49 protein-coding genes and 2 pseudogenes are annotated in these 52,739 nt (G+C 40.1%); 19 read left to right on the forward strand and 32 right to left on the reverse strand.

All coding sequences use genetic code 11. From position 1 onward, the window contains the following. Nucleotides 1–272 precede the first annotated feature (272 nt). The 9 genes from CHX27_RS11470 to CHX27_RS11515 form a co-directional block, all read right to left on the reverse strand. Nucleotides 273–572 (reverse strand): DUF6804 family protein, encoded by a 300-nt coding sequence (locus CHX27_RS11470; protein WP_094485472.1) that lies wholly within the window; start codon nucleotides 570–572, stop codon nucleotides 273–275. A 132-nt stretch (nucleotides 573–704) separates the two neighbouring features. After that, nucleotides 705–1,106: a CpXC domain-containing protein gene (locus tag CHX27_RS11475; RefSeq protein WP_094485471.1), complete on the reverse strand. Its 402-nt coding sequence runs from the start codon at nucleotides 1,104–1,106 to the stop codon at nucleotides 705–707. A 3-nt stretch (nucleotides 1,107–1,109) separates the two neighbouring features. After that, nucleotides 1,110–1,565 (reverse strand): TerB family tellurite resistance protein, encoded by a 456-nt coding sequence (locus CHX27_RS11480; RefSeq protein WP_094485470.1) that lies wholly within the window; start codon nucleotides 1,563–1,565, stop codon nucleotides 1,110–1,112. A gap of 10 nt (nucleotides 1,566–1,575) precedes the next feature. Continuing rightward, nucleotides 1,576–4,071, reverse strand: coding sequence for an Hsp70 family protein (locus CHX27_RS11485; protein WP_094485469.1), 2,496 nt, complete (start codon nucleotides 4,069–4,071; stop codon nucleotides 1,576–1,578). A 14-nt stretch (nucleotides 4,072–4,085) separates the two neighbouring features. Then, nucleotides 4,086–4,472 carry a hypothetical protein gene (locus CHX27_RS11490; protein ID WP_094485468.1) on the reverse strand — a complete coding sequence of 129 codons (387 nt, stop codon included), beginning with the start codon at nucleotides 4,470–4,472 and terminating at the stop codon, nucleotides 4,086–4,088. 11 nt (nucleotides 4,473–4,483) lie between these two features. Beyond that, nucleotides 4,484–6,412: a hypothetical protein gene (locus CHX27_RS11495; RefSeq protein WP_133063411.1), complete on the reverse strand. Its 1,929-nt coding sequence runs from the start codon at nucleotides 6,410–6,412 to the stop codon at nucleotides 4,484–4,486. Between the two features lie 612 nt (nucleotides 6,413–7,024). Beyond that, nucleotides 7,025–7,861 carry a helix-turn-helix transcriptional regulator gene (locus tag CHX27_RS11505; protein WP_165764505.1) on the reverse strand — a complete coding sequence of 279 codons (837 nt, stop codon included), beginning with the start codon at nucleotides 7,859–7,861 and terminating at the stop codon, nucleotides 7,025–7,027. Nucleotides 7,862–7,972: 111 nt separating this feature from the next. Then, nucleotides 7,973–9,106, reverse strand: coding sequence for a GTP cyclohydrolase (locus tag CHX27_RS11510; protein WP_094486921.1), 1,134 nt, complete (start codon nucleotides 9,104–9,106; stop codon nucleotides 7,973–7,975). A 5-nt stretch (nucleotides 9,107–9,111) separates the two neighbouring features. Further along, the gene (locus CHX27_RS11515) at nucleotides 9,112–10,101 is read right to left on the reverse strand and encodes a transporter (protein ID WP_243388993.1); all 990 of its coding nucleotides are present in this window, start codon (nucleotides 10,099–10,101) and stop codon (nucleotides 9,112–9,114) included. An 85-nt stretch (nucleotides 10,102–10,186) separates the two neighbouring features. Between CHX27_RS11515 and CHX27_RS11520 the strand changes: the two genes are divergently transcribed. The 6 genes from CHX27_RS11520 (at nucleotide 10,187) to CHX27_RS11545 (ending at nucleotide 17,746) form a co-directional block, all read left to right on the forward strand. After that, nucleotides 10,187–10,447 carry a DUF4834 family protein gene (locus CHX27_RS11520; RefSeq protein WP_094486922.1) on the forward strand — a complete coding sequence of 87 codons (261 nt, stop codon included), beginning with the start codon at nucleotides 10,187–10,189 and terminating at the stop codon, nucleotides 10,445–10,447. Between the two features lie 53 nt (nucleotides 10,448–10,500). After that, nucleotides 10,501–12,990, forward strand: coding sequence for a YfhO family protein (locus CHX27_RS11525; protein ID WP_094486923.1), 2,490 nt, complete (start codon nucleotides 10,501–10,503; stop codon nucleotides 12,988–12,990). A 4-nt stretch (nucleotides 12,991–12,994) separates the two neighbouring features. Then, the gene (locus CHX27_RS11530) at nucleotides 12,995–14,293 is read left to right on the forward strand and encodes a glycosyltransferase family 4 protein (protein ID WP_094486924.1); all 1,299 of its coding nucleotides are present in this window, start codon (nucleotides 12,995–12,997) and stop codon (nucleotides 14,291–14,293) included. After that, nucleotides 14,281–15,744, forward strand: coding sequence for an oligosaccharide flippase family protein (locus tag CHX27_RS11535; protein ID WP_094486925.1), 1,464 nt, complete (start codon nucleotides 14,281–14,283; stop codon nucleotides 15,742–15,744). The genes CHX27_RS11530 and CHX27_RS11535 overlap by 13 nt, the downstream gene beginning before the upstream one ends. Before the next feature lie 326 nt (nucleotides 15,745–16,070). After that, on the forward strand, nucleotides 16,071–16,976 hold the full coding sequence (locus tag CHX27_RS11540; protein WP_243388994.1) for an OmpA family protein: 906 nt from the start codon (nucleotides 16,071–16,073) through the stop codon (nucleotides 16,974–16,976). Further along, nucleotides 16,976–17,746: an OmpA family protein gene (locus tag CHX27_RS11545; RefSeq protein WP_094486926.1), complete on the forward strand. Its 771-nt coding sequence runs from the start codon at nucleotides 16,976–16,978 to the stop codon at nucleotides 17,744–17,746. The genes CHX27_RS11540 and CHX27_RS11545 overlap by 1 nt, the downstream gene beginning before the upstream one ends. A gap of 32 nt (nucleotides 17,747–17,778) precedes the next feature. Here the strand turns inward: CHX27_RS11545 and CHX27_RS11550 are convergent, their stop codons facing one another. Continuing rightward, the gene (locus CHX27_RS11550) at nucleotides 17,779–18,216 is read right to left on the reverse strand and encodes a DUF1573 domain-containing protein (RefSeq protein ID WP_094486927.1); all 438 of its coding nucleotides are present in this window, start codon (nucleotides 18,214–18,216) and stop codon (nucleotides 17,779–17,781) included. Between the two features lie 247 nt (nucleotides 18,217–18,463). Here CHX27_RS11550 and CHX27_RS11555 point away from each other — a divergent pair, with 247 nt between their 5' ends. Then, complete coding sequence (locus tag CHX27_RS11555) at nucleotides 18,464–21,091, forward strand: valine--tRNA ligase (RefSeq protein WP_094486928.1); 2,628 nt, start codon at nucleotides 18,464–18,466, stop codon at nucleotides 21,089–21,091. Between the two features lie 84 nt (nucleotides 21,092–21,175). On the opposite strand, the gene CHX27_RS11560 is transcribed toward CHX27_RS11555, so the two are convergent. The 7 genes from CHX27_RS11560 to rsfS all read right to left on the reverse strand — a co-directional run bounded on the left by CHX27_RS11560 (nucleotide 21,176) and on the right by rsfS (nucleotide 26,737). Then, nucleotides 21,176–21,934, reverse strand: a complete 759-nt coding sequence (locus CHX27_RS11560; protein WP_094486929.1) for a superoxide dismutase — start codon at nucleotides 21,932–21,934, stop codon at nucleotides 21,176–21,178. Further along, the gene (locus CHX27_RS11565; protein ID WP_094486930.1) at nucleotides 21,931–22,206 is read right to left on the reverse strand and encodes an acyl-CoA-binding protein; all 276 of its coding nucleotides are present in this window, start codon (nucleotides 22,204–22,206) and stop codon (nucleotides 21,931–21,933) included. Before CHX27_RS11565 ends, CHX27_RS11560 begins: the two co-directional genes overlap by 4 nt. Beyond that, nucleotides 22,206–22,865, reverse strand: a complete 660-nt coding sequence (locus tag CHX27_RS11570) for a phosphatidylserine decarboxylase family protein (RefSeq protein WP_094486931.1) — start codon at nucleotides 22,863–22,865, stop codon at nucleotides 22,206–22,208. The genes CHX27_RS11565 and CHX27_RS11570 overlap by 1 nt, the downstream gene beginning before the upstream one ends. Then, entirely contained in the window at nucleotides 22,862–23,722 is an 861-nt protein-coding gene (locus tag CHX27_RS11575) for a phosphatidate cytidylyltransferase (RefSeq protein WP_094486932.1), read from the reverse strand. The genes CHX27_RS11570 and CHX27_RS11575 overlap by 4 nt, the downstream gene beginning before the upstream one ends. Nucleotide 23,723: 1 nt before the next feature. Continuing rightward, nucleotides 23,724–24,320 (reverse strand): lactate utilization protein B/C, encoded by a 597-nt coding sequence (locus tag CHX27_RS11580; protein ID WP_094486933.1) that lies wholly within the window; start codon nucleotides 24,318–24,320, stop codon nucleotides 23,724–23,726. 102 nt (nucleotides 24,321–24,422) lie between these two features. After that, complete coding sequence (gene ftsH / locus CHX27_RS11585) at nucleotides 24,423–26,351, reverse strand: ATP-dependent zinc metalloprotease FtsH (protein WP_094486934.1); 1,929 nt, start codon at nucleotides 26,349–26,351, stop codon at nucleotides 24,423–24,425. Between the two features lie 14 nt (nucleotides 26,352–26,365). Next, nucleotides 26,366–26,737 (reverse strand): ribosome silencing factor, encoded by a 372-nt coding sequence (gene rsfS / locus CHX27_RS11590; protein ID WP_094486935.1) that lies wholly within the window; start codon nucleotides 26,735–26,737, stop codon nucleotides 26,366–26,368. An 80-nt stretch (nucleotides 26,738–26,817) separates the two neighbouring features. Between rsfS and CHX27_RS11595 the strand changes: the two genes are divergently transcribed. Next, the gene (locus CHX27_RS11595) at nucleotides 26,818–27,555 is read left to right on the forward strand and encodes a biotin--[acetyl-CoA-carboxylase] ligase (protein ID WP_094486936.1); all 738 of its coding nucleotides are present in this window, start codon (nucleotides 26,818–26,820) and stop codon (nucleotides 27,553–27,555) included. Here the strand turns inward: CHX27_RS11595 and CHX27_RS11600 are convergent. Continuing rightward, nucleotides 27,552–27,944, reverse strand: a complete 393-nt coding sequence (locus tag CHX27_RS11600; RefSeq protein ID WP_094486937.1) for an orotate phosphoribosyltransferase — start codon at nucleotides 27,942–27,944, stop codon at nucleotides 27,552–27,554. The two genes, CHX27_RS11595 and CHX27_RS11600, sit on opposite strands and share 4 nt — an antisense overlap. Before the next feature lie 11 nt (nucleotides 27,945–27,955). Beyond that, a complete protein-coding gene (pyrE, locus tag CHX27_RS11605; RefSeq protein WP_094486938.1) occupies nucleotides 27,956–28,606 on the reverse strand; it encodes an orotate phosphoribosyltransferase in 651 nt (216 codons plus the stop codon). A gap of 7 nt (nucleotides 28,607–28,613) precedes the next feature. On the opposite strand from pyrE, the gene CHX27_RS11610 reads away from it, so the two are divergent. Next, complete coding sequence (locus CHX27_RS11610) at nucleotides 28,614–29,201, forward strand: NUDIX hydrolase (RefSeq protein WP_094486964.1); 588 nt, start codon at nucleotides 28,614–28,616, stop codon at nucleotides 29,199–29,201. A 377-nt stretch (nucleotides 29,202–29,578) separates the two neighbouring features. On the opposite strand, the gene coaD is transcribed toward CHX27_RS11610, so the two are convergent. After that, on the reverse strand, nucleotides 29,579–30,031 hold the full coding sequence (gene coaD, locus CHX27_RS11615) for a pantetheine-phosphate adenylyltransferase (RefSeq protein ID WP_094486939.1): 453 nt from the start codon (nucleotides 30,029–30,031) through the stop codon (nucleotides 29,579–29,581). Between the two features lie 13 nt (nucleotides 30,032–30,044). Then, nucleotides 30,045–31,016: a D-alanine--D-alanine ligase gene (locus tag CHX27_RS11620; protein ID WP_094486940.1), complete on the reverse strand. Its 972-nt coding sequence runs from the start codon at nucleotides 31,014–31,016 to the stop codon at nucleotides 30,045–30,047. 178 nt (nucleotides 31,017–31,194) lie between these two features. On the opposite strand from CHX27_RS11620, the gene CHX27_RS11625 reads away from it, so the two are divergent. Genes CHX27_RS11625 through CHX27_RS11655 form a run of 7 tightly spaced genes read left to right on the forward strand, consistent with a single transcriptional unit; the run spans nucleotide 31,195 to nucleotide 35,651 of the window. Further along, nucleotides 31,195–31,794 carry a PASTA domain-containing protein gene (locus CHX27_RS11625; protein ID WP_094486941.1) on the forward strand — a complete coding sequence of 200 codons (600 nt, stop codon included), beginning with the start codon at nucleotides 31,195–31,197 and terminating at the stop codon, nucleotides 31,792–31,794. Next, nucleotides 31,791–32,831, forward strand: coding sequence for an RluA family pseudouridine synthase (locus tag CHX27_RS11630; protein ID WP_094486942.1), 1,041 nt, complete (start codon nucleotides 31,791–31,793; stop codon nucleotides 32,829–32,831). Before CHX27_RS11625 ends, CHX27_RS11630 begins: the two co-directional genes overlap by 4 nt. A 30-nt stretch (nucleotides 32,832–32,861) precedes the next feature. After that, entirely contained in the window at nucleotides 32,862–33,686 is an 825-nt protein-coding gene (gene murQ, locus CHX27_RS11635; protein ID WP_094486943.1) for an N-acetylmuramic acid 6-phosphate etherase, read from the forward strand. Next, nucleotides 33,673–33,888, forward strand: coding sequence for a DUF6095 family protein (locus CHX27_RS11640; RefSeq protein ID WP_094486944.1), 216 nt, complete (start codon nucleotides 33,673–33,675; stop codon nucleotides 33,886–33,888). Before murQ ends, CHX27_RS11640 begins: the two co-directional genes overlap by 14 nt. Continuing rightward, nucleotides 33,888–34,463: a DUF1572 family protein gene (locus CHX27_RS11645; protein ID WP_094486945.1), complete on the forward strand. Its 576-nt coding sequence runs from the start codon at nucleotides 33,888–33,890 to the stop codon at nucleotides 34,461–34,463. The genes CHX27_RS11640 and CHX27_RS11645 overlap by 1 nt, the downstream gene beginning before the upstream one ends. Beyond that, nucleotides 34,453–34,833, forward strand: coding sequence for a DNA topoisomerase IV (locus tag CHX27_RS11650; protein WP_094486946.1), 381 nt, complete (start codon nucleotides 34,453–34,455; stop codon nucleotides 34,831–34,833). The genes CHX27_RS11645 and CHX27_RS11650 overlap by 11 nt, the downstream gene beginning before the upstream one ends. Before the next feature lie 17 nt (nucleotides 34,834–34,850). After that, nucleotides 34,851–35,651, forward strand: coding sequence for a TerC family protein (locus CHX27_RS11655; protein WP_094486947.1), 801 nt, complete (start codon nucleotides 34,851–34,853; stop codon nucleotides 35,649–35,651). 238 nt (nucleotides 35,652–35,889) lie between these two features. Here the strand turns inward: CHX27_RS11655 and CHX27_RS11660 are convergent, their stop codons facing one another. After that, a complete protein-coding gene (locus tag CHX27_RS11660; RefSeq protein ID WP_094486948.1) occupies nucleotides 35,890–36,357 on the reverse strand; it encodes an RES family NAD+ phosphorylase in 468 nt (155 codons plus the stop codon). After that, nucleotides 36,357–36,773, reverse strand: coding sequence for an antitoxin Xre/MbcA/ParS toxin-binding domain-containing protein (locus tag CHX27_RS11665; protein ID WP_094486949.1), 417 nt, complete (start codon nucleotides 36,771–36,773; stop codon nucleotides 36,357–36,359). The genes CHX27_RS11660 and CHX27_RS11665 overlap by 1 nt, the downstream gene beginning before the upstream one ends. Nucleotides 36,774–36,969: 196 nt before the next feature. Here CHX27_RS11665 and CHX27_RS11670 point away from each other — a divergent pair, with 196 nt between their 5' ends. Together CHX27_RS11670 and CHX27_RS11675 are read left to right on the forward strand one after the other, a co-directional pair. Then, on the forward strand, nucleotides 36,970–38,439 hold the full coding sequence (locus CHX27_RS11670; protein ID WP_094486950.1) for an alkaline phosphatase PhoX: 1,470 nt from the start codon (nucleotides 36,970–36,972) through the stop codon (nucleotides 38,437–38,439). Nucleotides 38,440–38,602: 163 nt separating this feature from the next. Further along, nucleotides 38,603–40,378, forward strand: a complete 1,776-nt coding sequence (locus tag CHX27_RS11675; RefSeq protein ID WP_094486951.1) for a cytochrome c peroxidase — start codon at nucleotides 38,603–38,605, stop codon at nucleotides 40,376–40,378. Nucleotides 40,379–40,569: 191 nt separating this feature from the next. On the opposite strand, the gene CHX27_RS11680 is transcribed toward CHX27_RS11675, so the two are convergent. The 5 genes from CHX27_RS11680 to CHX27_RS11700 all read right to left on the reverse strand — a co-directional run bounded on the left by CHX27_RS11680 (nucleotide 40,570) and on the right by CHX27_RS11700 (nucleotide 47,609). Further along, the gene (locus CHX27_RS11680; RefSeq protein ID WP_133063466.1) at nucleotides 40,570–42,135 is read right to left on the reverse strand and encodes a hypothetical protein; all 1,566 of its coding nucleotides are present in this window, start codon (nucleotides 42,133–42,135) and stop codon (nucleotides 40,570–40,572) included. A gap of 103 nt (nucleotides 42,136–42,238) precedes the next feature. Continuing rightward, a complete protein-coding gene (locus CHX27_RS11685; protein ID WP_094486953.1) occupies nucleotides 42,239–44,950 on the reverse strand; it encodes a DNA gyrase/topoisomerase IV subunit A in 2,712 nt (903 codons plus the stop codon). A gap of 41 nt (nucleotides 44,951–44,991) precedes the next feature. Next, a complete protein-coding gene (locus CHX27_RS11690; RefSeq protein WP_094486954.1) occupies nucleotides 44,992–45,306 on the reverse strand; it encodes a nucleotidyltransferase domain-containing protein in 315 nt (104 codons plus the stop codon). 1 nt (nucleotide 45,307) lies between these two features. Beyond that, nucleotides 45,308–45,715, reverse strand: a complete 408-nt coding sequence (locus tag CHX27_RS11695) for a nucleotidyltransferase substrate binding protein (RefSeq protein WP_094486955.1) — start codon at nucleotides 45,713–45,715, stop codon at nucleotides 45,308–45,310. A 43-nt stretch (nucleotides 45,716–45,758) separates the two neighbouring features. Next, on the reverse strand, nucleotides 45,759–47,609 hold the full coding sequence (locus CHX27_RS11700; protein WP_094486956.1) for a DNA topoisomerase IV subunit B: 1,851 nt from the start codon (nucleotides 47,607–47,609) through the stop codon (nucleotides 45,759–45,761). 327 nt (nucleotides 47,610–47,936) lie between these two features. On the opposite strand from CHX27_RS11700, the gene CHX27_RS11705 reads away from it, so the two are divergent. Next, a complete protein-coding gene (locus CHX27_RS11705) occupies nucleotides 47,937–48,569 on the forward strand; it encodes a hypothetical protein (RefSeq protein ID WP_133063467.1) in 633 nt (210 codons plus the stop codon). 303 nt (nucleotides 48,570–48,872) lie between these two features. On the opposite strand, the pseudogene CHX27_RS15955 reads toward CHX27_RS11705, so the two are convergent. The 4 genes and pseudogenes from CHX27_RS15955 to CHX27_RS15580 form a co-directional block, all read right to left on the reverse strand. Continuing rightward, a pseudogene (locus CHX27_RS15955) lies at nucleotides 48,873–49,013 on the reverse strand (T9SS type A sorting domain-containing protein); the annotation flags it as partial. Between the two features lie 63 nt (nucleotides 49,014–49,076). After that, complete coding sequence (locus CHX27_RS11715) at nucleotides 49,077–51,962, reverse strand: T9SS type A sorting domain-containing protein (RefSeq protein WP_094486959.1); 2,886 nt, start codon at nucleotides 51,960–51,962, stop codon at nucleotides 49,077–49,079. Between the two features lie 6 nt (nucleotides 51,963–51,968). After that, the gene (locus CHX27_RS11720; protein WP_094486960.1) at nucleotides 51,969–52,364 is read right to left on the reverse strand and encodes a hypothetical protein; all 396 of its coding nucleotides are present in this window, start codon (nucleotides 52,362–52,364) and stop codon (nucleotides 51,969–51,971) included. An 18-nt stretch (nucleotides 52,365–52,382) separates the two neighbouring features. Continuing rightward, nucleotides 52,383–52,739 (reverse strand): annotated as a pseudogene (locus CHX27_RS15580) (hypothetical protein); the annotation flags it as partial.

A 52,739-nucleotide genomic window follows, 5' to 3' on the forward strand; every position in this document is an offset into this window, starting at 1 on the left:
ATAATTGGTGGTAACGTTTTTGCGCTTGGCGTTCGTGCGGGATTTTAGGGCACAAAACTGTCAACCCAGCACTAAAGTTGATTTGAAAAACTGAACTTGAATTTAAGCACGTCACCCCGCATGACGCCAAACGCATGTTAGCACTTCGCCCTTCTTTTCTGTCGTGTTTGTTTGCTGTCATTTTGTGTCTGTCTTGGTGCGTTGGCAAAGCAAGCTCTTTTGCAATTTTTGGTCTGTGCGTTGGCTTGTGCGAATTGCAAATGTGCTTGCTTTTAGGGTTGGCTTTCCTTTGGTTTTATAAATATTGAAATTAAGAGTCCTATTCCTACAACTACGTCAATTATATTCCACAATTGTCTGCCAAATGTGATTTTGAAAAACGGTTGAAATAGCAAAGCAAGCCCACCATAAATTATCATTTCTGTCTGTCTGCCTTGTTGGTGTGCTTGATAGGCTAAAATTCCAAATCCAATTAGACCTGCAAATCGAACAAATTGAAAATAACCATAAGGCATGTCTAATAAGCACAACAAAAACAAAACCGCAAGTGATATTTTTATTACAATGTTCACAGAAAGAAAAGTTTTGAAATTCCATAAACGACACTCGCCCCGAAACCTAACAAAAGGACGAATACACCTAAACAACCACTATTTTTCTTCTTGTTTTGGTTTTGTAAATGCTTTAGGAAACCCTGCATTTGTTCATTCATCTTGACTAATAACAGCTGGCTTTGCCTTTAATTCGCCACTTTCAAATTTTATTATTGTTTGTTTAAACTCGTTCCAATCCTTGATACGTGGGGCAGCCGCAAGATAATTTCCTGGGCCCATCATTTGTACATAACCTTCACTGTCCTTTCCAATTTGAGCATCAAATTCAGGCTCCCACCAAACTGCAAATTGTCGTTCGGCATTAGTGTACATAAAAGGGAAGGGAAGCTTAGTTTGCTTGTTACATCGTGGGCAAGTAGCAACATTAATCTTGTTGGACATAACAAGTTCTCTATTTTCTGGGTATTCGCCCCATATTGTACGATACAATGTAAAGTCAAATTGATTGCCACAAGATGGACAAGTGATTTTTGCTTCTAATCTTTTACTCATATTTTAAAAGTTAATTTCGTTTGTAAACTCTTCGTGTTGACCATAGTTATTAAAGTCAATCAAATAATCAATATGATGAGGAAACTTAACAATTAGGGTTTGTTCGTCTATCCTTATCTTAGACTTTGCCAGATGCAAAAACCGCAATTCGTTTTCTTCAATCTTTTCATCAGCTTGAATAATCTTCAATAGGACTTCAATTAAAAGTAACTCTTGATGTTCGTTTAATTCATTGTTAGTTATTTCTTGAAGAAACTGATTAACAGCATTTTTGCCATTACTCTTTATTGCTTCAATATTTTTTTGCAATGGCTCTTCGAACTCATAGCCCATAAAATAAATTTCATTAGCTACAATGCTTTTGATTTCGTTAATTTCTTCTTCCGCAATATTGCCATCGCAAGCCATTGCTATCACGGCTGATTTGAATAGGAAATCTTTAAATTCTGAATTTTTCATGCTATTGATTTTAAAGACCAAAACCGATTCTTGTTGTTGCTTCTTTTTCTGCCCCTCTTGGGAGTAAATTAAGAAGTCCGCTATTGATTTCTGCAAGTCGTTCCCAGTTCCTGCTTTCTATTGCAAAAACTCCTGCATCAACCAAACTTTTCGCTTGGGCTTGGTCATTCATTCTTGTTTGATTGTCTCTGCACCATTTAAAAATACCTACTAAAAACTCCGGTGTTCTCCAACGAATACGGGAAATAATGCTGTACAATTCGTCTGACTTCTCCTGAATTTTCAATGGGCTATTTGTTGAAAAAAATGCACTCTCTTGAGCAACTATGTCGTTAAATGTTTTTCGTTCGTGGTCATTACCGTTTTCGTCCAACATCTTTTCACATTCATCTTTTGTTTCAAAATAATGGGCTTTTACTTGTTGTATTCTCTTATTCTTGGTTGCACTATCAATTTCCTGTGCAATTTTTCTTTTTTTATCTTCTAGTTGGTAGCGCTTGTCCGTAACGTCATCGCTGGTTAAGCTTTCAGTTTCCTCACTGACGCTTTCCATTTCTTTTTTCAATTTGCTCAAGGCACTTGCTGTTTCAAAATCTTCTTTTTCACTTGCTTCTTCAATCTCCAAGTCTAATTTCTCAGAAAGTTCCTCAACTTGTTCTTTCAAAAACTCAACTGGTGTGTGTCTTTCTTTTGGGTTGAAAGTTTGTTTAAACTCTTGGTCAGCCATGTTCAAATAAACTGAAATGATAATATCTCTTGATTCTGAGATTGAAATTGTAATCTCAATATCAGAGCCTTTAGCAATATCTCTTTTTATTTGTGTACCCCGAATTTTCATAAAGCCAATAACTTTATTTGCTTCAGGCAATGCCAAATGAGAACCTTCTAATACATTGATATAAATAAAATCGTCATCGTTTCCTTCAATTAGACCTTTATTTAGAGGAAAACTAATAGCTTGAGAACGTAAAGGAAGAATTGAATTTTTGAAAAAAATCGGCTTTAGTCTGGTCTTGCCTGGGTTATCGTAATCATCTACTTCCAAACATATATCTTCAGGAATTGGCTGTCCGCTAATTCCAAAACCGCTATTGATACCTATGGGCTCAATGTCTGTTTCTACGATATTATTTTGGCTATCGTATACGACAAAAGAAAAGAAATTGAAAGCTCCATCAACCAATGGTAAATCTTCGCTTATTCTCTCTGTCAGTTTCTTTAACCCACTGTCGAAACCTCCATCTTGTCTTGTTATTCTGTATGATAAGCCTTCAGTTTTGCCAGTAACTCTTGCTGAAAAAAGTTCGTCCTTTTCTTTTGATGCTTTGTTATAAGATGTTTTGATAGAAATTGCAGTTGTCGGTTTTACTCCTGTTCCCTTTCCAATTTCTTTAGGCTTTGTAGCTGCATAATAAGCAGCACCAACTGCCACAGCAGTAGTTGGGTCAATTTCACAGTTTACTGGAATTTGTAAAACCTCTTCCACACGACTACGCACATAAGGAATGTATGTAGAACCACCGACCATTAAATTAAATTGCAAATCAGATGGTTTTAATGAATTTCTAGTTAGAATTTGTTTAATCATTTCAATTGTGCCATCTATATTGGATTTGATTAATTCATTGAATTCAGAACGAGTAATAGTTATTTCCATATCAACTTCGTTGCCGTCCTCGTCTTCAAAACCATCAACAACAATTTCTGCAGAAGTTTTAGATGATAAAATGATTTTTGCTTCTTCTGCTCTCCTAAGCAGAACATAATATTTAGCATTTAATTTTCCTGATGCACTTTTCATTTCGTCTTCCAAATTGATAAAGTTGTATTCTTCGGAAATTTTTGGAATCACAAACTTTTCTACAATCATTTGGTCAAAGTCTGCGCCACCTAAAAAATTATCACCCTCGTGGTCTAAAACTTTCATTTCTCCATGCTTTATTTGAATAAGTGCAACGTCAAAAGTTCCTCCTCCCAAATCGTAAACCAACCATTGGCCATCGTTCATTTCTCGTTCTTTCTTCATGTTGGCATAAGCCAAGCTTGCGGCAATTGGTTCTTGCAACAACACAACTTGTTTAAAACCTGCTTGTATACCTGCTTCTTTTGTTGCATTTGATTGTATCGTGTCAAATGAGGCTGGAATGGTTATTACAACAGCATCTAAGTTATCGCCTGTGTTTACAAATGTTTTCAGTTCTTTTAATACTTGAGCTGATAATTCAATCGGAGTTTTGGATTCATTGATTGATTTTATTTTAAAACTTTCCGCAGTTCCCATTTTACGTTTGAAAACACCAACAACACTTTTGGGGTCTTTTTCTAAAAACTCTTTGGCTTTGTTTCCAACTATGATTTTATCTTTTTTGTATGAAACTACAGATGGCAAAGTGTTTCTGCCGTAATCCTGTGGATTTGAAAAGATGATGACTTCACCTTTAATGAATTTAGCAATCGCACTATTGGTTGTGCCTAAATCAATGCCGAAGTTTATTGTATTTTCCATTTGTAAATTTTATTTTAAGAGTTTTTAGATTGAACGATTACAACTGCGGGTTGCACAATTACTTTCATCACTTTATCACTATCCAGATAGGAATAATAAATGATAGGCTTGATTACTTCAACGATTTCAAGATTTTCAACCCCAGTACCTGAAATTGTTGCTTCGCAGTCTGTTCTTGTATCTGTGTAATCTTCTCCCAAAGGATTATGATAGGTTAAACCAATTGTGGAAGAGCCTTTAAAAAATTCTTCTTCCATTATTCCTTTCATTTTGTTTATGTTCCTCTGAATAGAATTTTCTTCTTTCAGATTATTCGCTTTTTTTTCAATTTCAAATATCTGATTGATGAAATCGAGATAAGCTTGGGGAACTTTTACGATTACTTTTTTTATGTCTTGCATATGTATAATTGTTAATTGTTGAAAAATGTTGATTGGTCAATAGAAGATGAAGAAGCATTTCCGCCAGCAACCGTGTAAAGCGTAATCGTTGCCATTGTATATCCTCTGTCGCTGTCTTCAAAATACTCTGTTCCGTCAAATTCTGAAAAATGGACATCTGACTCAAAATTTCCTTTTGTTCCGCAACTGTTGGTTAAGGTTGGATTCCAGTCATTGCCATAGAAAACTCGTATTTTATAAGTGCCTTGTGCGATATTAGACATTGTGAAACTTGAATTTTTTCGGACATATTCATTTCTTATAGTTCTTCCATTATCAATACTGTATAAACATACAATTGCATCTGAACTTCCACCATTATCAATGGTAAGTGTTGCGTTACCACTATATATTCCTTTTCCAAAACAACCATCAAGAGGTGATGCACCATCTTTTAGTTGATTTCCCTTGTATTGGCTTTCTACTGGTGGCGTATATTCTTCAACAGGTGTCGTTGTTGGTGAATTATTCGAATTGTCATTTGAATAATTTGTTGAAGGATTTGTGTAGCTATTGTTTGTAGAACTATCATTGTAAGATGACGAGGAATTATTTGAATTAGAAATTGCAACAATTATTCCTATTACTACAGCAATGCCAATAAGCCATAAACAGCCTGAATTATTGCTTGAACTGGAATTTGAAGTGCTTCTTGTAGTTGTATTAGTCCTTGTTTGTGTTGTTGTTGAAACAGTTCTTTGTCTTACTAAATTAGCAATATCAATTTTGGTCTTTAATTCTGTGAGTTGCTTTTTAGCATCCAAAAGATTTTCTTGTGTTTCTGGTTTCAAACCTGTAATGCTGTTGGCTTTATTGATTAGGTCAATTGAAACGTCAATATTTGAATATGAATTCCATACCTCTACCGACATCGCCCTTAAAGACAGTGCAACTTGATTTTTTATTTCATCAAAAGTTTGTGGCAGTCGATTTACATCAGGAATAGAAATAGAAGAATTGACCCAACTTAAAAGTGAACTAGGGGTTAATGTTTTGTTTTCAATTTCTTCAATTTTACTTTTTGACTGAATGAGATAACCTGCATATTTTCTTAAAATAGGTGCATTCCTTTCTTGTTCAATCCTTTCTTGATTTTTACGTTTAACTATTTCGTAATTATTTTGAAAGGTAGGTTTGTTCAAACCGTCAATGTTTAAAGTTAAAATATGCTCAAGTAAATCTTGGCAGACTTGCGTATTATCAAAGTTGTTCCAAATGGCAACATTTAGATAGTTGATTTCATTGGCAATTTTCAGAATTTGGCTTTGAAAATAATTTGGCAAACAATTTAAAGGTTCAGTTGGGAAATACTCTGTAACCAAATCAACAACTTCGTGAATGTCATCATCATCATAAATACTTTCCTCGTTTTTAATATCGGTTCGAATTTCTGATAATTCTGTAAGTCTGTTTTGTAAAATGTTCGAAACGGTTTTGTATGCTGTATTTACATTACTTTGAGAAACAAGGAAAGAAGTTTTAAGAATAGATTTCAATAGCTCAACATCTTCATCCTCAAAAGCAGTTGAAAGAGCCTTGTCAAACTTTGGTGCATAATATGGACTGATGAAATTTACAAAGTCCGCCAGTTTAAAAATGCTGTCTTGTTTAAAATTGTCAAATAAGCTTTCATTACCATATACCAAGAATTCGTTGAGCTTTTTGTTTGATGTCAAGTATAAATAAAATTCTTTCAAATCGATATTTGAAAGTTCATTAATAGCTCTTTCACAATCGCCTTTTGAAAGTTGAAGTCCATAATAATTGTAATGTCCATCGTCCGATAAGTCAATGTCTGCAAAAAGTCTACGTTTCGCCTTTTTTATTGTGTCGCTATCTATTTGGCTACTGTCCGCCATGTTTGAAAGCTGCAATATTTCTATAGGATTTATGTATTGCATACCGGTTTTCTATTTGTGATTAATGCTTTCAGTATGTGTCAGGGTGGTGGGTGGGCTTGGGTGCGATTGGGCAAAATTAAATGTGCTGCAAAAGCGTTGGCTTGTGTTTCGGCTTGCAGCTCTTTTAATTTTGCGAAGGGTTGCCATTTTATCTGTCATTTTACTGTTCGTTTGTTATTGGTTGTGTCGTCTTTTAGGGTGAGTGCTAACGTTTTTGCGCTTGGCGTTCGTGCGGGATTTCAGGGCACAAAANTAGAAAAATAGAAAAATAGAAAAAAGGGTGGAAAGCGAATCCCGAAAGCTATCGGGACCAACTTCTAAAAAAAGTCTTCAACAAGTTCAGTCACCAACGAATTGTGGGTTTGGGCGGGCAAAACGATACGTTAAACGGTGATTGAAACGAAGTCACTTTTTTAAAAGTAAATTCAATTTCGGGTTAGGGATAGCAGCAGAAATGAAAGTGCGCCGTGGGTAGTTTTTGCCGCTGGAAAACGGCGACCTCAGAAGCCGGTTTACGGAGTGCAAAAACACCCGTTCGGCGTGCTTGAATTGCCGCGAATAGCCCGACGGCGCCGGAGGAACGACCCGCCGGAATCCCCAAATTATTCTCATTTAAATTTTTATCTGTGAAGGTGCGCAGCCAAACTGATTTTTGAACGCTTTACTGAAGGCTGCTGTGTCGGCAAATCCGGTTAATAGAGCAACCTGACTTACTTTTTCGCCTTGCAACAAGAGTAGTTTGGCGTGTAGGAGTCTTTTTTTGATGAGATACTGAAAAGGCGTTACCAAAAATGCGGATTTAAAACGGCGGATGAAATCGTATTTCGACATGCAAGCGAGTTGCGTAAGCTCGGTTATGGTTATGACTTTCAAGAAGTTATCGTCGATATACATTTTTGCATTGAGCAAATTGCGGAATACGGTTTCGTTGACTAGTTGCTTTTTGTACCGCAGCTTAGAAAACTGTTCGAAAATGATTGATTGGTCGCGTACGATACTTTCGCCGATGCTGTAGAACAGTTCGTGTGAGAGCAAGCTGTTTTGATTTTCGACCAGCAGCAGCCGCGAGAGCTTGTTTAATTGATCTCCGAGATGGGTGTGTTGTGCTTTATACTTGTTAATCAGGAATTTGTCGGATAGAATAAAGTTTCTGAAGTCGGTGGTGTCGAAAATACTGTCGGTTATTTCGGTAATAATTTCCGGTGCAATATCGATGCAGAGTCCGACGGTTTGTTGATTTATGTGTACCTCGCTGTATTGGTTGTTGTTCCCGATAACGTATTCGCCTTGTTTTACGAGGAATTTCTTTCCGTTGATGACGTACGTTTTGGCTCCTGAAACCACGAATTTTGCAGCTATTTGATTGAAATGCGTACTACCTGCAAAATTATCAAAAGCAGATATTCGAATTTGGTTGTTTAGCGTGTCGCTATAAACGTGTTTGTTCATCGTTGTCGGATTACAAAACATTAGTAGTTTATGTGCTAAAAATGTAACAGCATCTTGCCGTGAATCTGTATTTTTTCCGGATGAAAATCGGGTGGTTTTGGTTTTAAAACTTTACGTTTTTAAGTTTTCGAGTAGTATTGAAAACGTTTTTCTACGTGCAGTAACCTTAGGGTTGAAATTTCTCCAAAGTAAATGAATGGCTTGATTTTCGGCTAGTTCCGGAGTTCGAATACAGCGTTCTACACCTTTTTTGATTACGGTGCGGTAAAACTCCGACATGATTAAGGCAGTTACTCCTTTATTTTGGTATTCTGGTGCTATGCCTATCAAGTAAAAAACAGCGTCTTTACTAGATTTTCTTGCCTTTAGTAAATGAAATATACCAAAAGGGAACAACTTTCCGTTTGCTTTTTGCAAAGCTTGAGCGTAGCCAGGCATAACAATCGCGAAAGCAATCATTTGGTTTTGGCTATTGAAAACAAACTTGATGTATTCTGGATTGATGAACGAAATATACTTTTTCTTAAAAAATTCTTTCTGCCGCTCCGATACAGCTACAAACGACGCTAAATTTTTATACGACTCGTTAAACAAATCGAACATTTGATCTACATATGGCATGATGTCTGCCGTGCGGTCGAAATTTTTAGAATACACGCCGTAGCGTTTTTTAACCAATTCTTCGCCGCGATATAATGGTTCGGGATCTACGTCCTTGACGAGAAACGTACTTTCTATGTATTCTTTCTCTGTTTGGAAGCCAAGCTGCTCTAAATGTGTGATATAATACGGAGCGTTGTACCAAGTTACGGCAGTACCCAATTCATCGTAACCAAAAGTTAAGGCACCTACTTTATCGAGGTTTGAAAATCCGATGGGTCCTTCTACCATAGCAAGTTGGTGTTTTCGACCGAGTTCGTAAACTTTTTGCAACAAGGCTTTGGTGACTTCGATATCGTCGATGACATCAAACCAACCGAAGCGTACTTTCGATTTTTTCTGTTCGTTTACTTCTTGCCAATTGACGATCGCAGCCAAACGTCCAACGATTTCTTTTCCGCGGTAAGCGAGATAAAATTGCGCTTCTGCATGATCGAAAGCCGGATTGTTTTTTTTGTCGAATGCCGCTAGTTCATCGTTTATTAAAGGTGGAACGAAGTAGGGATTATCGCGATACAATTTCATCGGAAATTTGACAAAATCAGTAAGCTCGCTTTTGCTTATCGCTTCTTTAACAGTAATCATAGGTGCTATTTAGTTCCAGTGGGTTGAGGTACAGTTTTTTCACCTTTTTTTCCCTTCTTTTTCTTTTTCTTTTTTCCTTTTTTGTCCTTGTCTTTATCTTTTCCAGATCGAATCAGAACCGGTTTGTAGTTGTCGTCAAAACGCCAAGCAATACCAACACTCGCATAGAATACAGTCGGTGTATCTTTTAGATTAGCGGTAATTGAACCATCTAATTGTATATTTTCCTTCACTAAATAGGCAGCACCGCTTCGAAACAGTACGTCGGCGTAGAAGTCGCTACTGTAAATCTGACTTTCGAGAAATCCGCTCCACTTTTCTGAAAATCCGCGTGTAAGAGTAATTACGCCGCCAAGCGATGGATAATCGGTAGTTACTTTATCAGCGATGATATTGGTAACTAAAACCAAGCCGCCACTGAATTGATTTTGTGTGATTACCATAAGTTTTGGCGAAATAATGGGGTCCGATTCGAAAGTATACGGATTGTCGAAGTTCAAATTAACACCACCATACACCGCTACGGCCGGGATTAACTGCCGCCATTTGAATTTATATTTAGCTTTCCAACTTTTAACGTTCGGCTTTTCCTCGTAGTTTTTGTAGGGATCGTACAACAGGTATTTCGCACCAATGATGGTCGATTTCAACGAGCGTCGGTTTTCAGTTCCAAACGGCGTGACAAATTGATCGCCTTGGTATTGTGTTTCGAAAATCCCTTCTAATTCTTCCTTGTAAATTCCCCAGCGTAAAACCGCTTCCAGACCCAAACCTGTAGAGGTTGTTTGTAATAAATTGTGTTCTTCTCGAAAAAAATACGTGCCACCTTCGGCTTGAACAACCGATTTACCGACAGAAAATGCTGCCATCGATTTTCCAGGACGGTTTGAGTTTATGACATCAGTAAATTGTCCGTGAGCGAGAACAACTGTTAAAAGGGCAAGAAGGAGCAGACGGTTTCTAAGCATGAGACCTTTGTTTAAGCGTAGTTTCAAAAGTATCATTTTTATTATTTATTTAAGAAGTAAAAGGAGAGATAAATTTTGCGATTGTTTAATTTTGTCGTATATATTCAAGCGTATGGAAACCGCCTCTTTTACTGGTTTTATTAAAACCCTATTTTGGATCGTTGTATTTTATTATGCGTTTCGACTCATCGTTCGTTTGCTTTTACCTTATGCAATGAAAAAAGTAGTTGAAAAAGCGGCAACGCAATTCCAAAACCAACAACAAGCGTATCAGCAACAACAGCAAACGTATCAAAATCAGGCGCAATCCAACCAGAAACCGCGCGAAACCAAAAAGGTAGGGGAGTATGTAGACTTTGAGGAAATTGACTAAGTTTGCCTGACAATTTTCCGACCTGCTAAGGTTCAGTAAACGCTGAAAACTACATGAAAATACTTCAAAAATTCGTTCCGCATTTTATTGCGCTCTTGTTCTTTGTTATAGCCGCACTTATTTATTGTTATCCCGTCTTGCAACGAAAAACCGTATACCAATCGGATATCGTTCAATATACCGGAATGGCTAAAGAACAAAACGATTTTCGAGCCACCAACGACCAAGAACCTTACTGGACAAACGCTGCTTTTGGCGGAATGCCTACCTATCAGCTCGGCGCCAATTATCCGCATAATTACGTAAAGAAATTAGATTCAGTTATCCGATTTTTACCGCGACCAGCAGACTACATTTTTCTCTACTTTTTAGGATTTTACACCTTAATTGTTGCATTGGGAATCGATTACCGCAAAGGCATCATCGGTGCGTTAGCGTTCGGATTTTCAACCTATTTAATCGTAATTCTCAATGTGGGTCACAACGCAAAAGCGCATGCCATTGCTTACATGCCGCTCGTGCTCGCTGGACTAATTTGGGTATTTCGCGGAAAACGTACACTCGGATTTGTTGTAAGCACTTTGGCTATCGCACTCGAGATTAACGCGAACCACTTCCAGATGACGTATTATCTGCTGTTTTTGCTGGCAGCGGTGGCAATCTACTACATTTACGAATTCGCTAAACAAAAGGAATACAAACCCCTGTTCATCAATTTCGGAATTCTTTTAGGTGCTGGGATCTTAGCCCTTGGCGCCAATGCAGCTGGCGTGTTGGCTACTGCAGAATACACCGATTGGAGTATACGTGGAAAAAGCGAACTCACTTTTAAAGCCGAAGGATCCAAGAATACTTCGGACGCGGCTATGGAGTATGAATACATCACCGAATACAGTTACGGTATCGGCGAGAGTTTAAATTTAATTGTTCCACGATTGTTCGGCGGCAGCAATAGTGAATCTTTAGACGAAAATTCGGCAGTTGTCGACCAGCTTCAAAAAACACAAATAGCCGAAAATCAATACATTCCAAAAGAACAAGCGATTGAGTATGCCAAAGAAGGAATGCCAACGTATTGGGGCGATCAACCAATTGTGGCAGCACCGGCCTATATCGGCGTTACCGTTTTCTTTTTGGCATTACTTGCCTTGTACTACGATCAACGTAAGATCAAATACGCTTTTTTAGCTGCATCTTTGCTTAGTTTGTTCTTATCATGGGGAAAAAACCTGGATTTTCTTACCCGCTTTTTTGTCGATTATGTTCCGTTGTACGACAAGTTTAGAGCAGTTTCTTCCATCCAAGTGGTGCTAGAATTATGTATGCCTTTACTCGCAGTAATGGGCTTACAAACCTTTTGGAAACTCGATGCGGCGCAGCAGCAAAAAGCAGTTATTAAAACCGGCGGAACCGTTTTGGCTATTTTATTGCTCATCTTTGGTGGCAAGTACTTTTTGGAATTCACTACCGTTAAAGACGACGAGCTGGTGACGCAATTAGGCGCTGAGATTGTGGCTGCCTTACGCAAAGACCGAGAAGCCATGTACACCACCGATACGCTAAAAGCCATCGGATTAACGGCAGTCCTTGCAGGAATTTTGTGGCTCTTTGTGAAGCAAAAGTTGAAATCGGCTACCGCACTTTCTTTAATTGGATTGCTGATTTTAGTCGATTTAATTTCGGTAGACAAACGTTATTTAAACGCCGATAATTTTGTTCCGGGAATCAAAATGCGCGAGCCTTTCGAGCGTACTTCAGCCGACTCAGAGATTTTAGCCGATAGCACCGTTTTTAGAGTTTACGACATTCAAGGACGTTTAAATGCACGAGCATCTTATTTCCATAAATCGGTGGGTGGCTATTCGGCGGTGCGACCGCGTCGTTACGATCAATTGTTTGAATTTGGTGTAGAGCGCGATTTGCAAAAATGGGCATCGCAAATAAATCCAGAAACAGGTTTGTTGGGCATCGATTATCCGGTGTTGAGTGCGCTAAACGTAAAATACGTTTTGATTCCGACAGAACAAGGCGAAGTTGTAGTCGGAAATCCGTTTGCCTACGGAAATGCTTGGTTTGTGAAGTCGATTGTTCCTGCAAAATCGGCCGACGAAGAGTTTAGAGCTACGCTGAATTCCAATCTGCGCCAAACCGCCATTTTAGCGAGTTCTGATGCGAAAGCTCTTGCTGGGAAAACCATTTCGGCCGACAGTCTGTCGCAAATCCGTTTAACTTCCGCGAAAGCTTATACACCAAATAAAATCACGTACCAATCGAATAACGCAAGCGACGGATTTGCCGTTTTTTCCGAATCGTTTTACAAAGACGGCTGGACAGCAAAGATCGATGGAAAAGAAGCACCGATTTACCGTGCTAATTATGTGTTACGCGGATTGTTTATTCCAAAAGGTGCCCACCAAATTACTTTTGAGTTCAAACCAAAAGTGGTTGAAACCGGCGGAACGATTTCGCTAATAAGCACAATCATCCTGCTCTTGATTTTGGGAATCGTAGGATTCAAATACGCTAAAGAATCAAAAAAGTAAACTTATGAGCGCGCAGCGAAAAGTACTAATCGTTGCTTATTACTGGCCGCCTGCGGGAGGGCCTGGCGTTCAGCGTTGGTTAAAGTTTGCGACTTACTTACGCGAATTTGGTTACGAACCTATATTGTACGTGCCCGATAATCCTACATATCCGATTATCGACTCCGGCTTGTTGGATGAAGTTCCGCACGATATTCGCGTCGTTAAGAAGGCAATTTCCGAGCCGTACAAATTTGCAGCTTGGTTTTCTTTAAAGCGTACCCGAAAAATAAGTAGCGGCCTTATCCCCAAAAAGCAATCGCTGAAAGACAAGATTTTATTGTGGATTCGCGGAAACTTATTCATTCCCGATGCACGTGTTTTGTGGGTAAAACCCTCGGTAGAATTTCTCGAACAATTTATTCAAGAAGAACATATTAAGCTAGTAATTACAACCGGACCGCCGCATTCGTTACATCTGATCGGAGCAAAACTAAAAGAGCGTAAACCCAATGTAACGTGGATGGCCGATTTTCGCGATCCGTGGACTACCATTGGTTATCACAAAGATTTATTACTCACCTCTTGGGCAGCTAACAAACACAAAAAACTAGAAAAGTACGTGCTCGATACCGCCGACCATTTGTTGGTAACGAGTTCGGGAACAAAAACAGAGTTTCAAGCTGTTACAAAAACACCTATCTCGTTTATAACCAATGGTTTTGATTCGTATGAAATACAGCGAATTCCGTTAGATGAAAAGTTTAGTATGGCACACATCGGTTCGTTCTTAGCCGATCGAAATCCAGAAATTCTTTGGCAAGTCTTAGCCGAGCTTATTCAAGAAAACGCAGCTTTTGAAAAAGCATTCGAGCTAAAAATCATCGGCGCGGTATCGCCAATTGTTGTCGAAAGCATCAAGAAAAATAAGCTCGCCGACTACGTAACGCTACTGGGCTATCTGCCACATCTCGAAGCAGTTAAACAGCAACGCGCCTCGCAAGTATTGCTCCTTATCGAAATCGACCGTCCTGAAAGTAAAGTTATTATTCCTGGTAAGCTTTTCGAATATTTAGCCGCACAGCGTCCGATTTTAGCCATCGGACCCGAAGGCGCCGATTTTCGCTCGATACTTGATGACGCCTCCGCCGGCCGATTTTTTAATTATTCGAACAAACAAGCACTTAAAGAATACATACAATCCCTTTTTTCCGACTTTCAAGCTGGTAAGTTATTTGTAGAAACAAAAGATATTGAGCAATTTAGCAGAAAATCGCTTACTAAAAAACTCGCAGCTTTGCTCGATACGTTATGGGAATCGTAATTAAACAGTCGTCCGGGAATTTTGTCATTACCTATTTCGGTTTTGCTATTGGCGCTGTAAATGCGTTGTTTCTCTACACCAATTTTCTAGATCAAGAGTATTACGGTTACACGCAGTATTTATTGTCGGCAGCAAACATTTTAATGCCTTTTATGGCATTTGGCGTGCATTCGAGTTTGATTCGCTTTTTTAGTCGCTGTACTTCTGAAAAGGAAAAAGACCAATTGCTGAGTTTTGTAGTCCTGTTGCCCTTGCTTATCAGTTCGATTGTGGCAGTGCTTTACGGCTTTTTCAGCGAAGCTTTTGTTACGCATTTTTTGAGTCCGAACATGGATGTTTCTAAATACCTCTGGATGATTCCCGTCGTCGGACTCGCCATGGCCTATTTCGAGATTTTTTATGCCTATGCAAAAGTTCATTTGCGTTCAAACCTCGGGAATTTCCTCAGTGAAGTTTTAGTGCGCTTGCTGGCCATGCTTCTTTTAATCGGCGTGCATTATAATTGGCTTTCCACCGAACAGTTTCTCTACGGATTAGTTATAGCGTACGTTCTACAAACCGTGTGCATGTTTGTTTATGCCGTGTCGATGCGGCCGTTGCGCTTCCGAATCGGATTTCCACACAACCGAAACGAGATTTTACAGTTTTCGGCATTTATTATCGTTTCAGGAAGCATCGCCACGCTGCTTATAGATCTCGATAAACTCATGATTCCACGTTTTAGCTCGCCAGAAGCAGTTGCTATTTATGGCGTTGCAGGTTTTATTTCCACCGTTATTGCAGTTCCGGCGCGCGCCATGAATCATATCACGTATCCGCTTACGGCGCAATTAATCGGTGCTGAAAAATGGGACGAGCTTCGCAGCCTGTACAAAAAGAGTGCACTCACTTTACAAATCATTGGCGGATTGGTTTTGTTAGGTATATTTCTAAATATCAATCAATTATATTTAATTATCCCAGCAGGATACGAAACCGGATATTGGTCGGTGATCTTAGTCGGATTAGCAAAATTCTACGACGTGATTTTAGGAAATAATAACGCCATTTTGGTAAACACGAAACATTATAAATGGGCTTTAGCTTTCGGAATGGGGGTAGTTGTACTTATGATCTTTTTTAACCTTTGGCTCATCCCCATTTATGGCATAACCGGTGCTGCACTTGCAACCTTACTCAGTGTAGCTATCTACAATACGGTAAAGTTACTTTTTGTTGTGCGTAAGTTACAGATGTCGCCGTTCTCCACAGCCACAATCAAAAGCTTTGCAATTATCGGAGTAACTTTTGCACTGTTTTTCGGTTGGGATTTCAAATTCCATCCAGTTATAAACATTTGCTGTAAGTCGGCAATGATCACGGTTTTCTACGTTTTTGTAGTACTTCGCTGGAACGTATCTCCTGAAATTTCGGCGGCCTTTAACGGATTTCTCCACAAATTTAAAAAGTGATTTTTTTGGGCAATACGCGGCAAAAGTGCTTTGTCAATAACGAGCAAACCGCCGCGCCCGGGCTGTCCGCTGTATCTTTTAGTTCCGCTTCGCTCCACTAAAAGGATATCGCTTCCATCCCTATTGCGAAGTAACGTCTTTGAAAAACGTTCGGTTTTTACCGAAAAATCAACGCAATAATCAACAGAATCCACGTTATAGAAATACAGATTAAATGAAACGCTCGTGTTTTTGCTTGTCGAGATGATCCAGCAAGCTTCTTGGCTAAAACCGAAACTATCCTCAGCAATTTAACTACCTTTGATAGTAAATTTCAACAAATAGTTTTGAAACAGTTCGCCTCATATATCACTTTTTTACTACTCGTTTTTTCTTCTGCGAAAGCGCAAGAACGCATCGACTTTTATTTCAAAACAGGAAAAGCTACTTTCGAACCCGTCGAACAAAATCGCCTCGAACAGTTTATCCAAAAAAATACCACAGTTAAAATTGTCTCGATCAGTGGCTTTACCGACGAAGTAGGTTCGGCACAAGCCAACAACAAACTAGCTAAAGCACGAGTGCAAACCGTAGTCGATATTCTAAATAATCGAATTCTTACACGAACCGATTTCAGAACCAACAATTTCGGCGAAAAATTTGCACAAGGTCTGGGCGAAAATGCTCTCAATCGAAAGGTTTCTATTCTATATCTTAAAGAAGCCGACATCCCTCGGGAAGAAGAAATTTTAGGTCTAAAACCAAAATCATCAGAACTTATTGCTCCGGTTGTTCCCACTTCGGCACCTAAATTCCCTGAAGTACTTCGTTTTAAAAATATCGACGGTTCAGTTAGCGAGTTTTCGCTCGATACAATAGCTATGAAAAGCATCTACGAAGCACGAGTAGGAGAGAAGCTGAAACTAAAAAATCTAGAATTTAAAATTAATACCTTTATGATCGAGCCGCGATCATATGGGGCATTGTATGAATTGCTAACCGTGATGCAATCCAAACCCAGTTTGAAAATTCAAATTCAGGGACATATTTGTTGCATGCCCAACGATTCGCGCGACCTTTCCACACAGCGTGCCAAAGCAATATCTAATTTTTTGCAAATGAATGGCATAGACAAATCGCGTTTGTCTTACAAAGGCCTCGGTGTCACAAAACCCATCTATCCCATTCCAGAAAAAAACGAAGAAGAACGTGCCGCAAATCGTAGAGTCGAATTTGAAATCATAGCAAACTAATGAAACTACTGTATTACTTGCTTTTATTCTGCGGAAGCTGCATAGCACAGGAAGTCGACATTTATTTCGATTTCAATAAATACGATATTAACATGCAGGCAAAACAAACATTAGAGTTGTTTACGCAATCGTACAAAGACGCGCTAATTGTCGAGCTCAGAGGTTATTGCGATCATGTGGGCAGCGATGCTTATAACGATACGCTAGCCATGAAACGCATTCGAGCAGTACAAAACGCCCTGCGCGAACTTAAATTCAACGTTCCTGATAAAACTACGATAAAATCCTACGGCGAGCGTTTTGAACAATTGCCGGAACAAAGTGCCAACCGCAAGGTAAGTATCGTTTATAAAATTCCCGAAAAAGTCGCTGTAAAGTCGGAATTATCAGAATTTCGAAAGTCAACACGCAACGCAAAAGTCGGCGATATTATCAAGCTTCCGGGTATGAATTTCTTCAACAACAGCGCAAAAATGTTACCAAAATCGGTTCCTACGTTGGAAGAATTGCTGTGCATTTTAGAAGAAAATCCGAATTTACACATCGAAATCCAAGGTCATATTTGCTGTCAGAGAGAACGTGATGTAAGCGACATTTCGACAGCAAGAGCTCGTGCCGTTTTCAATTACCTGATTCAAAAAGGAATCAATCGAAAACGACTCACCTACAAAGGCTACGGCATAAGTAGGCCCATTCATAAAATACCCGAAAAATCGGAACTGGAGGAAGAAGAAAATCGCCGTGTAGAAATAAGAATTGTCAAGATCTAACAAAAAAGCCGCTCAAAAAGCGGCTTTAGTTTTTATTTTTCCAACATACTCTTCTTTTTTTCCAGTACACTTTGCTGAGGCTTTGGCGGAATAACCTCTCCTTTTATTTTCAGGGCAATGATACCTCCTTCGTAATTTACTGCATTCGATTCTACCGTAATTGTTTTGCGAATCGGCCCGGGATTCATGTTATACTTCACTTGAATTTTATCCGACTTTCCCGGTAAAATTGGGTCGGTAGGCTTCGTCGGAACGGTGCAACCGCAGGTCGACTTCACATTCGTAATAATCAATGGTTGATCACCGGTATTAGTAAATACAAACGTTCGAATACCGTTATCGGTTTCTTTCGAAACTTCGCCGTAATCAATTGTATTGTCTTTGGCTTCAAATTCAATTATCGGCCCTTTTTGCGCCATACCTGCTACAGCAAAAAGCAGTACGAGTAGAGTTGAGGTAAAGTGCTTCATCTTTTATTTTTTTGTGTCGTAAATGTAAAAGTTCTTCCGCTATTTGTATCGATTAAGAGTTAAAATTTTATTCTTAAAATCGTACTTTTGCCACTTCCAAAAATCAGACCACAAAATCTGATTTAAGAAAAAATTGCCTTGTTTTGATTGTGTTCAAGCCCAATATGTCTCTGTAACCGACTCATAGCTTGTTCGTTCATTAAGACTTGCGTTAGTAAAGTTTATTTCGCGAAAACAAATTTAGTTTATGTCTGCATTAGCAACTCAGTTCGACGCCGCTTCAATCGAAGAAAAATGGTACCAGTATTGGATGGAAAACGGTTATTTCAACTCTGTGCCCGATCACCGAAAAGCCTATACCATCGTGATTCCACCACCAAACGTGACTGGCGTGTTGCACATGGGACATATGCTAAATAATACAATCCAAGACGTACTCATCCGACGTGCACGTTTGAAGGGTTTTAACGCTTGTTGGGTGCCCGGAACCGATCACGCATCGATTGCTACCGAAGCAAAGGTTGTCGCTAAACTGAAAGCCGAAGGCATCAATAAAAACGACCTAACGCGTGAGGAATTCCTTGAACACGCTTGGGATTGGACGCACAAGTATGGCGGAGTGATTCTCGAACAACTTAAAAAGTTAGGTGCATCCTGCGATTGGAATCGTACGAAATTCACGATGGATCCCGATATGTCGGCTTCCGTAATCAAATGCTTTGTGGATTTGTATCGAAAAGGTCTGATTTATCGCGGCTATCGCATGGTAAACTGGGATCCGGAAGCTAAAACGACACTTTCCGATGAAGAAGTGATTTACGAAGAGCAACAATCGAAGTTGTTTTACCTAAAATATAAATTTACGGACAGCGACGACTTTTTAACCGTAGCAACTACGCGTCCGGAAACCATTTTTGGAGATACGGCGGTTTGCGTGAATCCAAACGACGAGCGCTACGCAAAGTTTATTGGAAAGACCGTTATTGTTCCGATTGCTAACCGCGAAGTGCCTATTATTTCCGACGATTATATTGATATTGAATTCGGTACAGGTTGTTTGAAAGTTACGCCAGCGCACGACATCAACGACAAGAACATCGGGGATAAATACAATTTGGAAGTCATCGATATTTTTAATGAAGATGCTACTTTAAACAGCTTTGGCTTGCATTATGCCGGCAAAGATCGTTTTGACGTTAGAAAAGCCATCGAAAAAGAACTGCAAGAAAAAGGTTTGTTGCTAAAAGTAGAAAACCACCAAAATAAAGTGGGAACTTCTGAACGAACCAAAGCCGTAATCGAGCCACGTCTTTCCGACCAGTGGTTTTTGAAAATGGAAGATCTAGCTAAGCCAGCATTGAAAGCAGTTTTAGAATCGGATGAAATTAATTTGTATCCAAAGAAATTCGAAAATACCTACCGCCATTGGTTAGAGAATGTTCGCGACTGGAATATTTCACGACAATTGTGGTGGGGACAACAAATACCAGCCTATTTTTATGGCGACGGCAAGCAAGATTTTGTAGTTGCCGAAAACTGGGACGAAGCCTTGCAACTCGCGCGAATAGCTACCGGAAACAACAATTTGAAGCAAACAGACTTACGACAAGATCCAGATGCACTCGACACTTGGTTTTCGTCTTGGTTGTGGCCTATTTCGGTTTTTGGAGGAATAATGAATCCGAATAACGAAGAGTTTAAATACTACTATCCGACTCAAGATTTGGTGACAGCGCCTGAGATTTTGTTTTTCTGGGTAGCCCGTATGATTATTGCCGGTTACGAATTCGTTGGAGAAAAACCCTTTACCGGAGTTTATCTCACAGGTATTGTTCGCGATACGCAACGCAGAAAAATGTCGAAATCACTCGGAAACTCGCCGGAACCGCTAGAACTTATCGAGAAGTTCGGTGCCGACGGCGTACGCGTGGGTATGCTCTTAGCCGGATCCGACGGTAACGATATTTTGTTTGATGAAGCCTATTGCGCCCAAGGAAAAGCATTTGCGCACAAAATTTGGAATGCATTCCGATTAATTAAAGGTTGGGAAGTTTCAGACGATATTCAACAACCGGCTGCTAGTAAAATTGCAATCGACTGGTATCGTGCTAAATTGTCGCAAGCCGTAGTCGAAATCGACGATCACTTCAGTAAATACCGCATTTCCGATGCCATGATGAGCACTTATAAACTCATTTGGGACGATTTCTGTTCGTGGTTGCTCGAAATAGTAAAACCGGGCTATCAACAACCCATTGACAGTCAGACCTTGCAGGCAATCATCGATTTATTGGAAGACAATCTACGCTTGCTCAATCCGTTTATGCCGTTCTTAACTGAAGAAATATGGCACGCGATAAAACCACGTACTAAAGAAGAAGCGTTGATTGTAAATAGTTGGCCAAAGATTACTGGCGAAAACAACGACTTACTCCAGCAATTCGACATTTCTTTTGAAATTGTTAGCGGACTTCGCAGTATCCGTAAAGACCGAAATCTTCCTTTTAAAGACGCGATTCAAGTACAGATCATCAACAAGGAAAAGATTAGCGATAAAACCGATTCTATAATCGCGAAATTGCTAAACATTTCTTCCTTGGAATACGTTTCAGAAAAGCCGGAAAATGCAGCTTCTTTCCGATATAAAACCAACGAATACTACGTAATTTTAGGTGAAAAAATCGATTTAGAAGCCGAACGTGCTAAACTGCAAGAAGAGCTCGAATATTATAAAGGCTTTTTAAAATCGGTTGAAGCTAAACTTTCAAACGAACGTTTTGTTAACAGCGCACCCGAAAAAGTTATTGCTATAGAACGTCAAAAACAAGCCGATGCTTTAGCGAAGATTGCTGTTTTGGAAGAACGCTTAAGCTAGAAGCTAATCTCTTTTAAATAAAAATGCCGTGATAAACGAATTGTCACGGCATTTTTTATTTCATTTTGACTGTGGAAATAGGATTTACTTCTTTATCGCCTCCTCGTATTTTTCGTTTACTTTCTGCCAATTGATGACTTCAAAAAACGCATTGATGTAATTTCTTCGACGGTACTGATATTGCAAATAGTAGGCATGTTCCCAGACGTCTAATGCCAGAATAGGTGTTCCGCTAACCGAAACGCCCGGCATCAACGGATTATCCTGATTTGGTGTCGTAGATATCTGTAGTTTTCCCGCTTTATCAACGCTCAACCACGTCCAACCCGAACCAAAAATAGCCGTTGCTTGATTGCTAAATTCGTTTTTAAAATTCTCAAACGAACCAAAATCTCTCGAAATCGCTAAGGCAAGCGTATCTTTCGGTTGTCCGCCACCTTTAGGTCCCATGATTTCCCAAAATAAGCTGTGGTTGTAATATCCTCCCGCATTGTTGCGCAGATTTTCATCTGCCGAGCTCGCTTTCTTCAGAATCTCTTCTATAGTAAGCTGCTCCATTTCAGTTCCTTTAATGGCTTTGTTGAGGTTATTCGTGTACGTTAAATAATGCTTTGAATAATGATTTTCCATCGTACTTGCGTCTATCGATGGGCTTAACGCATTATAAGCGTAGGGTAATTTCGCCAACTCAAAAGTTCCGGGCTCTGCTCTTACATCATCTGGGCTAGATAAGGCAGCTTTTACTTCTTTTTCAGGTAGTGGAACTTCTACTTCAATGAGCTTTTTCTCGTTACAAGAACTGAGGATAACTGCTAGAATAACTGCTCGTGTAAAAGACTTCATAATTCGCTTTTTAGAATATCTTCAACAACTTGAATATAATTTTTCATGGCATCTTCAACACTCATAGATCTTATCTGCATCCAAGCGTTCGTTTTAAAAGCATTTCGCAAATCGTAATCCGTTTGCATACTTCGGTCTATATTTCCAAAAGTAGCTTGTTTATAAAACGAATATAAACGCAATTGAACGTCTGGAGGCAAATCGGCCTGACGCATCTCCGAAGCTTTCTGAAAAGCCTGTTGAAATCGTTCTTCTAAAGATAAGTCCGACATTATTTTTTGAAAATTACAGTTCTATTTCCTTTTACCACATCTCCGATTTTAACCTGAACGGGAGTGCCTGGAGGCAAAAATAAATCAACGCGACTTCCAAATTTTATAAATCCAGCATCCGATCCTTGAAGCACCATCTGACCTTCTTTGGCGTAGTTCACAATACGTTTAGCTAAAGCACCGGCAATTTGTCGGTACATGATTTCTCCCAGCACTTCATTTTCAATAACTACAGTTGTTCGCTCGTTTTCTGTACTTGCTTTCGGATGCCAAGCAACCAAGTACTTTCCAGGATGGTAAATACTGTGCGTGATTTTTCCGCCTATCGGATAACGCGTCACGTGTACGTTTATGGGCGACATGAAAATCGATACTTGTAATCGATTCGATTTAAAAATTTCAGGTTCGTATACTTCTTCAATAACCACAACTTTTCCATCTACTGGTGCAGTAATGGTATCTAAGGTAGGAATTAAGCTTCGGTTCGGGTTTCGAAAAAACTGAAGAATCAATATCAGAAAAATCAAAAGAAAGCTCTGGATGCCTTTTCTCAGATAAATATTCGGAAAAATGGCTTCAGTTACTAGTATCCCCGCCACAACAATCATGCAGGAGATTAAGATAATTTTTGCGCCTTCTTTGTGGAATGATACGATCATTTTGGGAGAATTTTGTACAGTAAAAATATAAATGGTGCGACAAATATAATACTATCGAGCCGATCGAGTATACCGCCGTGTCCGGGCATGATGTTTCCGCTGTCTTTAACACCAGCAATTCGTTTGAATTTCGATTCTATTAAGTCGCCTATTGTGCCGAAAACACTGATTAAAACCGCTGTTATACCCCAAATAATCAAAGACTTTTGGAAGTGAATGGGTTTTGGTTGCATGTAAAATTTCGAAATCAAAAAAGCAGCAAGTAAAGAGAAGAGAAGTCCACCGAGAAAACCTTCTATTGTTTTTTTGGGTGAAATTCGTTCAAAAAGTTTATTGCGCCCAATCGATTTTCCAACGATGTATGCAAACGTATCGTTTGTCCAAATCAAAATAAAAACACTGATTAATATTTTTGGCTTGTACGTTTTTAGCAAATACACCGAATTGGGATCTTCTTCACCTAAAGCAGTAATATTCATGATACTTATAAAAGGCAAAATAATATAGCCAATTAAAAAAATGTATTTACTTACACGACGCAGCTCGGTGTGCTTGTTATCGAATAGAAAAATCATACTAATCAAGGAAACAAAAAGCGTGATTCCGAGCACAACAATATCAACGTACTGGATATTTACCTTGTAAACAAGCATGTAAGCAGAGCTGCCGTAAATTAAACTCGCCAAAAGTGTTGGAACCAGTGAATGGATGCGAACGAGCTTTGAAAATTCGAAAACCGCTATCAGTAAAAAAAAGTAAAATAATACGAAGAAACTTTCGGTAGAATACAATACAGCCGAGAGTAGGAGCAAGATGTACACCGCTCCAGATAGCGCCCGCTGCAACGTTTCGTTCATACTAAGCGTCCTCTAAAAGAAGCAAATACAAGTTTTTAGCAACGCTTCCGTAGTGAAGAAAATCTTCTTCTTTTGATTTTTCAAAATACGTAAAAGCCATGATGTTGCTCGGGTAGTTTTTGTCGTAGCGCTGCTTGATAGTACGCAAGCTGTCTGATTTTGTTTGAACCAGTTGCGAAGTAGTCGCAAAAATGACAAAATTTGCAGGAAGTTCCTGTGGTTTGTGATGTTTAATTTGGTTGGAAGATAACAATACCGATCCTTCTTCGGCAATTAAATTTTCGCAGCTAGCCAATAAAAATTTGGGATTTGCAGTTTTTTCGTGTGGAATTTTATTCTCATCCAAAAGCGAAAACAGCTTGGGTTCAAAACACATGGCTTCTTGTTCAAACCAATCGTTTTCTTCCAAAATATCTTCAAAATGCGTTTTAACTTCAGCCATATTTTCACAATACAGAAACTTGCCTCCGTTTTTGCGGAATTTCAATGTGAAAAGCTCGTCGGTTGTCAGTCCGGCGTGCAGATTGGTTAGGTCGTCTCCTGGAGTTTCTCCGGAGTTGTCGGTGCTGGAATTAAAAAACTTTTTAAAAATACTCATTTGGCTTTACTGCTCGCAAAAGTTCGTTGCGTCCAAAGATAAAAAAAACTTGTTTCAACTACTGATTGAAACAAGTTTTTATAAAATTAGGAAGGTGTATTCTTACAGCTGTTTATCAGCTTCTTCGGCAGTTTGCCATTGGCGCTGACCAAAAATCGCTTCTAAATCGTCTTTAAAGATCACTTCGCGTTCAATTAAAATGTCGGCCAATTGAAAAAGTTTTTCCTTATTCTCTTCCAAAATAGCAATGGCACGTTGGTATTGCGACTCAATCAAATCGCTAATTTCTTTGTCGATTACGCGTGCAGTATCTTCCGAATATGGTTTCGAGAAGCTGTATTCGGCTTGCCCAGAACTGTCGTAATAAGTAACATTTCCAATTTTATCGTTCAAACCGAATATCGTTACCATTGCACGCGCTTGGCGAGTCACTTTTTCTAAATCGCTCAAAGCTCCGGTCGAGATCGTATCAAATGTTACTTTTTCGGCAGCTCTTCCGCCCATCGTAGCACACATTTCGTCGAGCATTTGGTCGGGTCTGACAATTTGTCGTTCTTCCGGTAAGTACCAAGCTGCTCCCAAGCTTTGACCGCGAGGTACTATCGTTACTTTCACTAACGGCGCAGCGTGCTCAAGCATCCAACTCACTGTTGCATGTCCGGCCTCGTGAATGGCAATAGCACGTTTTTCTTCTTTAGTAATAATTTTATTTTTCTTCTCCAAACCACCCACAATACGGTCAACAGCATCCAGAAAATCTTGTTTGTCCACTGCTGGTTTATTTTTACGAGCGGCAATTAGCGCTGCTTCATTACAAACATTGGCAATATCAGCACCTGAGAAACCAGGAGTTTGTTTTGCAAGAAAATCAGTATCCAAATCTTCTACTTTTTTCAAAGGCTTCAAATGCACTTCGAAAATCTCTTTTCTTTCACGGATATCAGGTAAATCAACGAAAATTTGACGATCGAATCGTCCAGCGCGCATCAAAGCCTTATCCAAAACGTCGGAGCGGTTCGTAGCTGCGAGAACGATAACGTTACTGTTGGTTCCAAAACCATCCATTTCTGTAAGAAGCTGATTCAGCGTATTTTCTCGCTCGTCGTTTCCGCCACTGAACGAATTTTTTCCTCGAGCACGACCTACAGCGTCGATTTCATCAATGAAGATGATTGCGGGCGACTTTTCCTTAGCTTGTTTGAACAAGTCTCGAACGCGTGATGCACCTACGCCAACAAACATTTCCACAAAATCTGAACCAGAAAGCGAGAAAAAAGGCACACGAGCTTCGCCGGCTACAGCTTTCGCGAGTAAGGTTTTACCAGTTCCTGGAGGTCCAACTAATAAGGCGCCTTTCGGAATCTTTCCTCCTAAATTCGTATAGCGTTCCGGGTTTTTTAAGAATTCAACAATTTCTTGAATTTCTTCTTTCGCTCCTTCTAAACCGGCAACGTCTTTAAATGTAATTTTTATGTCGCTTTTTTCGTCGAACAAACGCGCTTTTGATTTTCCAATGTTGAAAATTTGTCCGCCCGGTCCACCAGCACCACCAGCCGACATGCGGCGCATGATATACAACCAAAAGATTACGATTATAATAATTGGGAATAGGAAGGAAAGAATTTCTCCCCAATCACTCCGTTTCTCAAAATTGTAATCCTTTAATTTTTTAGCGGCAACGGCATTTTCAAGATTTTTTTGAAACGTCTCGCCGTCACCGATATCGTCCAGATAAAAATGCGGACCATTAGGTGCACCGAAAACTCCTTTCGCTACATCTTTAAAAGCGGGTTGTTTTAATGCTGCAGCGTTTAAATAAACTTCTGCTTCAGTCGTGTTATAAACTACTACACGATCAATTAAGCCCATTTCGAGGTATTGGCGGAAAGTAGATGTACTAATTTTAGACGGATCCTTGATATTAGTGCTTCCAGTCACGTAGAGGAAGACCAAAAATCCAACTAATGCGGCATAGAGCCACATAGGGTTAAACTTAATTTTTCGCGGCTGCGAATTATTTTCCTTAGACATAAGCCTTTTTTTCTTTAATAATTAGAGGGAATAGAGGTAATCTTGGCGTCCCCCCATAAACTTTCAATGTTGTAATACTCGCGTATGTGCTTCTGAAAAACATGAACTACTATGCTCACGTAATCCATTAACACCCATTCGGCATTCTCTGATCCTTCAACATGCCAAGGCTTGTCTTTCAAAGCACGAGATACCGTTTTTTGTACGGAGTTTACAATGGCGTTTACCTGTGTGTTTGAGTTTCCATTACAAATTACAAAGTAGTCGCAGGCTGAGTTGTCTATTGCGCGCAAATCCAAAATATCAATATCGTTTCCTTTAACCTCTTCGATTCCTTTAATAATCTCTGCTAGTAATTCGTCGTTACCCGTAGTTTTTTTCGCCATCTATTCTTTAAATGTAAGTGCGCAAATTTACCAATTTTTGTTGTTACTTTCGGTCGTTAACACAAGATTAAACGACGTTCATGAGCAACAAGCTAACAGTTATCAAACTAAATGCCATAGATTCGACCAACAGCTTTTTAAAACAACAAACCAAACAAACTTTTGTTGCCAACTTTACGCTGGTTCACGCCTTAGAACAAACCGCCGGACGTGGGCAAATGGGCGCAACTTGGCTGGCCGAAGCTGGTAAGTCGTTAACATTTAGTTTGTTGGTGCGAAAGCCTGTCGAAAAATTTAAACACGATTTTGAATTTCAAATGCTCGTGTCTGTTGCCATTCAGCAAAGCTTAAACAAATTCGGACTAGCAAGTGAAATAAAATGGCCGAACGACATTATGGCAGGCGGCAGGAAACTCGGTGGCATTTTAATCGAACAGCTAAACGACAATCAAGGAAATCCGACTTTTATCGTGGGAATCGGAATAAACGTCAAACAAAGCAATTTCAACGAACTGCCTTCTGCCACTTCTTTGCTGCTAAATGGTGTTGACATTGAAGACGATACGATATTGATGCTTGAAATCCGCGATCAAATAATCGAACTATTCGAAAACAGCAGCGCAGAATCACTAGCCATAATTCGAACGAAATATCTCAGTGTTTTGATGAAATACCAGAAACCGGCCGTTTATCAAGTAAACAATCTTCTTTTTAACGCACTAATACTAGGGGTTTCTCCCGAAGGTAAATTAGTACTTCAGCACGAAAACGACGAAATTCGGGAGTACGGTATCAAAGAAGTGAAAATGATGTACTAAAGTTTCGACATGTTTTCCGACAATGTGTCGATAAACTTCTGAATCGGTCCTTTAACCATCATTGCCATCATAGCATTGAATTCGCCTTCAAAAAACAGTTGAATTCCTGCTTTATCAACACCTAAGTCTTCGATGGCTGCACGTAAAGTAAAAGGCAATTTGTCGCTCGCAGCACCTAAAACAATATGATTTGGAGCTGTTTTTTCCTTCAAACGCAATTTTATTTCAGGCATGCCTTTCAATCCAAAAATAAAGCTATCGGCGTCGGTAACTTCAAATTTGGCAATACTTTCAGGCATCAGTTTCTCAAAATTCTGAATGTCGGTTAACGAATCAAATAAATATTGAGCTGATTTTCCAACTTCGGTTCTAGGGCTTTCTAATTTCATAAAGATATTTTTTATTCCACTTCCATTCCCCAGCCGGCAGGATTAACGCGCCATTCGACTAAAGTTTGTTCTTCGGTTTCAGTTATATATCGTTTGGCAACCGCTAAGGGCAGTAAATGCTCGTAATTACTTAAGGTAAATAAATCAACATTCGATTTTTTAAAATTCGACTTCGCAACATCAAAACCGTAATCGAAAATCGCAGCCATTCCCTTTACTTGAGCTCCTGCTTCGCGTAAAGCTTCAACAGCCATTAAGCTGCTATTTCCAGTACTAATCAAGTCTTCAATAACAACCACATGTTGTCCTTTCTGCAAAAATCCTTCAATCTGATTCTGTCTGCCGTGCTTTTTCGGCTCCGGACGCACATAAACAAAAGGCAAGGCAAGTGCTTCAGCAACAAGTAATCCAATACCAATAGCTCCAGTGGCAACGCCTGCAATTACATCGGGTTTGCCAAATTGCTTTTCAATATTTTTTGCAAATTCCTCTTTTAAATAATTGCGAATAGGAGGAAAAGATAAAGTCACCCGATTGTCGCAATAAATAGGCGATTTCCATCCGGACGACCACAAAAACGGATTTCCCGGATTCAATTTAATTGCATTAATTTGCAGCAAAAGCTCGGCTGTCTTGGCGGCTGTTTCTTTGTTAAAAACCATAGCACAAATGTATAAAGTTTTTGTCAACGATAAACCTCTTTTTTTGACAAACCAAACCCAAAAAGAAACAGATTTCGACCTGTTTTTGCTGGAAAGCGTTGATATTAAAAATCTTATCGTAAAACTATTTCAAGGTAAAGTCGATAAAGCCTTTCTTTATCATCCCGACGAAAAAGAAATGCTTAAAACTCTCAAATCAAAACTGCCTGTACACAAAGCTGCTGGTGGTTTGGTTTATAATAAGAAAAATGAAGTGCTCTTCATCTTCCGAAACGGCAAATGGGATTTACCTAAAGGCGGACTCGAAAAGGGCGAAACCAACGAACTTGCCGCTGTTCGCGAAGTACAAGAAGAAACAGGAATCGATAACCTCATCATCACCGATAAACTTCAAAAAACCTATCACATTTTTAAACGAAACGGACGCTATAAACTCAAAGTTACGCAGTGGTACGAAATGAGAAGTTCGAGTGTTCAGCAACTTATTCCGCAAGCCGAAGAAGGCATCGAAAAAGTAGCCTGGTTAGATGCCCAAGCCTGCGCCGAAGCCTTAAAAAATTCCTTCGAAAACATTAAATTACTTTTTGAAGAGTAGGGCAGCTGCCTCCCTCAAAAATCGTGGTAAAACAAAAGTCATAACGGTCGGCACCGGGCTTTACGCTACAAGCTTTTTAAACTGAGTTCGATATAAAAATTGTGGTCAGAAAACAGATAAATGGTTGAATACAAGGCGGATTTTTGTTGGGATACTGTAGTATCGCAAAAAAATCCAACGAAGTAGGCAGCCGTTTATCTGTTTAGCGTGGCAGCTGTTCATTTAGATTGCTGTTTGATTTTACAATTTGTTGATTTTAAGCGATCTGACAAAGATTTTTAATCGAACTCAGGTTAGTAGCCCGCGGAACCGCGGCGGCCTAAAAAGGCTTTTCGCTGCAATCCCTGCTGCGGGCAATCGTTCCCACGTAACGTTAATTACACCCGAACCGAATCCGGAACCAAGACCGTATAATCGCCGCCATTTCGAATAACATCTCGCACAATACTCGAACTGATGTACGAAGTATTTGCAGCAGTCAATAAAAAAACGGTCTCAATTTTCGATAACTTCCGATTCGTGTGTGCAATTGCTTTTTCAAATTCAAAATCAGCCGGATTGCGGAGTCCACGCAAAATAAAACCCGCTTTTTCTTTCTTGCAAAGCGATACCGTTAAACCTTCGTATGTAATTACGCGCACTTTCGGTTCGTCTGTAAACGCTTTTTGAATAAAATCGAGTCGTTGTTCTAACGAAAACATGTACTTTTTCTCGGCATTTACACCAATGGCAACAATTATTTCGTCAAACAAAGGCAAACTCCGTTTTATGATATCGTAATGTCCGAGCGTTATCGGATCAAAAGATCCCGGAAAAATAGCTTTTCTCATGGCTGTGAATCAGTTAACGCATCGAGTCTTCAATGCTGTTTGTAAATAAATCTTGTAACGAAATGCCAGCTACTGCCGCCTGTTGCGGGATCAAACTCTCTTTCGTTAGACCGGGAATGGTGTTCATTTCCAGCATATACGGCTCGTCGTTTACCAAAATAAACTCGCTTCTTGAAAATCCTTTCATGCCTAAAATCGTATAGGCTTTTATAGCGGCAGCTCGCACTTTTTCGGCCAATTCCTCGGAAATACGTGCCGGTGTAATTTCTTGCGACTTACCTTCATACTTAGCTTCGTAATCAAAAAAGTCGTTTTCCGAGACAATTTCAGTAATTGGCAAAGCTTTTACCTCGCCATCAATTCGTAAAACGCCAATCGAAACTTCCGTTCCATCTAAAAACGATTCGATTAAAACTTCGTGATCTTCTGCGAAAGCAACCTCAAGCGCCTCAGGCAAAGCCGCTTTGTCCTTAACTTTCGAGATTCCAAAACTACTTCCCGATTTATTCGGTTTTACAAAACAAGGTAAACCAACCGTGTCAACAATCGCTTCAAAATCAACGACATCGCCTTTGTTTACATAAAACGATTTTGCCATTTTAATTCCGTACGGACGCAAAACGGCTAATAAATCACGCTTGTTGAACGTGAGTGCGGCCTGATAATAATTGCAGGAATTCTGCGGAATGCCCAACAACTCAAAATACGCTTGCAACAACCCATCTTCACCCGGACTTCCGTGAATGGCGTTAAAAACAGCGTCGAAAAAAATCGTTTCCCCGTCTATTTCCACACTAAAATCACCGCGATTTACAGCAATCTCTCTATGGTCATCAGTAAGATGAAACCAACGTTCGGCAGTAATCACTATCCGATATGGCCGGTATTTCTGTCGATCTAAGGTTTCGTAAACTACGTTGCCACTCTTTATTGAGATTTGGTATTCGCTTGAATATCCGCCCATTATAACGGCGATGTTTTTCATTCGTCTGTAATTGAAGATTAATACGCTTAAAAAAAACACAACAAAAACGCTGCGCTACGATTCGGAAAATACGTATTAAACGCTCTATTTTTTCTTCCAAACGCGTAAACAAAAATATCATTTTTTTCACATCCGTTTCAGTTGTTCATTCTGTATCTTTGCAACTAAAATTTGGCGCATGACCCTTCGGGAATATTTAACTTCAAAAACGTTTTTTGGTCAGCTTTTTCTGGCATTTATAATCACCATTGCTGTCGGATTTCTCTTGCTGCAATACCTGGATTTCTCCACCAATCACGGCGAAGAAATTGCTGTACCCAACTTAGCAAAAATGAGTACCGAACAAGCCGAAGAAGTTTTAGACGATGCGGATTTAGATTACGTAGTTCTCGACACAGTCGACTTCAATCCGGAATTTCCCAAATTTTCGGTTGTTCAACAAGATCCCGCGCCGGGTGAGAAGGTTAAATCAGATCGTAAAATCTATTTGAAAATCAATTCTGGAGGTTACAGCACCATTCGTATGCCCGAATTGGTAGAGAAAACGCTGCGTAACGCCGAAAGTACACTTCAATCAGCCGGACTTACTTTAGGTTCACTCACTTACAAACCGTACATCGGAAAAGACATGGTTCTGGAAGTGAAATGCAATGGAAAAACCGTGAAAGCTGGCGAGAAAATTCTTAAAGGAAGTAAAATTGATCTTGTGCTTGGCGATGGAAGCGGTGGTTTTGAAGACGAAGAAGATACTCAGGAACCAATAGATAGCTTACCATGAGTACAGACGAAATAGCTGAAATTGAAGAAGAAGATAGTTTATTCGAACATTTCAGATTTGAAGTTCCCAAAGGACAAGAATTATTGCGCATCGATAAATTTCTGATGCAAGTCGTAGCCAATACGACCCGAAATAAAATTCAAAAAGCAGCCGATAACGGCGACATTTACGTAAACGATATTCCAGTAAAATCGAACTATCGCGTGAAACCATTTGATGTGGTTCGTATTTTATTACCACATCCGCCATTTGAAAACCGCATTGATCCAGAAGATATTCCGCTCGATATCGTTTACGAAGACGATGCGCTTTTACTTATTAACAAACCAGCGGGCTTGGTAGTTCATCCCGGACACGGCAACTATACCGGAACTCTAGTAAATGCCTTGGCTTTTCATTTTCAAAATTTGCCGCTCAACAGCAGCGAGCGTCCTGGACTCGTGCACAGAATCGATAAAGATACCAGCGGACTTCTAGTTATCGCCAAAACCGAAACAGCAATGACACATTTGGCCAAGCAGTTCGAAGCAAAAACCAGCGAGCGCGAATACATCGCTTTGGTTTGGGGAATCGTCAAGGAAGATGAAGGCACCATAGTTGGTAATATTGCGCGTCATCCGCGCGATCGCATGCAAATGTCGGTGTACGCCGATCCCGAAATCGGAAAACCAGCCATTACGCATTATAAAGTAATTGAACGTTTAACATACGTGACTTTAGTATCGTGTACACTCGAAACCGGTCGGACACACCAAATTCGAGTACACATGAAACATCTGGGACATACGCTGTTTAACGATGAGCGCTACGGCGGAAATCTGATTTTAAAAGGAACGACCTTTACAAAATACAAGCAGTTTGTCGACAATTGTTTTAAAATCTTGCCCCGACAAGCATTACACGCGAAAACCCTCGGTTTTGTGCACCCAACTACCGGCGAAATGATGCGTTTCGACACCGAGTTACCCGAAGATATGCGTTTGTGTATCGAAAAGTGGCGCGGATATGCCAAAAATCACATTGAAGTAGAAGATTAGAAAACAACTCCGACTCAAACAACTATCGTTATGGATTTCGATAAAGTAACCGAGCGATCCTCCAAATACTCCGACCTCGAAAAAAAGTCGGTTGCCGAACTTTTGCAGATTATTAATGCAGAAGATCAGTCGGTTCCAGCCGCCGTTGCCAAAGCTCTTCCACAAATTGAAAAAGTGGTCGAACAAATCGTTACAAGCTTGAAAAACGGTGGTCGTTTGTTTTACATCGGTGCCGGAACTTCCGGGCGATTAGGTATTGTTGATGCCAGCGAATGTCCGCCCACGTTCGGTGTTCCGTTCGATTTAGTAAACGGCATCATTGCGGGCGGAGATCAAGCCATTCGCCGTGCGGTAGAAAACGCAGAAGACAATACGACTCAGGCTTGGATCGATTTACAACGAGAAGGCGCTAAATCGGGCGATGTGGTGGTAGGAATTGCCGCATCGGGAACCACACCTTATGTGATTGCAGGCTTGAAAACAGCCGCCGAAAACGCATTAATTACGGCTTGCATCACTTGTAATGCGGGAAGTCCGTTAGCACGTGCAGCCCAATTTCCGATCGAGGTGGTTGTCGGACCAGAAGTAGTTACCGGCAGCTCGCGCATGAAAGCCGGGACTGCACAAAAGTTAGTACTCAATATGTTGTCGACCACCAGCATGATTCAACTCGGACGTGTTCGCGGAAATAAAATGGTCGATATGCAATTGAGTAACGACAAACTCGTTGATCGCGGCACCAAAATGATCGTCGAAGAAACCGGTATTTCTTACAACGAAGCAAAAGACTTACTCCTAACCAAAGGCAGCGTGCGCAAAGCTGTTGATTATACCAAAGAAAATGGCAGTAAATAAAGAAATTCTGTACAAAGGAGTCGGGAAACTCTTGTGGTCGCTTCCGTGCCTGTTCGTCGGTCCAACAGTTATTCACTTTTCGTTTAAAAATCAACAACAACCACTGTTTCCCGTTATTTTAGCTGTGGGTTGCATCATTTGTGTTGTTGGAATGTTTCTTATTTTTAAAGGGGTTATGACCATCGTTAAAAGTCTAGACTGATGCAAACACTCGATACCCTTAAAAAGCAATTTCTCTATTACAAAACGCTGGCAGAGAAAGCAATGAACCAAATTCCCGAAACAGCTCTTTTCAGTGTACCCACACCCGAATCAAACAGCATTGCCATCATTGTACAGCATTTGTCGGGAAATATGAAATCACGGTTTACTGATTTTCTCGAGTCCGACGGCGAAAAACCGTGGCGCAACCGCGATGCCGAATTTGAATCGCAAATTACCTCGCCTTCCGAACTCTGGGAAGCGTGGAACCAAGGCTGGGATGTGTTTTTCAATTCGTTAAACGCACTGTCAAGCGCCGACATGCAACGCATTGTGTACATCAGAAACGAAGGACATACCGTCGAAGAAGCTTTGCTGAGACAACTTGCACATTATCCGTATCACATCGGGCAAATCGTTTTTTTGGCAAAAATGCTCGTCTCCGATTCTTGGCAAACGCTTTCCATCGCTAAAAACGCAAGTAAATCATACAACGACGAGAAGTTTGAACGCGAAAAAGCCATCAAACATTTCACCGATTCCGAAATAGAAAAACACAAAAAGAATGAAAACTAATTGTATTGTACTCCTTCTTATTCTTTGCCTGTTCAGTAGCTGTTACAACGCCGAACGCAATTGTGCCGACTTCAAAAACGGTAAATTTTCATTTACCTACGAAGAGAACGGAAAAAAACAAACCACCGTTTTTGTGCGTAAAGACAGTATCGAAATCGAGACCTACAAAGGAAAAACCGATACCTCGTCGGTGCGTTGGGTGAACGATTGCGAGTACATCCTGCAAAAGAAGAATCCGAAAAATCGCCAAGAACAAAAAGGCGTAGTCATTCGTATTCTTTCAACTACCAAAAATTCCTATACCTTTGAATTCGGTCTCGTAGGTAGCCAAAACAAGAGTATCGGAACCGCTATTTTACTTGATAACTAAAACTAAATTTTGCTTTAATGATTCTAGAATTACTTTCGAATCCGGCCGCATGGATTGCCCTGTTAACACTAACGTTTCTCGAAATCGTCCTCGGTATCGATAACATCATTTTCATTTCCATAACCACCGGAAAGTTACCTGCCGAACAGCGTAAAAAAGCTACGAAAATTGGTATGTTTCTCGCCATGTTTATGCGTATCACCTTGTTGTTCGGAATCAGCTTTCTCATTGCCATGAAAGAGCCGTGGTTCATAATCAATACCGAACACATCAGCATGAGTATCACTGGCCAAAGCATCATTTTATTGCTCGGCGGACTCTTTTTGCTGTATAAATCAACCAACGAAATTCGCGAAAAAGTAGATGAAAAGGGCGAGGAGGAAAAAGAGTTGAAAAAGTCGGCAGCAAAGTCGTTCGGCAACGTTATTTTTCAAATCATCATGATCGATATAGTGTTCTCGTTCGACTCTATTCTAACCGCTGTGGGAATGACAAACGGTGTCGAAGGAGCATTGTATATCATGATAACCGCTGTTATTATCTCAGTTTTGGTTATGATGCAGTTCGCAGTTCCCGTCGGAACTTTCGTCAACAAACATCCCTCGATCCAAATTTTGGCCTTGTCGTTTTTGGTGCTCATCGGTTTCATGCTCGTTACCGAAGCGGCTCACTTGGCCAATGCCGAGTTTTTCGGAAGTCACGTAACACCTATTCCTAAAGGATACCTGTATTTCGCCATCGCATTTTCACTGCTCGTTGAAGTGCTAAACATGAAGATGAACCGCAGTAAAAAATCGGTTAGCAAAGACGAAGAATAGTTATTTGGGCATTCCGGCGCCAGACGTTAGGTGGAAATACGCAAAGCGCCGTCGGTCTTTCCGCTCAAACAAGCAACTTCAAAAACCGTGGCAGCCTGTCAAGCAATCGGCTTCTTTTAGTCGCCGCTCGCTTTTCGGGCTGCCACCGGTTTTTGCAGTCCCTTGTAACCGCTGCAATACCTAATGCAACAATCGTTCACCCTAAAACGAGCAATCCCGAAATACGTTTCCAGTTACGTTACTTATTCTCGTTCTTCGCTACAAATCGGTTATCGAAATCAAAAGGCAATTGGCGCAGTATTCGACAACGCATGGCAAAATCCGGATGTTTTGTATCAACTAAATAGTTGTATTCGTAAGGTACAACGGCCGAAGGTACTTGTAAAACCAAATCTATTTTGGATTGATACCACCGACTCCCGAGTTTTTGTAAATCGGCGTAAGCATCTACATGACGCCAATTTTCAGGTAGTTTTCTAGGATCTACTCGCGCAAAATCGGTTACATCTATGGCAATTTCTAAAACAACGTATTTTCCTGCTAGCGGCTTCAACGATGTTCCCGCCAGTAGTTCTAATGCGGCTAACGAAATATGCGAAGCGCCGTATAAAACAAATTCATCTTGTCGGTTCCATCTGTTGGCACGACCCGAAGCCTCTAAAGTGCCCGCGTACTTCTCTAAACGAATGTTGTAAACCGTAATCATTACGCATTTTCGCCAAAGGCAAGCGCTGTGAGTTTGTTATCGATAAGGCGAATGCCATTAACAGTGTTCAAGAACTGCTGCGGCGCCACTCCACCCAAGCTAATGTTAGGTGCAGCCAACCACGATTCGAAGGTTTTTACATCTCCAAAAAGTTCTTCGCCGTGTTTGTAAAGCAAGAGTAACATAACGATTTGTTCTTTGGTGTTGGCTTTTAATTTTAGATCTCGGTTTTTCCGGTAGGTTCGAATGGTTTTTGGCGTAATGCTCAACCAATAAGCCAGCGTATCCTCAGTTAAGCTAACTAAATTGTATAAACGTTCCATGAAATTAAAATCGGGCAGGCGTGTTTGCATATAATTGTAAACGGCTGCCGGTTCATGTACTTCTAAACCACTATCTTCCAAACGTTCTTCCATACCCAAAAGTACAATTTATTTTTTGGATTAGTACTTTTTACCTCAATTTTTTTTCCCCACATCTTCTTAACTCTTTCATTACATCTTAACATTATCCAAATATAAAAGTGGTGTTTTCTTAAACTTTTTAAAATATCGCGCTAACTCCCGTCCACAATCCGCGAAGTAGTTTTGCTGCAAACATTCAAATAAGTCTATGAAAACAGTAAAAATTACAAGTCTTGCCCTACTTACAGGTCTGGCTATTACGTCTTGTCAAGATGATGACAACGGTAAATCGGTTAACAGAAAAATTGATTTCAGCTACGAATCTACCACGCCACCATTGGTTACTGCAATGCCAGGATTCGAAGGTTTGGAAATTACCTCGTTGATTTCCAGTACAGATCAATTAGCACAATCACCAACGTTTGTGTATGGAGCACAACCCGACGGTGCTGGTTTTATGAAAGACCCAAACGGAACGGGTTATTTAATGATTACAAACCACGAAATTTTAAAATCGGTTTCGCGCGTAACCTTCGACGAAACTTTAAAGCCCGTAAAAGGTGAATACATTGTTGATGGCGTAGGCGGAATTACACGTTTGTGTTCGGCAACTTTGGCTACTCCAGAATTGCACGGTTTCGGTCCGATTTTCTTAACCGCTGGAGAAAGTGGCGAAGAATCGTTAGTACACGGTATCAATCCTTTTAGTCCATCGAGCGAGAGAAGTCGTCAAGACCGCGTTTTACCTGCTTTAGGACGAGCTTCTATGGAAAATGCAGTGCCTTTAACTAAACGTGCCTACCCGAATAAAACCGTAATTGTAATCGGCGAAGATCAGTCGTACGGAACAAACCACGCTTCGGCAGGTCAGGTGATCATGTACGTTTCGAATACCGTGGGCGATTTAGTAAACGGAAAATTATACGCCTTGAAAAGAAACGACGGCAACCAAGTGGAAATGTCGATGACTGTTGGAAATTCGTATGACATCAGCTTTGTGGAAATTCCAAATGCGCGTACCTTAACGGGAGCACAAATTAACACCAAAGTGAACGAGTTGGGCGCCATTCGTTTTTCTCGTGTGGAAGATGTTGATTACCGCAAAGGAAGTGCGAAGAACAACCGCGAAATTTATTTTACTGCAACCGGCCAAGCAAGTGGCGGAAATCCAGTTGAAGGATACACGATGTGGGGACGCGTGTACAGAATAGTTTTAAACGACAACGACCCGTTAAAAGGTAAATTAGAATTGGTTGTGGAAGGCGATAGTACTCCAGGTACAGGAATCATCAATCCGGATAACATTTGCGTTACCGAGAACTATGTTTACATCCAAGAAGACGGCGACAGTTTTTACGCTGCAGCTCAACACGATTCGTACATCTGGCAATACAACATCAGAACAAAAAATAACAAACCTTGGTTAACCATGAATCACAAGCGTACCGACGCTGCTTGGAACGCTACCTACAACCAATCGGGCGAAATGCGTTTTGGCTCATGGGAATACGGTGCGATGGAAGACATTAGCGATGTTATTGGTGTGCCAAATACATTTTTGGTAAACATTCACCCACACACTTGGCAAAAAGATGCGTTTTTGAACGCCGATGGCAGCGGAACGAACACCAATAAAGAAGGTGGACAAACCGTGATTATCAGAAATGTTGAATATTAGTAGGAACTTGTTGTGAAAAAAAGGCGGACGACTTGTAAAAAGTGGTCCGCTTTTGCATTTAATCGGATGGCACATGAAATAAATTCAACAATTGTTAATTGAACTTTCAACTACGTTCAGATTCCGATTACGTAGATTTTAAAACGTATTTTCAATTTTAACCATGAAAAAGACAGTTCTAATTTGTCTGAGGTATTTGTCACTTTTCTTGCTCTTAATAAGCGTAAGTTGTGAAAAGTCGCAACCGCAAAACAACGTCGAATTGGTTGCTCAACTTACCCAATTGGTCGAGGCCAACCAGCGATTTCTACAATTGGTCGAGACTGCGAATAACAGCAGTAAAGAGTTTCAAGCCCAGTTTAAGAAAAACCGATTGCTCTATAAAAAAGTGGAGTGGGCGGTTGAATATTTTGCTCCAGATACGGCACGATTCATAAACGGGCCCGCACTCGACGAACTTGAAGTAGAAGAAAATAAATTTTTACCACCAAACGGTTTTCAAGTAATTGAAGAGTTGATTTTTCCACAGTATTTGCCCGAAAACAGAAAAGCCTTGATTGCCGAATTAAAAATCCTGAATGGAAATTTATTGCAATTGAAGCGGCAGTTTGAGCAAATTCCGATTACGAAAGAGCAGTTGTTTGATGCGCACCAACTAAATGTAAATCGGTTGATTGCTCTTGGTATTACGGGATTCGATTCGCCAATTGCACAGCATTCGATTCCCGAAGTTGCGGCTACTCTAGAATCGTTTTTGGTTTTAAAACAACAATTCGATTCGCCTACGTTTACTGCTTTGGAAAAGAAGGTGCGTGCATCGCAGAATTACTGTCGTGCACACAACGATTTTAACTCCTTTGATCGCGCCGAATTCATACTGCGTTTTGTACAACCAATTGGTGTTTTATTGCAGCAATTAAAGACGGAGCACCGCATTGCCGATGTTGATAGAAACGCCGCCGTAAATCAATCGGTAGCGAGTTTTCTGGCAGCAAACGCGTTCAATGTTGATGCGTTTATTCCAGATTTACAAAATAAGTACAGCGAAGCGAAGGCAAAGTTGGGCGAAGCATTGTTTTCCGATACCGATCTTGCCGGCAGCGGAAATAGGAATTGCGCTTCTTGCCATCGGCCCGAACGCGCGTTTACCGATGGTTTGAAAACAAATGTAAGTTTACACGGTAAATCGCTGCCAAGAAATACACCTACACTAACGTATGCAGCGTTACAAAATGCACAGTTTTGGGATTTGCGTCAGAGCGATTTGGAGAAACAAAGCAAAGATGTCATTACCAATAAAGACGAGATGCACGGCGATTTAGCTGTATTTTCAAAGAAGGTAAATGCTTCGAAAAAGTATGCAAAGCTTATTAAGGCGGCATTTCCGAAGGAAGAACAACTAGATCCTACCAAAGTACAAATGGCACTTGCGAGTTACGTACGCAGTTTAACGGCTTTTAACAGTGCTTTCGATAGATATTTTCAAGGCGAAACGACTGCCATGAATGCCGAGGAACGCGCCGGTTTTAATGTTTTTGCAGGAAAGGCAAAATGTGCGACTTGTCATTTCATTCCGGTTTTTAACGGAACGGTGCCTCCTGTGTTTGCTAAAACCGAGCAGGAAGTTATTGGTACTCCGGCCACAGCAGACAACAAACAATTGAGTCCGGATTTAGGAAGATACGCCATACATCAATTGCCACAACTGCGAAATGCGTTTAAAACGCCGACACTTCGCAATGTTGCTAAAACGGCACCTTACATGCACAACGGTGTTTACAACAGTTTAGAGCAGGTGGTTGATTTTTACAATCGGGGCGGTGGAGTAGGAGTGGGTTTGAAAGTAGATAACCAAACGTTGCCGCCGGATGCGTTAAACTTAACGACACAAGAGCAAAAGCAGTTGGTAGCTTTTTTAAAAACGTTGAACGATCAGTAGTGTTTGGACGTTACGTTTGTGCGCACAGTTCCTAGCCCCGACTGCAGCGGCTAGCCCACAAAAAAATACGGTATTGTGAAACGGTAGACGCGTGGCGACCAAAGAAGCCGCGCGGAGACCGATTGAACAAACCGTATTTTTTGAGGACTAGTAGCGAAAGGCGGGATTAGCTACTGATTACGACAATTATTTTATTCTGCTAGAGTTATCTTGAGCAGACGTTTTTTCTTGTCTTCAGCACCCAAGAAGTAAATAGCGTTTTTCGTTGTGTAACCATTTGAAACCATAAAAGGTATTTCTCCGTCTTTGTCGTCGATGATTTCTTGGTAATCAAAATCGCCATGCTGATTAATTCTGATGGCATTTAGATTTGCCCGACCGCGTGACGATTGAACGAATTTGATTCGGTCATTCGATAATTTCTTTACTTTTTCTCCGCTATTGATAAAGAAATAGGTGTTGTTAGAGGTGGTTAAAGAAGTATAAGAAGCGTAAGGATCTTTAAAATCAAAACTTGCCTCAGATTTATTGATATTTCGTGACCATTCGAGATTACCGGCTGTATTTAGTTTGACACAAATAATGTCATCCTTGTGGTAAGAGGTTATTGTTCTGCTTCCTCCATTTGCATTGAACGTTGTTTGTGAGGTGGAATAATCTTCTTCGGCATTGAATATAATCTCTTTGTTTTCAGTAGTTGTAATTCCACGAAATGCGAGCGAGCGTAGTTCTTTATCTTTAACTTTACCGTATTTATCGATCATAAATTGCTCCGAAAACGGATTAAATTTTTCGGCTTTAATCTTTAGTGTAGTTGGATCGATATCGTAATAACATATTCCTTTGTAACGGTTATCTTTCTTTTCGGAATAGAATCCAACACAAATCAGTTTATCGTCGATTAGTACTGTTTTTAGTGATGCCGCGTATTTGTCTTTGGAGTCAAAAATATTGGAAACTGCCCCTTTTGCGCTGATTCGAGAGAGTTCGTATCCGTATTTTCCTCCAACTTCTTTACTTTTGGATTCGGGTGTAAAAAATCTACCTAAAGCGTATAAGGTTGTACCGTCGTTAGAAATTTCAAATTGAGAAACTTTGTAATCACGTTCTTTAATATCGCGTTCGAAAGTGTGTTCTAATTTAAGATTCAGGGACTTGTCGAAAAGATAAAATTGATGTGACTCCATGTTTTTTTCTTGATCGATATCTATAGTAATTAAAAAAGCTGATTTATCGTCATTTAAAAATAGTCGAGCACCGAAACCGCTACTTCCCGACATGCTAAATAAGCCTCCTTTTTTAGGTTTCTTATAAGGAAGTTTTAGTATTTCTTTACGTTGAAATTTAAAAGTTGTTAGATCTCCGCTGTTCGCTGAAAATACGTACGATTCACTAGTTTTATCATATAATAATTCGATAATGTGTAGCGTATTACCGTCCATTAAAAAATCTAAAGTCGGATCTTCGGAGTCTTTATGAACTTCCTCAAAATTATAGTCGTATTCCCGTTTCAGCTCAAGTTGTGCGTTGTAACATTCAATAAAATAGCCCTTTGCAGATCTTCCCAGCATTCCTCCGTAGTAAGCACGCACTACAATAATTTCGCCATTAGCCGCTTCAAGTACTTTCGAAAGTCTGGTGTTTTTTCTACTATCTTTGAAAATCGGACCAAGTTTTGTTTTTAGTCCAAGTTCTTGCGCGTGGCAAAAAAAAGTACTGCTCAGGAGCAGCATGCAGAAAATAAACAGTTTTTTCATCGTTTTGTTTTAGTTGGTATAGGTTTGTTTAAAGATTAAAAAAAGCAAAGCACAATCTTAAAAAGATTGTGCTTTGCGAATTTGCAAAAAAATATAGAAAACGTTATTCCAATTGCAAGGTTATTTGCCCGTCTTCTTCCAAATCTGTTTTAATATCTTCCGGGAACAAGCTTACTTCTCCAGTTTTTAGTTCTTCTTCCGGTTCCGGTTCGGGTTCGTACGGTAAAGGTTCGAGTAAATTTACTTGTTTGATTTTATCGCTGGTAAGCTGATTACCAAGGGCTTTGAATCCTTTTACCGATATAAACTCTTCGAAATTCAACATAATTGGTTCTTTTTGAACGCCTTTCACTTTTGCGAAAAGCACTTCGGCCATAGGGCGCCAATCAGTAGCTACTAATTCGAGTTGCGAATTCGGATGATCGCTAATAAAACTGTCTTCCTTATTTTCCGTTTCAACTAAAAAGCGCTTTACAAAATACTTGCTTTTTTCGCCGTCAAAATAAATTGCAGATATCGGTTTCTTTGGAATCCATTTCTCCAACACAATCATGTCTTCTTCAAAATGCGTGGTTAATTCGGGCGTTATCACCTTTAATTTTCCACTTTGCGTGATGATTAAGATTTTATCGTTCGGACGGAATTCGCCTAATAATTCGCCTCGACCGTCAACGTTTAGTCGTTGCACCGATTCGTCGAACCAGATTTTACGCGGACGTAAAGTTGAAATTCCCTTTTCTTTGAGTTCAATTTTTTTGATCGGATATTTCGTTACCGTATTTCCGCGGGAAGCACGACCTTTAATGGCAATCGTTGCAAAATCGAGGTCAAACTTCAATTTTTTGATACTGCCCACCTGGCGTAGCAATACAGTAACCACTTCGGCTTCGCCATTCGGATTTGCCGAAAAATACAAGACTTGCGATCCGGGTTTTTCCTGCGTTAAATCGTAGTTTTTGTCGCGCGTTACGCCCGAAACATTGAAACGTTTCACAAAGGCGGAACCCGACTTACCATCGCGATAAATTAAGTTGTAAATCGTTCGTTTGTCGTTTTTATCAAATACACTTACGTGGATGATGTCTTTGCCAACAAATTTCTTTTCGTCGACTTTAGTGACCAGCATTTTTCCGTCGCGCAAGAAAACAATTACGTCATCAATATCCGAACAGTCGCCAACGTATTCGTCTTTTCTTAATCCGGTACCTATAAAACCTTCTTCGCGATTGACGTACAATTTGGTGTTTCGCAAAACCACTTTCGTAGCTTCAATGGTATCGAAATTGCGCAATTCGGTTTGGCGTTCGCGACCTTTCCCGAATTTTTCTTTCAAGCGAGTAAAGAACGCAATGGCGAAATCGACAATGTGCTCCAAATCGTATTTCACTTGTTCCATTTCAGCTTCCAGCTTCGCAATCAGTTCGTCGGCTTTATCTGAATCGAAACGGGTAATACGAATCATCGGAATTTGCGTTAGTTTCTGCAAATCATCGTCGTTTATATCGCGTACCAGCATGTTTCGAAACGGTTCGAAGCGTTTATACATGTATTGGTACAGCGATTCGCGGTCTTGGTACAACTTGAAATCAATGTACATTTCTTCGCGAATGAAGATTTTCTCTAAGGTTGAGAAATGCCATTTTTGTTCGAGTTCGTCGAGTTGTATTTCGAGTTCGCGTTTCAGTAAATCGACTGTTCGCGCAGTTGATACGCGTAACATTTCCGAAACGCCCACAAAAAGTGGTTTGTTGTCTCTAATAACGCAACCCAAAGGCGCAACCGAAGTTTCACAGGCCGTAAAGGCATACAGCGCGTCGATGGTTTTGTCTGGCGACACTCCCGGCGGTAGATGAATCAGAATTTCGACTTCGGCAGCCGTATTGTCTTCGATTTTCTTAACCTTGATTTTGCCTTTTTCGTTGGCTTTAAGGATGCTATCGATTAAGGTTGAGGTATTTGTGGAAAACGGAATTTGTGTAATTACGAGTGTTTGCTTGTCGAGCTGACTAATTTTAGCACGTACACGTACACGTCCGCCGCGCATACCGTCGTTGTAATTGGAAACGTCGGCAATTCCCGCTGTCGGAAAATCGGGGAAGAGGGTAAACGGTTTTCCTTTGAGGATTTTTATCGAAGCATCGATTAACTCGTTGAAATTATGCGGAAGCACTTTCGTGGAAAGACCTACGGCAATACCTTCGGCTCCTTGCGCGAGCAGTAACGGGAACTTTACGGGTAAATTAACCGGTTCGTTTTTACGTCCGTCGTACGACAATTGCCATTGGGTGATTTTTGGCGAGTACAGAATTTCGTGTCCGAGCTTTGAAATACGCGCTTCGATGTATCGCGATGCTGCGGCGCCGTCGCCGGTGAGGATGTTTCCCCAGTTTCCTTGCATGTCGATTAATAAATCGCGCTGACCAATTTGTACGATCGCATCGCCAATACTTGCATCGCCATGCGGATGGTATTGCATGGTATGTCCAACAATGTTTGCTACTTTGTTGTAGCGCCCGTCGTCGAGTTCTTTCATCGAATGCATGATACGGCGCTGAACGGGCTTAAAACCGTCTTCAATGGCCGGCACCGCGCGTTCGAGAATTACGTAAGAAGCGTAATCCAAGAACCAGTCTTTATACATGCCGGTGACTTTGGTAATCGTGTCTTCCGGATTTTCGTTGTTTTCGTAAAAATGAGGACTTACGGCTGGGCGAATGTCTTCAAAACCAGTGCTTTCATTGGTTTCGAATTCATTTCCGGCTGATTCGTTTGATTCAGATCCTAGGTTATTTTCTTCTTCTTCTTCGTCTTTCATTTTTTAAATGTGCTTTATTCAAGCTAGTTAACTTTTAAAGCTTATTTTGCTTTTGGCATTTCACGCTGATAAAATACCTTTCCAACTCTTTTGATGTGCTCTTTTAAACTGTCAGATTGTAATTCATCAAATAAAGAGATATCTACCAGATAAGGGATTTTACTTTCTTCGATGTTGGTTTTTATTTCAAATAATTCGCGATAATCTAAATTCCCAAAAACGGTCATATCAATATCAGAACCTTCACGATAGTTGCCGAGTACTCGCGAACCGTAAATTACAACTTTCTCAATGCCATCATGACTTTTAAAAAGTGATGTTAGTACTTGAAATGAATTAGGATACAAGCCAAACATATTATAGAAACGTTTTCATTTTCAAATAAAAGTCCTTTAACAGAGGAAAGTAAATATCACGAATATTTTTAAATTCTCGCTCTAAAATCAACTCTTGGTACGTGTGTACTGTTAGGTTTCGAGTCTCCAACATATTCATCCACTCTTCGCCTGAACTAATTAAGCCTTTATTGAATGCTTCTCGGGTTGCACTTCTAGAACCAATAATATCTCGGATGCCTTCATGAGTCAGAAAATCTTTCATAACCTTCCAAGCCAATTCGTGCGTAAATTCAAAACGTTGAATAATACCTTCTTTAATCAAATTTTCGCTTGTGTTGCCATAGTTTTCAATAGCCGACTCGAATTGCCGAAATGCGTCCTCATAATTTTGAAATCGCTGTATCCATCTTATGTCTCGATTTTCCATGGAAAAGTACTTTTACAGTAAATCACATTCGTCTATTTTATGTCTACTCCACCACATCCAACTCCACCTTCAAATTATTGATGATAAATTCTTGTCGATCGGGTGTGTTTTTTCCCATATAGAATTCCAATAATGTTTCAATGGTCGTTGCTTTGTCTAACATCACCGGATCTAAACGGATATCTTGCCCAATAAAATGTTTAAACTCGTCTGGCGAGATTTCTCCCAATCCTTTGAATCGAGTGATTTCAGGTTTTGGTTTCAACTTTTCAATGGCATCGATGCGTTCTTGGTCTGAATAGCAATAAATCGTTTCTTTTTTATTTCGCACCCGAAACAACGGCGTTTGCAAAATATACAAGTGCCCTTCCTTGATTAATTCTGGAAAAAACTGCAAAAAGAAGGTTATCAACAGCAAGCGAATATGCATGCCATCCACGTCGGCATCGGTGGCAATTACAATGTTGTTGTAACGCAAATTTTCGTAATCTTCTTCAATATCCAGCGCCGCTTGCAATAGGTTAAATTCCTCGTTTTCATACACGATCTTTTTGGTCATGCCGTACGAGTTTAAAGGCTTTCCGCGCAAGCTAAAAACGGCCTGCGTATTTACGTCGCGACTTTTGGTTATCGAACCTGAAGCCGAATCTCCTTCGGTAATAAACAACGTACTTTCGAGACAGCGCGGATTTTTCGTGTCGGTTAAGTGCACCCGACAATCGCGTAATTTTTTGTTGTGTAACGATGCTTTCTTAGCGCGCTCTTTCGCTAGTTTCCGAATGCCGCTCAATTCCTTGCGCTCGCGTTCGGCTTGTAAGATTTTACGCAGTAAGGCATCGGCAACTTCCGGATTTTTATGTAAAAAGTTGTCGAGTTTCGTTTTAATAAAATCATTCACAAAACTGCGAACCGACGGGCCATTCGGACCAATATCCGTGCTTCCGAGCTTGGTTTTGGTTTGCGATTCAAAAACGGGTTCTTCAACTTTGATGGAAATGGCCGAAACAATCGATTTTCGTATGTCCGAAGCTTCAAAATTCTTATTGTAAAACTCCTTGATGGTTTTTACAATGGCTTCGCGAAAAGCACCCAAATGCGTACCGCCTTGCGTCGTGTTTTGTCCGTTTACAAACGAGTGATACTCTTCTGAATACTGTGTTTTCGAATGCGTTACAGCCACTTCAATATCATCGCCTTGCAAGTGAATAATCGGATATACCTGATCTTCTTCGCCTATAGCTTCTTCCAAAAGATCTTTTAGTCCGTTTTCCGAAACAAATTTCTCACCGTTAAAGTAAATAGTGAGTCCGGTGTTCAGGTAGCAATAGTTGCGCAACATCCGCACAATGTACTCGTGGCGGTATTTGTAGTTTTTAAAGATGGTTTCGTCGGCAACAAACGATACTTTGGTTCCTTTGCGTTTCGTAGTTTCTTGCAATTCTTCTTCTAAAACCAAATTTCCGGCCGAAAATTCCGCTGCTTTTTGTTGGTTGTCGCGAACCGATTCTACACGAAAATAATTCGATAAGGCGTTTACCGCTTTGGTACCCACACCGTTCAAACCAACCGATTTTTTGAACGCTTTCGAGTCGTATTTACCGCCGGTATTCATTTTCGAAACCACGTCGACAACCTTTCCGAGAGGTATACCGCGACCGTAATCGCGCACGGTTACCTGTTTGTCGCGCACCGTTACCTCAATGGTTTTTCCGGCGCCCATCACAAACTCGTCTATACAGTTGTCGATCACCTCTTTAAGTAAGATGTAAATTCCATCGTCGGGCGAGGAACCGTCGCCTAATTTTCCAATATACATACCTGGGCGCATCCGAATGTGTTCCTTCCAATCGAGCGAGCGTATATTGTCTTCGTTATAAAGCGTAGATTCTGACATGTGTTACTTCTGATAGATAGCTAATATACTAGAAAGCCTTGCTAAATTTTATCTCAAAATTCAGAAGTTATCAATAACGATATTGACAGTAGGTATACCAACAAAAAATTGATGGTAATTATAATTATTTGTAACCCTTGCTGTCAATAAAAATAACGTTTAATGAATTATAAAATAATGTTAATTTATTGTTAATATTTATTTTTTGATAACTGCCATAGAGAAGATATTTCTAACTTCGTGAGAGTTTTTTGCACAGAACATTACTAGTTCAAGAAGTATCTTGAGTAGTTTAAGTATTACTTATTAATTTAGATTAATGTATTTATGAAAAATCAAGTAAAATTTTTTTGTTTTTTGATGGGTCTAATGACTTTTTCTAGTTGCAATGAATCCTCGGAGAATGTTGAAAATCAATCCGTAAATCTTAAAGAGATTGATTTGGATTTAACTGCTTTAAGAGTTAACTCTTCTAATTTATTTACATACACATCCAAGGCTCAACTCCTAAGTGAAATCCCAAGGGCCGTAGACGTTCTGTATGATGATGCACAAAGAGAATTAACCAATAATAGCAATCTGACGCATGTTACGTTTCTGGTTCGTTTTTCGCAAGGTAAGGCGGTTATATCGGAAGTAGCTTATGTGAATGCGAATTCACGGACTATCTATGATGGCGCTTGGCTAGATTCTCGCGGACAATTTGTTTCCAATACGAACTCCTCTCTGGGATTACTTCCTGGATTGCCATGGGATGCTATTTTAAAGGGGGGCTGTCCGCAAGGTTATACCTCATTAGGTACTTGTTCTAATACTGGTTCAACTGCGAGTATTACGGCGTGTATTTCGACTGCAATTTCAACTTTTCTGTCATCTACAATATCTGCTGTTGGTGGCTGTGCTGAGACAAGAGTGAGTGTAGGAATTTTAAATACAAGAGTTTCCGGTAAAACTTGTTAGATTGCGAATTATACCCAAATTAGAGCTGTCATCAATATAATTTTGATGACAGTTTTTTTTTGGGCAGCTGCCGGCGACGATGGTGCGTCATCGAAATAAGTTTATCCGCGCCGGCATCCGGCTTTCCGCGATAAGCCTTTTCCGCCTCCGTCTCAAAACAAATCACCGAAAACGGGCTTCCGCTGGTCGCCGTTTTCGGTGTTGTTTTGTAGCCGTTTTCGTTAAGTCTTTCTGCTGCAATCCGTGCTGCGGAAGCGAGCTACACGTTTAATGTCTCCAGAAAAACTAAAAAAATAACAGCTACTAGTTTTTGATTATGGTGTAGCTTTCTGTTTGACCTGCATGTGTGAATAAAACTATGTATGTGCCAGTAGGCAGGCTGCTAAGGTCAAGTTGGGTTGGCATCACTCTACTATTCCATGAAAGTAGCATAACTCCAGATTGACTAAATACAGAAANCGAGCTACACGTTTAATGTCTCCAGAAAAACTAAAAAAATAACAGCTACTAGTTTTTGATTATGGTGTAGCTTTCTGTTTGACCTGCATGTGTGAATAAAACTATGTATGTGCCAGTAGGCAGGCTGCTAAGGTCAAGTTGGGTTGGCATCACTCTACTATTCCATGAAAGTAGCATAACTCCAGATTGACTAAATACAGAAATATTACTTACTCTAATAAACGGCGGTAGGTAAAAACCGTTTCCGCCTTCGTTTGGATTAATGCTAGGATTATTAGGATCGTACGGATCGTAAGGAATGACAAACCACGGAGCGTTATTTTTAACAGAAACATTTAATATACCATTTGTTAGGGGATTGGGATTAAGCACAAAATTAGCTCCGGTAAGGTTTGTTGATGGCGGTGGGCAATTGGTAGTACAATTCGTTATTGGATAAGTTACAGTTTCCCAGTCCGACCAGCCACAAGAATTTCTTGCACGCACTTTAAATTCGAAGTTTTTGTTGCAAGTGGGGTAAAGAAAAACTCGTCGGGAGGTGTCGGTCATGTAATCTCTATTCCATGCCACATTTTCGGTAACTTTTTGAAATTCTACTTCAGTCACAGTTTCGTTATTTGGTAGAAAGTTAACTTGAAACCCCTCTGTTTCACAAGCGTTTTCAGGTAGTAAGGAATGTTGCAAATATAGATTTGGATTTACGTATGAAGTATAATCAAATCGTGGTTTACCAACCCAAATATCTGTCTTAACGAACGTTACTTTTCCACACGTATCTGTATCATTTCCAACTACAACAGCCAATGAAATATAGCCACTGAAACCAGGGTTTGCTGTTACGGTTACTGTGCGTGTATTTGATCCTGCGATTGATGTCATTGAACTACCTTGTAATAATTGCCACTGGTAGCTATTTGCTCCAGCAGGGACAGTAAATTGCGCAGAGGTACAAAAGTTAGACGGCCCCGATATCATATTATTTTCGCAATATGCTGTACAATTATTATTAACGTAAGGCTGTTCATTTAACTCAGCTGCAAGCCAGTTACCATTTCTTACTTGAAACGAAATATGTTGGTTGTTACTAGGCGCGCCAGTGCCGTAATCTACAATAAAATTATCGAATCCGGAAGTTAGTCCGGGTTCTGGAGTGCTATTTCCTGCGTACTTTTTAAGATAGTCAGAAGGAATTACATCACCTTCGTTTCGCTTTATATCCAACGCGCTAACAACTGGGATGAAACCATATTTGTCGTTTACTACATCCACTAGGTCTGATAAAATAGGCACTTCAAAAGTTAAGTTTCCTTCACTATCTAGTAAATCAATTCGACCGCCGGAATATGTATCAAACGGTAGCGCCTGCTGCGGTGCATTTTGACTTTGATTGATTAGATTATGTACGATTGTTGGACCAATAAATAGCAGCTTCTTTTCGTAGCGTATTCTTCCTCTGTAAATCCGGTTTTGCGAACCCTGATTTCCGTAAGTGGCAAAGTCAAAATTAGTTTGCCATCGGCTATTGCCAGGTAGCAAGCCTACAATAACCAATCCAATGTCGAGCGTTGCAACACCTACAAATGGCGCCAAAAATACATTTAACGCATCAAGCCAAAATCCGGGATTGCTTTTGGAATCTATTACTAACAAAGGAGCACCTGGTACAAACCCATTGTTAGCGCTACACTCATTTCCGTTGCTTATCGCGATGTTCCGCGATTGTTGCGGCCACCCCATGGCAGTCAAGGTTTGTTGCCATTCTTGATTATAAGTACGTGTTTGCGATTGATCTGGCATTGCCGACCAATAGTTTAACTGCCTTGCCGCCGTTTGGTCTTGTAAGCTTAGCAATTGCGATGGTGTGACGTAGGTTGGAATGTTGTTGTTGTTTCCGCCAAAGAAATTCAAAAAATCTTCGCCTAGTTGCGCCAAATTCATACCAATCGGTATTAAAACTTCTCCAGTTAACCAAGCTAGTGGTGTTTCGGTATATTCTTGCTTCATATGGTTCGCAAAATGCTGAAAAGCAAGAGGCGTATTTGCGCCTTGCATGGGGCTATCATGAGCGATAAACAATCTTACATCGTGCGTTTTGTTTTCACGTTCCATGCGGGCGAGCGTATATCGACCAATAACACCACCCATGCTCTGACCTAAGAGCACGTTGGGCTCCGTGCTGCCGCTAAGCACTTTTTGGGCATTAACCCAATTAATTACCTCTTCCAATACCCGACTGTTGGCGCGCATGTCTGCCATACCTCGAACCCAGTCGATGTAAATAAGGTCGTAGTCGTTAGCATTATTGTTAGCATCCAACAATGGCTGTAAATTACCAGAATTGTTTGTTGAATTTAAGAAGTTTTGCAATGTGCTTTCCCCACCAAAATCATCAGGCTTGGTAAAATTGCCTGTATCCAAACCTTCGGCAATGATAAAGGGTTTGGTGATTTGTTTATTGCCCGGTATTAACTTTATGGTGAGCCAAGCTGCATTAAAAAAGTTGTTGTTTTCATAAATATATACCCGCTCACTGTTCACAACGATACCGCCGCGTTGTTGCACCCGATCAAGCTCAAGGTCGTTTATTTTAAATTTACTTTGGCAATACCACTCTTGCTTGTTTTTAAGGGTAATTTTGTAAATGATATCGTATATTTTATTCTCTGAAAATTCAAATCGTATGTTGGTATCAAAAGGTATTGCTATAAATCCGTTACCATTATTGGCATTGATCTCAATCTTTTCAATTTGATTTTTTAGGTTCGACAAAAAGAGCTCGGTAGGCAACTTAAAATACACTTGTTTACTCCTGCTTTGTTGAATGGGTGTAGTAAGCGCAAAAGTTTGTAATGTTTTGTACGGATTTTGCCATACACCGTTATTAAATGAATCGTAATACTTGTTGTCATCAACTATAATTCGTTTGCCGGCCAAGGCAGTTTAATCCAATTTTTGATATTCGTATAGCAAGCCCGATAAAATATATATTCCGCTGCTGTCTTTGGTAGCGTTGAAGCGAGCTTTTGCCCAGTTGTAGGCATAGCGGTCAAAGGTGGGCGTGTGCACGGTATCGGCCACCACCTTACTCATAAACAGTGTTTTGTAAATATCGCCTAATACGTTAGTGTTAATATCCGTGCTGTCTGTCAATACGCCATTATAGGCCGTAACATTGGTAAACTCCATGCCGTAATCAAGCAAGATACCCGATTGAACTTTGGTTTTATCAAGATGCTGAAAAGTCCGATTAATGGCGTCTTTCCAAGTCCGGTCAATGTTTATTTGCGCATTTAGCACAAATGGTGTGAACAACAGGCATAAATAAATTTTTTTCATAATTCAGTTGATGTTTTGTTATTGTGTAAAATAGGTATCGAAACGGCCGTCAGTTATCTCGTAAACAGCACCCGTGTTTGGATTTATTACAGTAAATTCGAAAGTTGCGGATACGATCTTGTTTTGTATATCAAATTTTGTGACTTTTAGAGTACCAGGTTGGTCAGAGGTTGTTTTACCCTGCGGACAGATACAATTAAAACTTAAAAATGCGTAGAATTTGTTATCCTCGCGTTCAAGCAACAAAATATCGCCCTCTGACAATTCCGCTTTTATAGAACCTATATCTATCTGAACATAGTCATTTCCTGCTCTAGATCCAGTAATCCCAAAATAATACTCCCCATCCACCAATTGATAAAAGCAGTTAAAAAA

The organism is Flavobacterium aurantiibacter, assembly GCF_002251775.1.
Classification (GTDB): Bacteria; Bacteroidota; Bacteroidia; order Flavobacteriales; family Flavobacteriaceae; genus Flavobacterium; species Flavobacterium aurantiibacter.

Coding starts and splice junctions, on each gene's coding strand:
- CHX27_RS11520 (WP_094486922.1), top strand. CDS start 10,187: ATGGAAACCGCCTCTTTTACTGGTTTTATTAAAACCCTATTTTGGATC.
- CHX27_RS11575 (WP_094486932.1), bottom strand. CDS start 23,722: ATGAACGAAACGTTGCAGCGGGCGCTATCTGGAGCGGTGTACATCTTG.
- CHX27_RS11535 (WP_094486925.1), top strand. CDS start 14,281: ATGGGAATCGTAATTAAACAGTCGTCCGGGAATTTTGTCATTACCTAT.
- CHX27_RS11480 (WP_094485470.1), bottom strand. CDS start 1,565: ATGAAAAATTCAGAATTTAAAGATTTCCTATTCAAATCAGCCGTGATA.
- CHX27_RS11555 (WP_094486928.1), top strand. CDS start 18,464: ATGTCTGCATTAGCAACTCAGTTCGACGCCGCTTCAATCGAAGAAAAA.
- CHX27_RS11650 (WP_094486946.1), top strand. CDS start 34,453: ATGAAAACTAATTGTATTGTACTCCTTCTTATTCTTTGCCTGTTCAGT.
- CHX27_RS11525 (WP_094486923.1), top strand. CDS start 10,501: ATGAAAATACTTCAAAAATTCGTTCCGCATTTTATTGCGCTCTTGTTC.
- CHX27_RS11510 (WP_094486921.1), bottom strand. CDS start 9,106: ATGATTACTGTTAAAGAAGCGATAAGCAAAAGCGAGCTTACTGATTTT.
- rsfS (WP_094486935.1), bottom strand. CDS start 26,737: ATGGCGAAAAAAACTACGGGTAACGACGAATTACTAGCAGAGATTATT.
- CHX27_RS11660 (WP_094486948.1), bottom strand. CDS start 36,357: ATGATTACGGTTTACAACATTCGTTTAGAGAAGTACGCGGGCACTTTA.
- CHX27_RS11550 (WP_094486927.1), bottom strand. CDS start 18,216: ATGAAGCACTTTACCTCAACTCTACTCGTACTGCTTTTTGCTGTAGCA.
- CHX27_RS11595 (WP_094486936.1), top strand. CDS start 26,818: ATGAGCAACAAGCTAACAGTTATCAAACTAAATGCCATAGATTCGACC.
- CHX27_RS11610 (WP_094486964.1), top strand. CDS start 28,614: ATGTATAAAGTTTTTGTCAACGATAAACCTCTTTTTTTGACAAACCAA.
- CHX27_RS11670 (WP_094486950.1), top strand. CDS start 36,970: ATGAAAACAGTAAAAATTACAAGTCTTGCCCTACTTACAGGTCTGGCT.
- CHX27_RS11490 (WP_094485468.1), bottom strand. CDS start 4,472: ATGCAAGACATAAAAAAAGTAATCGTAAAAGTTCCCCAAGCTTATCTC.
- CHX27_RS11485 (WP_094485469.1), bottom strand. CDS start 4,071: ATGGAAAATACAATAAACTTCGGCATTGATTTAGGCACAACCAATAGT.
- murQ (WP_094486943.1), top strand. CDS start 32,862: ATGGATTTCGATAAAGTAACCGAGCGATCCTCCAAATACTCCGACCTC.
- CHX27_RS11570 (WP_094486931.1), bottom strand. CDS start 22,865: ATGATCGTATCATTCCACAAAGAAGGCGCAAAAATTATCTTAATCTCC.
- CHX27_RS11620 (WP_094486940.1), bottom strand. CDS start 31,016: ATGAAAAACATCGCCGTTATAATGGGCGGATATTCAAGCGAATACCAA.
- CHX27_RS11545 (WP_094486926.1), top strand. CDS start 16,976: ATGAAACTACTGTATTACTTGCTTTTATTCTGCGGAAGCTGCATAGCA.
- CHX27_RS11655 (WP_094486947.1), top strand. CDS start 34,851: ATGATTCTAGAATTACTTTCGAATCCGGCCGCATGGATTGCCCTGTTA.
- CHX27_RS11560 (WP_094486929.1), bottom strand. CDS start 21,934: ATGAAGTCTTTTACACGAGCAGTTATTCTAGCAGTTATCCTCAGTTCT.
- CHX27_RS11705 (WP_133063467.1), top strand. CDS start 47,937: ATGAAAAATCAAGTAAAATTTTTTTGTTTTTTGATGGGTCTAATGACT.
- pyrE (WP_094486938.1), bottom strand. CDS start 28,606: ATGGTTTTTAACAAAGAAACAGCCGCCAAGACAGCCGAGCTTTTGCTG.
- CHX27_RS11565 (WP_094486930.1), bottom strand. CDS start 22,206: ATGTCGGACTTATCTTTAGAAGAACGATTTCAACAGGCTTTTCAGAAA.
- CHX27_RS11530 (WP_094486924.1), top strand. CDS start 12,995: ATGAGCGCGCAGCGAAAAGTACTAATCGTTGCTTATTACTGGCCGCCT.
- CHX27_RS11720 (WP_094486960.1), bottom strand. CDS start 52,364: ATGAAAAAAATTTATTTATGCCTGTTGTTCACACCATTTGTGCTAAAT.
- CHX27_RS11640 (WP_094486944.1), top strand. CDS start 33,673: ATGGCAGTAAATAAAGAAATTCTGTACAAAGGAGTCGGGAAACTCTTG.
- CHX27_RS11475 (WP_094485471.1), bottom strand. CDS start 1,106: ATGAGTAAAAGATTAGAAGCAAAAATCACTTGTCCATCTTGTGGCAAT.
- CHX27_RS11645 (WP_094486945.1), top strand. CDS start 33,888: ATGCAAACACTCGATACCCTTAAAAAGCAATTTCTCTATTACAAAACG.
- ftsH (WP_094486934.1), bottom strand. CDS start 26,351: ATGTCTAAGGAAAATAATTCGCAGCCGCGAAAAATTAAGTTTAACCCT.
- CHX27_RS11690 (WP_094486954.1), bottom strand. CDS start 45,306: ATGTTTGGCTTGTATCCTAATTCATTTCAAGTACTAACATCACTTTTT.
- CHX27_RS11685 (WP_094486953.1), bottom strand. CDS start 44,950: ATGAAAGACGAAGAAGAAGAAGAAAATAACCTAGGATCTGAATCAAAC.
- CHX27_RS11505 (WP_165764505.1), bottom strand. CDS start 7,861: ATGAACAAACACGTTTATAGCGACACGCTAAACAACCAAATTCGAATA.
- CHX27_RS11695 (WP_094486955.1), bottom strand. CDS start 45,715: ATGGAAAATCGAGACATAAGATGGATACAGCGATTTCAAAATTATGAG.
- CHX27_RS11495 (WP_133063411.1), bottom strand. CDS start 6,412: ATGCAATACATAAATCCTATAGAAATATTGCAGCTTTCAAACATGGCG.
- CHX27_RS11580 (WP_094486933.1), bottom strand. CDS start 24,320: ATGAGTATTTTTAAAAAGTTTTTTAATTCCAGCACCGACAACTCCGGA.
- CHX27_RS11700 (WP_094486956.1), bottom strand. CDS start 47,609: ATGTCAGAATCTACGCTTTATAACGAAGACAATATACGCTCGCTCGAT.
- CHX27_RS11600 (WP_094486937.1), bottom strand. CDS start 27,944: ATGAAATTAGAAAGCCCTAGAACCGAAGTTGGAAAATCAGCTCAATAT.
- CHX27_RS11675 (WP_094486951.1), top strand. CDS start 38,603: ATGAAAAAGACAGTTCTAATTTGTCTGAGGTATTTGTCACTTTTCTTG.
- CHX27_RS11630 (WP_094486942.1), top strand. CDS start 31,791: ATGAGTACAGACGAAATAGCTGAAATTGAAGAAGAAGATAGTTTATTC.
- CHX27_RS11680 (WP_133063466.1), bottom strand. CDS start 42,135: ATGAAAAAACTGTTTATTTTCTGCATGCTGCTCCTGAGCAGTACTTTT.
- coaD (WP_094486939.1), bottom strand. CDS start 30,031: ATGAGAAAAGCTATTTTTCCGGGATCTTTTGATCCGATAACGCTCGGA.
- CHX27_RS11625 (WP_094486941.1), top strand. CDS start 31,195: ATGACCCTTCGGGAATATTTAACTTCAAAAACGTTTTTTGGTCAGCTT.
- CHX27_RS11665 (WP_094486949.1), bottom strand. CDS start 36,773: ATGGAAGAACGTTTGGAAGATAGTGGTTTAGAAGTACATGAACCGGCA.